The 55,821-nt window shown below is 68.4% G+C and carries 56 protein-coding genes (2 of these 56 running past the window's edge); 34 read left to right on the top strand and 22 right to left on the bottom strand.

What is annotated here, in order from left to right:
- The 10 genes from araG to WS61_RS05310 all read left to right on the top strand — a co-directional run.
- Positions 1–791 carry the 3' portion of an L-arabinose ABC transporter ATP-binding protein AraG gene (araG, locus tag WS61_RS05355; RefSeq protein WP_059499572.1) on the top strand. It extends 757 nt beyond the left edge of the window, so 791 of the gene's 1,548 nt are visible here — the last part of the coding sequence; its start codon lies beyond the left edge, outside the window; it ends in the stop codon at positions 789–791.
- 30 nt (positions 792–821) lie between these two features.
- Entirely contained in the window at positions 822–1,850 is a 1,029-nt protein-coding gene (araH, locus tag WS61_RS05350; protein WP_059499571.1) for an L-arabinose ABC transporter permease AraH, read from the top strand.
- 51 nt (positions 1,851–1,901) lie between these two features.
- The gene (locus WS61_RS05345; protein WP_059499570.1) at positions 1,902–2,804 is read left to right on the top strand and encodes an SMP-30/gluconolactonase/LRE family protein; all 903 of its coding nucleotides are present in this window, start codon (positions 1,902–1,904) and stop codon (positions 2,802–2,804) included.
- 178 nt (positions 2,805–2,982) lie between these two features.
- The gene (locus tag WS61_RS05340) at positions 2,983–3,483 is read left to right on the top strand and encodes a MarR family winged helix-turn-helix transcriptional regulator (protein WP_059499569.1); all 501 of its coding nucleotides are present in this window, start codon (positions 2,983–2,985) and stop codon (positions 3,481–3,483) included.
- A 158-nt stretch (positions 3,484–3,641) separates the two neighbouring features.
- Positions 3,642–4,472: a p-hydroxycinnamoyl CoA hydratase/lyase gene (locus tag WS61_RS05335; RefSeq protein ID WP_059499568.1), complete on the top strand. Its 831-nt coding sequence runs from the start codon at positions 3,642–3,644 to the stop codon at positions 4,470–4,472.
- A gap of 71 nt (positions 4,473–4,543) precedes the next feature.
- The gene (locus tag WS61_RS05330) at positions 4,544–5,992 is read left to right on the top strand and encodes an aldehyde dehydrogenase (protein ID WP_059499567.1); all 1,449 of its coding nucleotides are present in this window, start codon (positions 4,544–4,546) and stop codon (positions 5,990–5,992) included.
- Complete coding sequence (locus tag WS61_RS05325; RefSeq protein WP_059499566.1) at positions 5,989–7,890, top strand: feruloyl-CoA synthase; 1,902 nt, start codon at positions 5,989–5,991, stop codon at positions 7,888–7,890. Before WS61_RS05330 ends, WS61_RS05325 begins: the two co-directional genes overlap by 4 nt.
- Positions 7,891–8,101: 211 nt before the next feature.
- Positions 8,102–9,307, top strand: coding sequence for a 3-(3-hydroxy-phenyl)propionate transporter MhpT (mhpT, locus tag WS61_RS05320; protein ID WP_059499565.1), 1,206 nt, complete (start codon positions 8,102–8,104; stop codon positions 9,305–9,307).
- Positions 9,308–9,373: 66 nt separating this feature from the next.
- A complete protein-coding gene (locus tag WS61_RS05315) occupies positions 9,374–10,522 on the top strand; it encodes a porin (RefSeq protein ID WP_059499564.1) in 1,149 nt (382 codons plus the stop codon).
- 33 nt (positions 10,523–10,555) lie between these two features.
- Positions 10,556–12,280, top strand: a complete 1,725-nt coding sequence (locus WS61_RS05310) for a tannase/feruloyl esterase family alpha/beta hydrolase (protein WP_059499563.1) — start codon at positions 10,556–10,558, stop codon at positions 12,278–12,280.
- A 63-nt stretch (positions 12,281–12,343) separates the two neighbouring features.
- On the opposite strand, the gene WS61_RS05305 is transcribed toward WS61_RS05310, so the two are convergent.
- Positions 12,344–12,820 (bottom strand): Lrp/AsnC family transcriptional regulator, encoded by a 477-nt coding sequence (locus tag WS61_RS05305; RefSeq protein WP_034203136.1) that lies wholly within the window; start codon positions 12,818–12,820, stop codon positions 12,344–12,346.
- Positions 12,821–12,998: 178 nt separating this feature from the next.
- On the opposite strand from WS61_RS05305, the gene WS61_RS05300 reads away from it, so the two are divergent.
- Together WS61_RS05300 and WS61_RS05295 are read left to right on the top strand one after the other, a co-directional pair.
- Positions 12,999–14,231 carry a diaminopropionate ammonia-lyase gene (locus WS61_RS05300; protein WP_059499562.1) on the top strand — a complete coding sequence of 411 codons (1,233 nt, stop codon included), beginning with the start codon at positions 12,999–13,001 and terminating at the stop codon, positions 14,229–14,231.
- Between the two features lie 29 nt (positions 14,232–14,260).
- Positions 14,261–15,445, top strand: coding sequence for a M20 aminoacylase family protein (locus WS61_RS05295; RefSeq protein ID WP_059499630.1), 1,185 nt, complete (start codon positions 14,261–14,263; stop codon positions 15,443–15,445).
- A 55-nt stretch (positions 15,446–15,500) separates the two neighbouring features.
- Here WS61_RS05295 and WS61_RS05290 read toward each other — a convergent pair whose 3' ends face one another.
- Complete coding sequence (locus tag WS61_RS05290; RefSeq protein ID WP_059499561.1) at positions 15,501–16,859, bottom strand: aspartate aminotransferase family protein; 1,359 nt, start codon at positions 16,857–16,859, stop codon at positions 15,501–15,503.
- Positions 16,860–17,221: 362 nt separating this feature from the next.
- On the opposite strand from WS61_RS05290, the gene WS61_RS05285 reads away from it, so the two are divergent.
- Complete coding sequence (locus WS61_RS05285) at positions 17,222–19,219, top strand: glycoside hydrolase family 28 protein (protein WP_059499560.1); 1,998 nt, start codon at positions 17,222–17,224, stop codon at positions 19,217–19,219.
- Positions 19,220–19,282: 63 nt separating this feature from the next.
- Here WS61_RS05285 and WS61_RS05280 read toward each other — a convergent pair whose 3' ends face one another.
- Positions 19,283–19,792 carry a GNAT family N-acetyltransferase gene (locus tag WS61_RS05280; protein WP_059499559.1) on the bottom strand — a complete coding sequence of 170 codons (510 nt, stop codon included), beginning with the start codon at positions 19,790–19,792 and terminating at the stop codon, positions 19,283–19,285.
- Between the two features lie 263 nt (positions 19,793–20,055).
- Positions 20,056–20,703, bottom strand: a complete 648-nt coding sequence (locus WS61_RS05275) for a glycine zipper 2TM domain-containing protein (RefSeq protein WP_059499558.1) — start codon at positions 20,701–20,703, stop codon at positions 20,056–20,058.
- A 447-nt stretch (positions 20,704–21,150) separates the two neighbouring features.
- Between WS61_RS05275 and WS61_RS05270 the strand changes: the two genes are divergently transcribed.
- The 3 genes from WS61_RS05270 (at position 21,151) to WS61_RS05260 (ending at position 24,174) form a co-directional block, all read left to right on the top strand.
- Complete coding sequence (locus tag WS61_RS05270) at positions 21,151–22,350, top strand: amidohydrolase family protein (RefSeq protein ID WP_059499557.1); 1,200 nt, start codon at positions 21,151–21,153, stop codon at positions 22,348–22,350.
- A 67-nt stretch (positions 22,351–22,417) separates the two neighbouring features.
- The gene (locus tag WS61_RS05265) at positions 22,418–23,602 is read left to right on the top strand and encodes an amidohydrolase family protein (protein ID WP_059499556.1); all 1,185 of its coding nucleotides are present in this window, start codon (positions 22,418–22,420) and stop codon (positions 23,600–23,602) included.
- Between the two features lie 107 nt (positions 23,603–23,709).
- A complete protein-coding gene (locus WS61_RS05260; protein ID WP_373557110.1) occupies positions 23,710–24,174 on the top strand; it encodes a nuclear transport factor 2 family protein in 465 nt (154 codons plus the stop codon).
- A 35-nt stretch (positions 24,175–24,209) separates the two neighbouring features.
- On the opposite strand, the gene WS61_RS05255 is transcribed toward WS61_RS05260, so the two are convergent.
- Positions 24,210–25,073, bottom strand: coding sequence for a LysR family transcriptional regulator (locus tag WS61_RS05255; protein WP_034205875.1), 864 nt, complete (start codon positions 25,071–25,073; stop codon positions 24,210–24,212).
- Between the two features lie 566 nt (positions 25,074–25,639).
- Here WS61_RS05255 and WS61_RS05250 point away from each other — a divergent pair.
- Complete coding sequence (locus WS61_RS05250) at positions 25,640–26,443, top strand: ABC transporter substrate-binding protein (RefSeq protein ID WP_059499554.1); 804 nt, start codon at positions 25,640–25,642, stop codon at positions 26,441–26,443.
- Between the two features lie 32 nt (positions 26,444–26,475).
- Positions 26,476–27,324 carry a phytanoyl-CoA dioxygenase family protein gene (locus tag WS61_RS05245; protein ID WP_059499553.1) on the top strand — a complete coding sequence of 283 codons (849 nt, stop codon included), beginning with the start codon at positions 26,476–26,478 and terminating at the stop codon, positions 27,322–27,324.
- Positions 27,325–27,402: 78 nt separating this feature from the next.
- Here the strand turns inward: WS61_RS05245 and hutC are convergent, their stop codons facing one another.
- Entirely contained in the window at positions 27,403–28,140 is a 738-nt protein-coding gene (gene hutC / locus WS61_RS05240) for a histidine utilization repressor (protein WP_059499552.1), read from the bottom strand.
- 31 nt (positions 28,141–28,171) lie between these two features.
- Entirely contained in the window at positions 28,172–28,714 is a 543-nt protein-coding gene (locus WS61_RS05235) for a helix-turn-helix domain-containing protein (protein WP_059499551.1), read from the bottom strand.
- Positions 28,715–28,846: 132 nt separating this feature from the next.
- Between WS61_RS05235 and WS61_RS05230 the strand changes: the two genes are divergently transcribed.
- From WS61_RS05230 to WS61_RS05220, 3 genes are read left to right on the top strand one after another with little or no spacing between them, the layout of a single operon-like run.
- On the top strand, positions 28,847–29,629 hold the full coding sequence (locus WS61_RS05230) for an aldolase (protein WP_059499550.1): 783 nt from the start codon (positions 28,847–28,849) through the stop codon (positions 29,627–29,629).
- A gap of 50 nt (positions 29,630–29,679) precedes the next feature.
- Positions 29,680–30,576: a dihydrodipicolinate synthase family protein gene (locus tag WS61_RS05225; protein ID WP_059499549.1), complete on the top strand. Its 897-nt coding sequence runs from the start codon at positions 29,680–29,682 to the stop codon at positions 30,574–30,576.
- Positions 30,573–31,277: an MOSC domain-containing protein gene (locus tag WS61_RS05220; protein ID WP_059499548.1), complete on the top strand. Its 705-nt coding sequence runs from the start codon at positions 30,573–30,575 to the stop codon at positions 31,275–31,277. Before WS61_RS05225 ends, WS61_RS05220 begins: the two co-directional genes overlap by 4 nt.
- Before the next feature lie 16 nt (positions 31,278–31,293).
- Here WS61_RS05220 and WS61_RS05215 read toward each other — a convergent pair whose 3' ends face one another.
- Positions 31,294–32,055, bottom strand: coding sequence for an SDR family oxidoreductase (locus tag WS61_RS05215; RefSeq protein ID WP_059499547.1), 762 nt, complete (start codon positions 32,053–32,055; stop codon positions 31,294–31,296).
- Positions 32,056–32,462: 407 nt separating this feature from the next.
- On the opposite strand from WS61_RS05215, the gene WS61_RS05210 reads away from it, so the two are divergent.
- The 3 genes from WS61_RS05210 to WS61_RS05200 all read left to right on the top strand — a co-directional run bounded on the left by WS61_RS05210 (position 32,463) and on the right by WS61_RS05200 (position 35,389).
- Entirely contained in the window at positions 32,463–33,170 is a 708-nt protein-coding gene (locus WS61_RS05210) for a YceH family protein (RefSeq protein ID WP_059499546.1), read from the top strand.
- A gap of 252 nt (positions 33,171–33,422) precedes the next feature.
- Complete coding sequence (locus tag WS61_RS05205) at positions 33,423–34,553, top strand: 3-deoxy-7-phosphoheptulonate synthase (RefSeq protein ID WP_059499545.1); 1,131 nt, start codon at positions 33,423–33,425, stop codon at positions 34,551–34,553.
- Between the two features lie 407 nt (positions 34,554–34,960).
- Positions 34,961–35,389, top strand: coding sequence for a PRC-barrel domain-containing protein (locus tag WS61_RS05200; RefSeq protein ID WP_059499544.1), 429 nt, complete (start codon positions 34,961–34,963; stop codon positions 35,387–35,389).
- A gap of 56 nt (positions 35,390–35,445) precedes the next feature.
- Here the strand turns inward: WS61_RS05200 and WS61_RS05195 are convergent, their stop codons facing one another.
- The 8 genes from WS61_RS05195 to dapF all read right to left on the bottom strand — a co-directional run bounded on the left by WS61_RS05195 (position 35,446) and on the right by dapF (position 41,682).
- Entirely contained in the window at positions 35,446–36,198 is a 753-nt protein-coding gene (locus WS61_RS05195; protein WP_059499543.1) for an SDR family NAD(P)-dependent oxidoreductase, read from the bottom strand.
- A 40-nt stretch (positions 36,199–36,238) separates the two neighbouring features.
- Entirely contained in the window at positions 36,239–36,754 is a 516-nt protein-coding gene (locus WS61_RS05190; RefSeq protein WP_059499542.1) for an Ohr family peroxiredoxin, read from the bottom strand.
- 25 nt (positions 36,755–36,779) lie between these two features.
- A complete protein-coding gene (locus tag WS61_RS05185; protein WP_059499541.1) occupies positions 36,780–37,535 on the bottom strand; it encodes an SDR family oxidoreductase in 756 nt (251 codons plus the stop codon).
- 205 nt (positions 37,536–37,740) lie between these two features.
- Positions 37,741–38,745 (bottom strand): LysR family transcriptional regulator, encoded by a 1,005-nt coding sequence (locus WS61_RS05180; protein ID WP_059499540.1) that lies wholly within the window; start codon positions 38,743–38,745, stop codon positions 37,741–37,743.
- A gap of 110 nt (positions 38,746–38,855) precedes the next feature.
- Positions 38,856–39,260: a cupin domain-containing protein gene (locus WS61_RS05175; RefSeq protein ID WP_059499539.1), complete on the bottom strand. Its 405-nt coding sequence runs from the start codon at positions 39,258–39,260 to the stop codon at positions 38,856–38,858.
- A 63-nt stretch (positions 39,261–39,323) separates the two neighbouring features.
- Entirely contained in the window at positions 39,324–39,803 is a 480-nt protein-coding gene (locus tag WS61_RS05170) for a carboxymuconolactone decarboxylase family protein (protein WP_059499538.1), read from the bottom strand.
- 185 nt (positions 39,804–39,988) lie between these two features.
- The gene (locus WS61_RS05165; protein WP_059499537.1) at positions 39,989–40,876 is read right to left on the bottom strand and encodes an RNA polymerase sigma-70 factor; all 888 of its coding nucleotides are present in this window, start codon (positions 40,874–40,876) and stop codon (positions 39,989–39,991) included.
- On the bottom strand, positions 40,873–41,682 hold the full coding sequence (gene dapF / locus WS61_RS05160; protein ID WP_059499536.1) for a diaminopimelate epimerase: 810 nt from the start codon (positions 41,680–41,682) through the stop codon (positions 40,873–40,875). The genes WS61_RS05165 and dapF overlap by 4 nt, the downstream gene beginning before the upstream one ends.
- Before the next feature lie 269 nt (positions 41,683–41,951).
- Between dapF and WS61_RS05155 the strand changes: the two genes are divergently transcribed.
- The 3 genes from WS61_RS05155 (at position 41,952) to WS61_RS05145 (ending at position 45,078) form a co-directional block, all read left to right on the top strand.
- Complete coding sequence (locus tag WS61_RS05155) at positions 41,952–44,030, top strand: carbon starvation CstA family protein (RefSeq protein WP_059499535.1); 2,079 nt, start codon at positions 41,952–41,954, stop codon at positions 44,028–44,030.
- Positions 44,031–44,042: 12 nt separating this feature from the next.
- The gene (locus WS61_RS05150; protein ID WP_011881067.1) at positions 44,043–44,249 is read left to right on the top strand and encodes a YbdD/YjiX family protein; all 207 of its coding nucleotides are present in this window, start codon (positions 44,043–44,045) and stop codon (positions 44,247–44,249) included.
- A 208-nt stretch (positions 44,250–44,457) separates the two neighbouring features.
- Positions 44,458–45,078, top strand: a complete 621-nt coding sequence (locus tag WS61_RS05145) for a hemolysin III family protein (RefSeq protein WP_059499534.1) — start codon at positions 44,458–44,460, stop codon at positions 45,076–45,078.
- 45 nt (positions 45,079–45,123) lie between these two features.
- Here the strand turns inward: WS61_RS05145 and WS61_RS05140 are convergent, their stop codons facing one another.
- Both WS61_RS05140 and WS61_RS05135 read right to left on the bottom strand, forming a co-directional pair.
- Positions 45,124–45,558, bottom strand: coding sequence for a nuclear transport factor 2 family protein (locus WS61_RS05140; protein WP_059499533.1), 435 nt, complete (start codon positions 45,556–45,558; stop codon positions 45,124–45,126).
- Between the two features lie 154 nt (positions 45,559–45,712).
- Positions 45,713–46,066 carry a DOPA 4,5-dioxygenase family protein gene (locus tag WS61_RS05135; protein ID WP_059499532.1) on the bottom strand — a complete coding sequence of 118 codons (354 nt, stop codon included), beginning with the start codon at positions 46,064–46,066 and terminating at the stop codon, positions 45,713–45,715.
- A gap of 264 nt (positions 46,067–46,330) precedes the next feature.
- Between WS61_RS05135 and WS61_RS34700 the strand changes: the two genes are divergently transcribed.
- The 4 genes from WS61_RS34700 to WS61_RS05120 all read left to right on the top strand — a co-directional run bounded on the left by WS61_RS34700 (position 46,331) and on the right by WS61_RS05120 (position 48,065).
- Positions 46,331–46,501, top strand: a complete 171-nt coding sequence (locus WS61_RS34700; RefSeq protein WP_157692677.1) for a hypothetical protein — start codon at positions 46,331–46,333, stop codon at positions 46,499–46,501.
- Between the two features lie 52 nt (positions 46,502–46,553).
- Positions 46,554–46,931, top strand: coding sequence for a hypothetical protein (locus WS61_RS05130; protein WP_059499531.1), 378 nt, complete (start codon positions 46,554–46,556; stop codon positions 46,929–46,931).
- Between the two features lie 223 nt (positions 46,932–47,154).
- The gene (locus WS61_RS05125) at positions 47,155–47,634 is read left to right on the top strand and encodes a hypothetical protein (RefSeq protein WP_059499530.1); all 480 of its coding nucleotides are present in this window, start codon (positions 47,155–47,157) and stop codon (positions 47,632–47,634) included.
- Between the two features lie 170 nt (positions 47,635–47,804).
- Positions 47,805–48,065 (top strand): hypothetical protein, encoded by a 261-nt coding sequence (locus tag WS61_RS05120; protein WP_006485063.1) that lies wholly within the window; start codon positions 47,805–47,807, stop codon positions 48,063–48,065.
- A 151-nt stretch (positions 48,066–48,216) separates the two neighbouring features.
- Here the strand turns inward: WS61_RS05120 and hpnH are convergent, their stop codons facing one another.
- Positions 48,217–49,377 carry an adenosyl-hopene transferase HpnH gene (gene hpnH, locus WS61_RS05115; RefSeq protein WP_006480287.1) on the bottom strand — a complete coding sequence of 387 codons (1,161 nt, stop codon included), beginning with the start codon at positions 49,375–49,377 and terminating at the stop codon, positions 48,217–48,219.
- A 12-nt stretch (positions 49,378–49,389) separates the two neighbouring features.
- Positions 49,390–50,331 carry a 4-hydroxy-3-methylbut-2-enyl diphosphate reductase gene (gene ispH, locus WS61_RS05110; protein WP_034205903.1) on the bottom strand — a complete coding sequence of 314 codons (942 nt, stop codon included), beginning with the start codon at positions 50,329–50,331 and terminating at the stop codon, positions 49,390–49,392.
- Between the two features lie 401 nt (positions 50,332–50,732).
- On the opposite strand from ispH, the gene WS61_RS05105 reads away from it, so the two are divergent.
- Positions 50,733–51,920: a glycosyltransferase gene (locus WS61_RS05105; protein ID WP_059499529.1), complete on the top strand. Its 1,188-nt coding sequence runs from the start codon at positions 50,733–50,735 to the stop codon at positions 51,918–51,920.
- A 119-nt stretch (positions 51,921–52,039) separates the two neighbouring features.
- Here the strand turns inward: WS61_RS05105 and WS61_RS05100 are convergent, their stop codons facing one another.
- Positions 52,040–53,449: a hypothetical protein gene (locus WS61_RS05100; RefSeq protein ID WP_059499528.1), complete on the bottom strand. Its 1,410-nt coding sequence runs from the start codon at positions 53,447–53,449 to the stop codon at positions 52,040–52,042.
- A 108-nt stretch (positions 53,450–53,557) separates the two neighbouring features.
- Positions 53,558–54,565, bottom strand: coding sequence for a hopanoid-associated sugar epimerase (gene hpnA / locus WS61_RS05095; protein WP_011353724.1), 1,008 nt, complete (start codon positions 54,563–54,565; stop codon positions 53,558–53,560).
- A gap of 152 nt (positions 54,566–54,717) precedes the next feature.
- Between hpnA and WS61_RS05090 the strand changes: the two genes are divergently transcribed.
- Both WS61_RS05090 and rarD read left to right on the top strand, forming a co-directional pair.
- On the top strand, positions 54,718–55,014 hold the full coding sequence (locus WS61_RS05090) for an acylphosphatase (protein ID WP_059499629.1): 297 nt from the start codon (positions 54,718–54,720) through the stop codon (positions 55,012–55,014).
- 16 nt (positions 55,015–55,030) lie between these two features.
- A protein-coding gene (rarD, locus tag WS61_RS05085) for an EamA family transporter RarD (RefSeq protein ID WP_059499527.1) crosses the window boundary here: on the top strand, positions 55,031–55,821 show its 5' portion. 109 nt of this gene lie beyond the right edge of the window; only the first 791 of its 900 coding nucleotides appear in the window; its start codon is at positions 55,031–55,033; its stop codon lies beyond the right edge, outside the window.

Raw genomic sequence — 55,821 nt, 5'->3', positions numbered from 1 at the left:
TGATCGGCTGCATGGTCGGCCGTTCGATCGAGGACGTGTACGGCTATCGGCCGCGCCCCGCCGGCGACGTGCTGATCGAAGCGAAGGGACTGACGGGGCCGGGGTTGGCCGAGCCCGTGTCGTTCACCGCGCGGCGCGGCGAGATCGTCGGCTTCTTCGGGCTCGTCGGCGCGGGCCGCTCGGAGCTGATGAAGCTGCTGTACGGCGCGGTGCGGCCGAGTGCCGGGTACGTCGAGCTGAACGGCAAGCGGGTGGCGTTCGGCAGCCCGCGCGACGCGGTGCGCGCCGGCATCGCGCTGTGCCCGGAAGACCGCAAGCAGGAAGGCATCGTCGCGATCGCGTCGGTGGCCGACAACCTGAACATCAGCGCGCGCCGTCATTTCAGTCCGGCGCGCGTGCTGCTCGACGGGCGGCGCGAACGCGAGCTCGCGCAGCAATACATCGAGCGGCTCGCGATCAAGACCCGCGACGGCGAAACGCCGATCGGCGCGCTGTCGGGCGGCAACCAGCAGAAGGTCGTGCTCGCGCGCTGGCTGGCCGAGCGCATCGACGTGTTCCTGATGGACGAGCCGACGCGCGGCATCGACGTCGGCGCGCGCGCGGAAATCTACAACCTGTTCTACGAACTCGCGGAAGCGGGCCGCACGGTGATCCTCGTGTCGAGCGATCTGGCCGAGGTGATCGGCGTGTCGGACCGCATCGTCGTGATGAAGGAAGGGCGGATCGCGGGCGAGGTCGCGAAGGCGCACGCGACGCCCGACGCGCTGATCAAGCTCGCGCTGCCGCGCTAGCGGCGAGCAGTCAACCGGAAAGCAACTGATATGAGCCAGGCAATGCAACCTCAACGTACCTCCCCATCCCCGGATGCGGCCGCCGCCGCGGCCACGCCCGCACGCCCGCGCGGCGGCGTATGGCAGCTGATCAACCGCTCCGGCATCGTGATGGTGTTTCTCGTGCTGTTCGCGACGCTGTCGCTGACGGTGCCGGACTTCCTTACGCCGCGCAACATCCAGGGCCTGCTGCTGTCGGTCACGCTGATCGGCTCGATCGCGGTGACGATGATGTTCGTGCTCGCGCTCGGCGAGGTCGACCTGTCGGTCGCGTCGATCGTCGCGTTCGCGGGCGTCGTCGCGTCGACGCTGATCACCGCGACGCACAGCGTCGTGCTCGGCATCGCGGCCGGCGTGCTCGCGGGCGGTGCGGTCGGGCTCGTGAACGGCGTGCTGATCGCGCGCTACCGGATCAACTCGCTGATCGTCACGCTCGCGATGATGGAAGTCGTGCGCGGGCTCGCGTTCATCACGTCGAACGGCGACGCGGTGATGATCTCCGAGGAGCGCTTCTTCGATCTCGGCGGCGGGTCGTTCCTCGGCATCTCGTATCCGATCTGGAGCAACATCGTCGGCTTCGTCGTGTTCGGCTTCCTGCTGCGCAAGACGGTGTTCGGCAAGAACGTGCTGGCCGTCGGCGGCAACGGCGAGGCCGCGCTGCTCGCCGGGCTGCCGGTGATGCGCATCAAGATCGCCGTGTTCGTGCTGCAGGGGCTCGTGACGGGCTTTGCCGGCGTGATGCTCGCGTCGCGGATGAGCCTCGGCGATCCGAAGACGTCGGTCGGCCTCGAGCTCGGCGTGATTTCCGCGTGCGTGCTCGGCGGCGTGTCGCTGACGGGCGGCGTCGCGACCATCTCCGGCGTGCTGGTCGGCGTGCTGATCATGGGCTCCGTGCAGGACGCGATGAGCCTGCTGAACGTGCCGACCTTTTACCAATATCTGATACGCGGCGGAATTCTGTTGCTCGCGGTGCTGTTCGACCAGTATCGTCGCAACCAGCGGCGCGCGATGAAGATCTGACTTCGACTCACGCGCGGCCGCCTGCACTTACGACGAATATCGGGAGACGGCATGCAACAGACTCAACCGGGCACGGCGGCGGCGCTGCTGGTCGACAGCCGCAACACGCTCGGCGAAGGCGCGACGTGGTGCGACAGGACGCACGCGCTGTACTGGGTGGACATCGAGGGCGCGCAGCTGTGGCGCTGCCGCGCGGACGGTTCAGACCTCGCGCAATGGGCGATGCCCGAACGGCTCGCGTGCTTCGCGCTGACCGACGACCCGGACGTGCTGCTCGTCGGGCTCGCGACGCATCTCGCGTTCTTCGACCTGCGCCGCGGCGCGTTCACGCGGATCGTCGACGTCGAACCCGATCTTCCCACGCGGCTGAACGACGGGCGCTGCGACCCGTTCGGCGCATTCGTGTTCGGGATGAAGGACGAGGGCGCCGAGCCGCCGCGCGCGGTCGGCGGGTTCTACCGGCTCAATCCCGATCTCACGCTCGAACGGCTTGCATTGCCGGCGGCAGCGATCGCGAACAGCATCGCGTTCTCGCCGGACGGCACGAAGCTGTATTTCTGCGATTCGCTGGTGCGCGAGATTTTCGTGTGCGATTACCGGGCAGGCGGCGACGTCGCGAACGTGCGGCCGTTCGCGCGGCTGACGGATGCGCACGGCGACCCGGACGGCTCGATCGTCGATCGCGACGGCGGGCTGTGGAACGCGCAGTGGGGCGGCCGGCGGGTGGTGCGTTACGGGCCGGACGGGATCGAGACGGACCGCGTCGAGGTGCCGACCGCGCAGCCCAGTTGCGTCGCGATCGACGGTGACGGCCGGTTGTACGTGACGAGTGCGCGTGTCGGGCTGAGCGACGACGCGCTGGCCGGCGACGCGCACGCGGGCGGCGTGTTCGTCGCGCAGGCGCGGCATGCGGGGCTGCCGACCGCGCGGTTCGCGGGCACGCCGCGCGGTTGATCGCGTCGTCGCATACGGGTTCCCGTCCATGGGATCGGGCCGACGCGACGGTCTTCGCGGTCTGGCCCGCGATCCGCTGCACATGCGCGCGCGCACGGCGGCCGACCGCCATCCCCGAACATCCGTTCATCTCCCCACCTGCTGGTAAGATGGCCTGCAATTCCATCCTGCCCGCACCATGAGTTCCGCACCGACCAAGCCCGCGAATCCGAAGAACGCCGCGAAGAACGCCCGCGCGACGGACGACAAGCCGAAAGCGCGCGTGCAACAACGCCTGACCTACGTGATCGGCGGCCTCGACCGGCTGCTGCGGCGTCACATGACCGACGCGCTCGCGCCGCTCGGCATCACGCTCGCGCAATACACGGCGCTGTCGGTGCTCGAGGCGCGCGGCGCATCGTCGAACGCGCAGTTGGCCGAGCGCTCGTGGATCACGCCGCAATCGGCGAACGAGGTGATGAGCGTGATGGCCGCGCGCGGTTTCGTCACGCGCGAAGCCGACCCGTCGCATGGCCGCATCATCCTGCTGACGCTGACCGACGCAGGCGCGGCGATGCTGCGCGAATGCGAAGCCGTGCTGCGCCCGCTCGAGGCACGCATGCTCGGCGACATCTCGGCCGACGACGCCGCGCACGTGCAGCGCGCGCTCGAACTGTTCTCGCGCAACCTGCGCGGCTGACCGCTCCCCGATTTCCCGACGCTTTCTCAGCCTTCCGCTCCGGGTTTACACCGGCGCTCGTGCCGCTTGCAATATCAGGTAGCCTGATATTAAATGAAGTCGTCCGCAGCAGGAATGCTGCGCACCGAATCGCACAGGAACGAACGACAGGAACAGACATGAGCAAGTACGACAATCGCTGGCAGACCGTTGAAGTGAAAGTGGAGGCCGGCATCGCGTGGGTGACGCTGAATCGCCCCGAGAAGCGCAACGCAATGAGCCCGACGCTGAACCGGGAGATGCTGGAAGTCCTCGACGCGATCGAGTTCGACGACGAGGCGAAGGTGCTGGTGCTGACCGGCGCGGGCGCCGCGTGGACGGCCGGCATGGATCTGAAGGAATATTTCCGCGAGATCGACGGCGGCCCCGACGCGCTGCAGGAAAAGGTGCGCCGCGACGCATCGGAATGGCAGTGGCGCCGCCTGCGGATGTACAACAAGCCGACCATCGCGATGGTGAACGGCTGGTGCTTCGGCGGCGGGTTCTCGCCGCTCGTCGCGTGCGACCTCGCGATCGCGGCGGACGACGCGGTGTTCGGGCTGTCGGAAATCAACTGGGGCATCCCGCCGGGCAACCTCGTCAGCAAGGCGATGGCGGACACGGTCGGGCATCGCCGCGCGCTGCACTTCATCATGACCGGCGATACGTTCACCGGCGCGGAAGCGGCGGAAATGGGCCTCGTGAACAGCAGCGTGCCGCTCGCCGGGCTGCGCGATGCGACGATCGCGCTCGCCGCGCGGCTGATGGACAAGAACCCGGTCGTGCTGCGCGCGGCGAAGCACGGCTTCAAGCGTTCGCGCGAGCTCACGTGGGAACAGTGCGAGGATTACCTGTACGCGAAGCTCGACCAGGCGCAGCTGCGCGACCCGGAGCGCGGCCGCGAGCAGGGGCTGAAGCAGTTCCTCGACGACAAGACGATCAAGCCGGGCCTGCAGGCATACAAGCGCTGATACAAGCGCCGACGCAGCCGCCGGCGTCACCGCCGGCGTAATCGCAAGAGACAGGCAAGGCAGGAGACGACATGACCGACAGACGGATGCTGATCGGCGGCGAGTGGTGCGCCGCCCGCGACGGGCGGACCTTCGACCGCCTCAACCCCGCGACGGGCGCGCTCGCGTCGCGCGCGCCGGCGGCCGGCAACGCCGACGCCGACGCGGCGATCGACGCCGCGCACCGCGCGTTCCCCGCGTGGGCGGCGCTCGCGCCGACCGAGCGGCGGCGCCGGCTGCTGAAGGCGGCCGACCTGATGGATGCGCGCATCGACGCGTTCATCGAAACCGGCGTCGCCGAAACCGGCGCGACGCCCGGTTGGCTCGGCTTCAACGTGACGCTCGCGGCGAACATGCTGCGCGAGGCCGCGTCGATGACGACGCAGATCGCCGGCGACGTGATCCCGTCCGACGTGCCGGGCAATCTCGCGCTCGCGGTGCGCGTGCCGTGCGGCGTGGTGCTCGGCATCGCGCCGTGGAACGCGCCGGTGATTCTCGGCACGCGTGCGCTGGCGATGCCGCTCGCGTGCGGCAACACGGTCGTGCTGAAGGCGTCCGAGGCGTGCCCGGGCGTGCATGCGCTGATCGGCGCGGTGCTGGACGAAGCGGGGCTCGGTGCGGGCGTGGTGAACGTGATCACGCACGCGGCGGCCGACGCACCCGAACTCGTCGAGCGGATGATCGCGCATCCGCACGTGAAGCGGATCAACTTCACCGGGTCGACGCACGTTGGCCGCATCGTCGCGCGCCACGCGGCCGCGCACCTGAAGCCCGTGCTGCTCGAACTCGGCGGCAAGGCGCCGGTGCTGGTGCTCGACGACGCCGATCTCGACGCGGCCGTCGATGCGATCGCGTTCGGCGCATTCTTCAACCAGGGGCAGATCTGCATGTCGACCGAGCGCGTGATCGCCGCGCGGCCGATCGCCGATGCGCTCGTCGAGCGGCTCGCCGCGAAGGCGCGCACGCTGGTCGCGGGCGATCCGCTGGCCGGCCATCCGCTCGGCACGATGGTCGATGCGCGGGCCGCCGCGCGCGCGGCGGCGCTGGTCGAGGATGCGCGTGCGCACGGCGCGCAACTGCCGCTCGGTTGCCGTGTGGATGGCGCGACGATGCAGCCCGCGATCGTCGACGGCGTCACCCGCGACATGCGGCTCTATCGCGAGGAGTCGTTCGCGCCGGTCGTCGCCGTCCTGCGTGCGGATAGCGACGACGAAGCGGTTGCGCTCGCGAACGACAGCGAGTTCGGGCTGTCGGCGAGCGTGTTCAGCCGCGACGTCGCACGTGCGATGGCGGTCGCCCGGCAGATCGAATCGGGGATTTGCCACATCAACGGGCCGACCGTGCACGACGAAGCGCAGATGCCGTTCGGCGGCGCGAAGGCGAGCGGCTACGGCCGCTTCGGGAGCCGCGCGTCGATCGCCGAATTCACCGAACTGCGCTGGATCACCGTGCAGACCGCGCCGCGGCACTACCCGATATGAGCGAGGTCACGATGAACGTCTCGCACCCCGCCGGCGGGCCGGCGGCCGACACGGGCGGCGTGCGCTATCGCGCGGCGGCCGTCGCGGTCGGCGCGGCCGAGATTCGCCGCGACGACGACGGCACCTGGTACCTGCGCTCGCGCGAGCCGCTCGGCGCTTATCCGACGCGCATCACCGACTGCCTCGTGCGCGGCGCGCAAGCGCACCCCGATCGCGTGCTGGCCGCGCGGCGCGGTGCAGACGGGCGCTGGATCGAGATCACCTACGCGCGGATGCTCGAACGCGCGCGCGCGCTCGGCCAGGGGCTCGTCGATCTCGGGCTGTCGGCCGACCGTCCGCTCGCGGTGCTGTCCGGCAACGATCTCGAACATCTGCAGCTGATGTTCGCGGCGATGCTGGCCGGCGTGCCGTACTCGCCGATCTCGCCCGCGTATTCGCTGGTGTCGACCGACTACGGCAAGCTGCGTCACACGCTCGGCGTGCTGCGGCCGGGTGCGGTGTTCGTCGCGGAGCGCGCACCGTTCGCGCGCGCGCTCGACGCGACGCTGCCGGCCGATGCGGCGCTGATCGTCGCGCGCGATGCCGACGTCGATGCCGACGGCCGCGCGGTGCCGCTGTCGCGCCTCGTCGCCACCGTCCCGCGCACGATCGACGCGATCCACGATGCGGTCGGCCCCGACCATCTCGCGAAGATCCTGTTCACGTCCGGTTCGACGAAGCTGCCGAAGGCCGTGCCGACCACGCACCGGATGCTGTGCAGCAACCAGCAGATGCTGCGCCAGACCATGCCCGAACTCACGCGCGAGCCGCCGGTGCTGGTGGACTGGCTGCCGTGGAATCACACGTTCGGCGGCAGTCACAACCTCGGCATCGCGCTGTACAACGGCGGCACGCTGTATATCGACGACGGCCGCCCGATGCCCGGCCGTTTCGACGAAACCGTGCGCAACCTGCGCGAGATCGCGCCGACGATCTACTTCAACGTGCCGAAGGGCTGGGAGGAGCTGACCGCCGCGCTCGAACGCGATGCCGAGCTGCGCGACACGTTCTTCTCGCGCGTGAAGCTGTATTTCTTCGGCGGCGCGGGGCTGTCGCAAGCCGCGTGGGACCGGCTCGACCGCGTGACCGAAGCGCATTGCGGCGAGCGCATCCGGATCATGGCCGGCCTCGGGATGACGGAGGCGTCGCCGTCGTGCCTGTTCACCACGGGGCCGCTGATGCGCGCCGGCTATATCGGGCTGCCCGCGCCCGGCTGCGACGCGAAGCTCGTGCCGTGCGGCGGCAAGCACGAACTGCGCTTCAAGGGGCCGAACGTGATGCGCGGCTACTGGCATGCCGACGTCGATCCGCGCGACGTGTTCGACGAAGAAGGCTATTACCGCAGCGGCGACGCGGGCGTGTTTGCCGATCCGGCGCGGCCGGAACTCGGGCTGCTGTTCGACGGGCGGCTCACCGAGGACTTCAAGCTGAGCAGCGGCACGTTCGTCAGCGTCGGGCCGTTGCGCGCGAATGCCGTGTCGACGGGTGCCCCGTACGTGCAGGACGTGGTCGTGACCGGGATCGATCGCGACGACATCGGCTTGCTGGTGTTCCCGCGCGTCGATGCATGCCGTGCGCTCGCGGGGCTTGCCGCCGATGCGTCCGTGGCCGACGTGCTGCGCGCGCCGGCCGTGCGGGCGGCGTTCGCGGCGTGGCTCGCCGAGCTGAACCGGAACGCGAGCGGCGGCTCGACGTTCGTCGCGCGGATCCGGCTGATCGACACGCCGCCGTCGCTCGATCTCGGCGAAGTGACCGACAAGGGTTCGCTGAACCAGGCGGCCGTGCAGAAGCATCGCGCGGCGACGATCGACGCGCTGTACGACCCGGCGCGGCGCGATCCCGACGTGATTTACGCGTAAGCAGTACGCAGAAGCAGTCAGCAGCAACGAGCACACACAACGACCGGCCGGCCACGACACCGGCGGGCATGCTTGCGGCCAGTGAATCAGGTTGCCTGATAAAGGCGGCCGTTCATGCGGCACCTCGCGCGCCGAACCGCCACTGGCCGGCGGCGGCGCGCGGCGGTCGTTGCACGGCCGACCGACTACAAGACATGGGACTGGAGACACAATGAATACCTACGTTGCCGAAAAACCCACGGTCGCGACCACGCTCGCGCTGTGTTTCGCGATCGCACTCCTCGAAGGGCTCGACCTGCAGTCGGTCGGCGTCGCCGCGCCGCGCATGGCGCGCGAATTCGGGCTGTCCGTGTCGCAGATGGGCATCGCGTTCAGCGCGGGCACCTTCGGGCTGCTGCCGGGCGCGATGCTCGGCGGGCGGCTCGCCGACCGGATCGGCCGCAAGCGCGTGCTGATCGCGTCGACCGTGCTGTTCGGGCTGCTGTCGATCGCGACCGCGCAGGTCTCGAGCTTCGCGATGCTCGTCGTCGTGCGCGTGCTGACCGGCATCGGCCTCGGCGGCGCGATGCCGAACCTGATCGCGCTGTCGTCCGAAGCGGTCGAGCCGCGTTCGCGCAGTAGCGCGGTCGCGACGATGTACTGCGGGATCCCGTTCGGCGGCGTGATCGCGTCGCTGATCGGCGTGCTGCTCGCCGGCGACACCGAATGGCGGCACATCTTCTACGTCGGCGGCGTGGGGCCGCTGCTGCTCGTGCCGCTGCTCGTGTGGTTCCTGCCGGAATCGCGCGCGTATCTCGACGTCGCGGGCACGCCGGCCGCGCGCGCCAGCGTCGCACGCACGCTGTTCGGCGACGGCCGCACGACGTCGACGGTCGCGCTGTGGGTCAGCTACTTCTGCACGCTGATCGTCCTCTACTTCCTGCTGAACTGGCTGCCGTCGCTGATGGCCGCGCGCGGGCTCGATCGCGCGCACGTCGGCCTCGTGCAGATCGCATTCAACGTCGGCGCGGGACTCGGCGCGCTCGGCATCGGTGCGGCGCTCGACCGGATGCGCGCGTCGCGCGTGGTCGGCGGCATGTATGTCGGGATCGTGCTGTCGCTCGCCGCGCTCGCGGCCGCGCCCGGTTTCGCGTCGCTCGCGGCGGCCGCGTTCGCGGCGGGGATGTTCGTGGTCGGCGGGCAGTCGGTGCTGTATGCGCTCGCGGCAATCTACTACCCGACCGCGATGCGCGGTACCGGCGTCGGCGCGGCGGTGGCGGTCGGCCGGCTCGGCTCCGTCGTCGGGCCGCTCGCGGCCGCGACGCTGCTGGCCGCCGGCCGCAGCGCGCCCGTCGTGATCGGCGCGAGCATCCCCGTCACGCTCGTCGCGGCCTTCGCCGCATTCGTGCTGATTCGCCGCCCGCAAGCCGGCGACTGACGGTTCGCTTTTTTCGATGCGCGCCGTCAGAGCGCGCGATTCAACACGGTCTGGAGACGCAACGAAATGAAAACGAAGACAAGGAACGGCCTGCTGGCCGCGGGCGCGTGCTGCGCGCTCGCCGCGCCGGGCGCACACGCACAGTCGAGCGTGACGCTGTACGGGATCATCGATACGGGCGTCGAATTCGTGTCGCACGCGAACGCGGCCGGCGACCATGTGGTGCGGATGCCGGCCGTGACGGGCGAGTTGCCGTCGCGCTGGGGGCTGCGCGGCACCGAGGATCTCGGCGGCGGCTACCAGGCGGTGTTCACGCTCGAAAGCGGCTTCAACGTGCGCGGCGGCGATCTCGGGCAAGGCGGACGGCTGTTCGGGCGGCAGGCGTTCGTCGGTCTGAAGAGCGGCTTCGGCACGCTCGCGTTCGGCCGTCAGTACACGATGACCTATCTCGCGCTGCAGGGCGCGGACATCATCGGCCCCGACATCTACGGGCTCGGCTCGTTCGACGCGTACGTGCCGAACGGCCGCGCCGACAACGCGGTGACTTACCTCGGCACGTACCGCGGCGTGACGCTCGGCGCCGCGTATTCGTTCGGCCGCGACGGCGCGGGCACCGGCAACTCGCCGGGGCAAGGCACGTGCGCGGGGCAGGTGCCGGGCGACGCGGTGCAGTGCCGCAACTGGTCGGTGATGCTCAAGTACGACAGCGCGTATTTCGGCGCGGCGGCGTCGTACGAGGAGCAGCGCGGCGGCACCGGCGCGGCCGCGAATTTCTTCGACGGCGTCGCGCCCGTCCCCTTCACGAGCAGCGGCGGCAAGGACACGCGCACGCACGTGAGCGCGTATGTGCAGGCGGGCGGCGCGAAGATCGGCGCGGGCTGGATCGGCCGGCGCGTGTCGACCGGTTCGCCGGCCGCGGCCGGCGCGCATTCGGACCTGTTCTTCGTCGGTGCGTCGTATGCGGTGAAGCCCGCTTTCATCGTCGACGGCGAAGGCTACCGGATCGTCAACAGCGCACACGACACGCGCGCGACGATGGCGACGCTGCGTGCGACCTATCTGCTGAGCAAGCGCACGGCCGTCTACGCACAGTCGTCGTATCTGTGGAACAGCGCGCATGCCCGCTACTCGGTCAGCGGCGGTGGGCCGGGCACGACGCCCGGCGCCGGGATGGGGCAGCTCGGCGCGATGGTCGGCGTGCGGCACATGTTCTGATTCACCGGCGTGACGAACCGAACGGGAGTTATCTTGAACAGAAAATCTGCAATCCTCTGTATTGCGCCGCTGTCCGCCGCCGCCATGCTCGCCGGTTGCGGCGGCGACGATTCGATCGGTGCCGCGCCCACGCACCTGAGCGCCGCGACGCCGGCCGCGATGGCGCAGACCTGCGACGCGCTCGCCGCGAAGCTCGCGTATGCGAACACGTCGTTCACGTCGGTGACGACCGCGGCGGCCGGCGCGCTGACGGTGGCCGGCAAGCCGGTCGCCGAGCACTGCGTGATCGCAGGGAAGATGAACGAGCGCGTGAGCGCGGTGGACGGCAAGACCTATGCGATCGGCTTCGAGATGCGCTTGCCGAAAGCGTGGAACGGCCGCTTCTTCTACCAGGCGAACGGCGGGCTCGACGGTAACGTCGTGACCGCGACCGGCGAGATCGGCGGCGGCGGGCCGCTGACCAACGCGCTGAACCAGGGTTTCGCGGTGATCAGCTCGGATTCCGGGCACAGCGCCGCGCAGAATCCGCTGTTCGGCCTCGATCCGCAGGCGCGGATCGACTACGGCTACGGCGCCGTCGATGCGCTGACGCCGATGGCGAAGCAGGTGATCCGGCTCGCGTACGGCAAGGCGCCCGATCGCAGCTATTTCGGCGGCTGCTCGAACGGCGGCCGTCACGCGATGGTCACGGCGGTGCGCAACCCGGCCGACTACGACGGCATCATCGCGGGCGATCCGGGCTTCCATCTGCCGAAGGCGGCGATCGGCGAGATGTACGGCGCGCAGCAGTTCGCGAGGATCGCGTCGGCCACCGGATCGAACGGGTTGCCGGATATCCGCAGCGGTTTCAACGATGCGGAACGCCAGTTCGTCGGCGCGAGGATCCTCGACAAATGCGATGCGCTCGACGGCGCGGCCGACGGGATGGTGCAGGACGTCGCCGCGTGCCAGGCGCACTTCAGCATCGATACCGATATCCCGACCTGCGCGAACGGCACGCGCACCGGCGCCTGCCTGACGCCTGCGCAGAAAACCGCGCTGGAGAACGTGTTCGCCGGTGCGCGCAACGGCGCGGGCACGGCGCTGTACGCGAGCTTTCCGTACGATCCGGGCGTGGCTGCCGGCGGCTGGGCGTCGTGGAAGCAATCGGCGTCGATCACGCTCGATCCGGCCGCGATGGCGTTCACGTTCATGACGCCGCCGAAAACCGCCGCGGCGCTCGCGAACCTGCCCGGTTTCGCGCTCGGCTTCGACATGGACAACGACGCGCCGGCGATCTTCGCGACGAGCGGCGTGTACACGCAATCGGCGTGGTCGTTCATGACGCCGCCCGACGAGACGAACCTGTCCGCGCTGAAGACACGCGGCGCGAAGCTGCTCGTCTATCACGGCACGGGCGACCCGGTGTTTTCGTTCAACGACACGCGCGACTGGTACGCGCAGGTCGCGCAGGCGAACGGCGGCGACGCGTCGAGCTTTGCACGCTTCTATCCGGTGCCGGGGATGAACCACTGCTCGGGCGGGCCGGCCGCCGACCAGTTCGACATGCTGACGCCGCTCGTCGAGTGGGTCGAACAGGGGCAGGCGCCGACGGCGATCGTTGCTGCCGCGCGCGACACGACGAACGCGGTGCCGAACGCGGACGTGCCCGCATCGTGGGGCGCGGGGCGCACGCGGCCGCTGTGCCCGTATCCGCAGATCGCGCGCTACAACGGCTCGGGCGACCTGAATTCGGCGGCGAGCTTCAGTTGTCGCTGACGTAGCCGTCGATGGGAAGCGGCCGGCGCAGGCAGTCGTGCGCCGGCCGTTTCACCGCAGCGTTCACTCGCCGGCATCGACCGGCACGTCGAGGCCGACCTTCACGCGGCTCATGCTCACCAGCGTCTTGAACCGCTTCACGTTGTTGTTCGCGAAGAACAGCTCGCGCGTGAGCGCGTTGTACTGATCCATGTTGCGCACCGCGAGGATCAGCACGAAATCCCATTCCCCCGTCACGTAATAGCACTGCTGAATCTGCGGGCAGCGCTCGAACGCGCGCTTCATCGCGTCGAGCTGGTCGATCTGCTCGCTTTCGACCTCGACGTTCACGACGATCGTCAGCGGATGATCGACCTTGTCCGGCGCGACGACGGCCGTATAGCGCTCGATTACGCCGTCTTCCGCGAGGCGGCGCAGCCGCCGGTTCACGGCGGCGGTCGACAGATTGACGCGCGCGCCGAGCTCGGCCTGCGGCGTCTGCGCGTCGCGCTGGACTTCCATCAACAGCTTGCGATCGAACGCATCGAGAGGGGGCGTCATGATGGTGTGTCGAGCCTCGAAAGAATGAGAAATTTTTGCGTGTGAGACGTCGATTTGGCGATTTCATTCGCCAGTGTACGCAATATTATTTTTCCAACCGATGGCGAGCGCAGCCTGCGTCTGCCTGATCCGACTCACCCGACGGACCGTCAGCGGTCCCGCTCCGGAGCCCTTTGCCATGCTGATCGCCAACCCGCGCGCATCGCGCACACCCTATCCCAACGCGCTGCGCCGCGTGATGAACATCGCGTCGGCCGACGAAAGCGGCGCGTGGCTGTCGCACTGGCCGCTCGTCGGCCACACGCGCACGCCGCTGCGCGCGCTGCCCGATCTCGCCGCGCGGCTCGGCGTCGCGAGCGTCAGCGTGAAGGACGAGTCGTGCCGCTCGTCGCTCGGCAGCTTCAAGGCGCTTGGCGCGCCGATCGCGCTGGTGCGGCTCGTGAAGCGGCTGCGGCGCACGCAAGAATTCGATCCGCGGGGGCTCGTCACCGGCCGCTATGCGTCGACTCTGGCCGATCTGACGGTGATCAGCGCGACCGACGGCAATCACGGCCGTGCGCTGGCCGCCGCCGCGCGCGCGATCGGCTGCGGGTGCGTGATCGTGCTGCACGCGAACGTCGACGCCGAGCGCGAACGCGCGATCGCGGCGTACGGCGCGCGGATCGTGCGCATCGCGGGGAACTACGACGAATCGGTCGTCTGCGCGGCGCAGCTCGCGCAGGCGAACGGCTGGTACGTCGTGTCGGATACGTCGTACGACGGCTACGAAGCGATTCCGCGCGACGTGATGCAGGGCTACGGCGTGATCGCCGCCGAAGCGGCCGCGCAGGCGGCCGCGGACGACGGGCGACCGTTCACGCACGTGTTCCTGCAGGGCGGCGTGGGCGGCCTCGCCGCGGGCGTCGCGAGCTACCTGTGGGAGCGCGACGGCGTGCAGCGGCCGCGCTTCGTCGTCGTCGAGCCGCGCCAGGCCGATTGTCTGTACCAGAGCGCGCTGGCCGGGCGCGCGACGAAGGCCACCGGCAGCGTCGATTCGGTGATGGCGGGGCTTGCGTGCGGCGAGGCGTCGCCGCTCGCGTGGGATTTCCTCGAGATGTGCATCGATCATTTCATGCTGATCGACGACGAAGACGCGGTGCAGGCGATGCGCAGCCTCGCGGCCGGCAGCGAACGCGACGTGCCGCTCGTCGCCGGCGAATCGGGCGCGGCCGGCGTGGCCGGGCTGGACGTGCTGATGCGCGACCCGGCGCTCGCGCGGCAGGTCGGGCTCGATGCGCATGCGCGGGTGCTGGCGATCAACACGGAAGGGGCGACCGCGCCGTCCGTGTACCGGAAGTGCGTCGGCGAGACGGCCGACGCGGTGCTCGCGCGTCAGCGCGAGTGGCTCGGCCGCGTGGCGGTGGCAGCCTGAACGACATGACGACCGACGAGGCGAACGCGATGGACGAAACCGACGCAATCGAAGCAAGCACGCTGCAAGCGCAACTGAAGACCTGGCGCCGCCATCTGCACCGGTATCCGGAGACGGGTTTCGAAGAGGTGAACACATCGGACTACGTCGCGCGCATCCTGACCACGCTCGGGCTCGACGTGCATCGCGGCATCGGCGGCACCGGGCTCGTCGCGAACCTGACGGCCGGCACGGGCACGCGCGCGATCGGCATTCGCGCGGACATGGATGCGCTGAACATCGCCGAGCACGCGCCGGGCCGCGAACACGTGTCGCGCACGCCGGGCAAGATGCATGCGTGCGGGCACGACGGCCACATGTCGATGGTGCTCGGCGCCGCGCAGCTGCTGGCCGAACGCAAGGATTTCGACGGCACGGTGCGCTTCATTTTCCAGCCGGCGGAAGAGCACGGCCGCGGCGCGAAGGCGATGATGGCCGACGGGCTGTTCGAGCGCTTTCCGGTCGACGCGATCTTCGGCGCGCACAACATGCCGGGCATGCGCGCGGGCACGTTCTCGACGCGTGCGGGCGGCATCATGGCGAGCGAAGACAATTTCGTGATCCGGATCGACGGGCGCGGTACGCACGCGGCGCGGCCGCACATGGGCATCGATCCGATCGTGATCGGCGCGCAGATCGTGCTCGCGCTGCAGACGATCGTGTCGCGCAATCTCGACCCGGGCCGGCAGGCGGTGGTTTCGTGCACGGAATTCATCACCGACGGGCTGCGCAACGTGTTGCCGTCGACCGTGACGATCAAGGGCGACACGCGCAGCTATTCGCGCGACGTGCAGACGTTGCTGGCCACGCGGATGCGCGAGATCAGCGAAGGGATCTGCCGCACGCACGGCGCGACCTGCACGTTCGAGTACACGCACGAGTTCGCGCCGACGGTGAATTCACCGGAATGGGTCGAGACGGCCGTGCAGGCCGCCGCGCAGGTCGCGGGCGCCGACGCGGTGAACGCCGACGTGCAGCCGATGATGATCTCGGAGGATTTCGGCGCGTTCCTGCAGGCGGTGCCGGGCAATTTCATGTTCATCGGCAACGGCGAAGCGGCCGGGCTGGGCGGCGTGCCGCTGCACAACGCGACGTACGATTTCAACGACGAGATTCTGCCGGTCGGCGCGCGGTATTTCGCGGAAGTGGCGCGGCGCGCGTTGCGGGCCGCGTAGCGGGCGGGAGGGCCCGGTACGCGCTCGCGCGAGTACCGGGCCTTGCGTCAGCGCGTTACACCAGTTCGCCCAGACACGCATCGAACTGCGCGACGAGCCGGTCGACATCGTCGGCGGTCGTTTGCGGGCACACGAGCATCATGTTGTGGAACGGCGTGATCAGCACGCCGCGATTCAGCAGGTACAGGTGCACGATGTGCTCGAGTTCGCTGTCGAGCTGCGCGCCGGCCAGCGTGCCGTTGCGCGGCGGTACGGGCGCGAACTGAAACTCGGTGCGCGCGCCGATGCGCGTCACGCACCACGGCAGCCCGTGTTTCGCGATCGCATGTTCGAGGCCCGTCGCGAGCCGCGCGGCGAGCGCGAACATGTGCGCATAGGCGGCGTCGGTTGCGACTTCGGCGAGCGTCGCGCGCATCGCATGCATCGCGAGCATGTTCGCGGTGAGCGTCGTGCCGATTCCCGAATGGCCGGGCGGCGCGTTCAGCTTCGCCTGCTTCGCGCGTTCCGCGAATTCGGCGCTGAACCCGTACACCGCGCACGGCACGCCGCCCGCGATCGGCTTGCCGACCACCAGCATGTCCGGTTCGAGACCGTGCGCGACCGCGTAGCCGCCGGGGCCGCTGCTGATCGTGTGCGTCTCGTCGATCACCAGCAGCGTGCCGTGGCGGCGCGTCAGTGCGCGTGCGGCCTCCCAGAAGCCCGGGTCGGGCAGCACCATGCCGATGTTCGTCATCGCGGGCTCGGCGAGCACGCATGCGACATCGCCGTCCTGCAGCGCCGCTTCGAGCGCGTCGAGATCGTTGAATTCGACGACACGCGTGTTCGCGAGCAGGTCGTACGACTGTCCGAGCAGGCTGTCGCGCTGTACCGGGCGGCCGTCGACGAGATCGACGAACACGTCGTCGACCGTGCCGTGATAGCAGCCGTTGAACACGACGATCGTGTTGCGGCCGGTGGCCGCGCGCGCCCAGCGCAGCACGAAGCGGTTCGCGTCGCTCGCGCTCAAAGCGAATTGCCAGACCGGCAGATGGAAGCGGCGCGCGAGTTCGCGCGACACCCAGGCGGCGTCCTCGCTCGGCAGCATCGTCGTGTAGCCGCGCGTGGCCTGCTCGGCGAGCGCGCGGGCGACGGGTTCGGGCGCATGGCCGAACATCGCGCCCGTATCGCCGAGGCAGAAATCGACGTAGCGATGACCGTCGACGTCGGTGAAGGTCGCGCCGCGGGCCTCCTTCACGTAGAGCGAGAACGGGGTCGACCAGTCCTGCATCCAGTGCAACGGCACGCCGAACAGCAAGTGCTCGGACGCTTCCGCGGACAGCGCGCGGGAAACCGGCATGGCTTCGGCGAACGCGTGGCGCTCGCGATCGAACAGCGCGCGGGCGCGGATGAGGTCGACTCCGTGGCGGGTAGGCAAAGGCGGCTCCTCGACTGTGGGAATGGACAAACGATAGCGCGGGTGGCGCGGGGCTGACCAGAGGCGGAATTACCGAGGCGGGGTGGCGGCGGGCGGGCAGGAACCGTACCGTTGGAGAGTGGTGGCCGGAGAGGATTGAGTGGAAGTTTTTGCGCATAAACATACGACAACATATCTCTGGAGCCTCATCTGTCGATGTGAGTGTGCGCACACATTCGATATATAACCCCATAAATAACAGGGTAAACGACAAATACATACGTCGTCCCAATCGCGTCTAGACTCCATCACGTAGTACGACGACGTATAAATCGCGATCCGCCGACCGGCGCATCGATGCTCTCTACCCCGAAGGAGTGCCCATGGCCGCCCATCGCCGCCGTCCGTCTTCGTCCGCCCGATCGCCCGCATCGAAACGGGTATCGCGCCGCGCTTTCATCGGCTGGACCGGCGCGCTCGCCGGCGGCGCGATGCTCGGCGGTCCGTTCGCGGCCGGCCGGGTGCTGGCGAAGGGCGCGACGCCCGATGCGTCGGCGGTCGATCTCGTGTGGGGCGAGCACGGCGCGGCGGAGCGCATCGCCGCATCGCTCGCGCACGTGTCGCGGCTCGCGCGGCGCGGGCGCGACTTCGACGTGACGCAGTACGGCGCGCGACGGTGCGCGACGGTCGCGCAGACGTCGCCGTACCCGGCAGCGAAATCGCCGGTCAGCCCCGGCTCCGAGCTGACGGTCGCGCCCGGCGCATTCGATGCGCGCCCGGCGTTTCTCGCGGCGATCGACGCATGCCGGCGGGAAGGTGGCGGCCGGGTCGTCGTGCCGTCCGGCACCTGGTACTGCGCGGGGCCGATCGTGCTGCAGAGCAACGTCACGTTCCATCTGAGCGCGAACTGCACGATCTACTTCAGCCCGAACCCGGCCGATTACGCGAAGGACGGCCCGGTCGATTGCGGCGCGAACGGCCGGCTGTACTACAGCCGCTGGCAGGCGAACGATTGCCTGAACTTCGGTGCGCCCGTCTACGCGCGCCACGCGACGAACATCGCGCTGACCGGCGAAGGCCCGACGTCGGTGCTCAACGGGCAGGCGATGACGCCGTTCTCCGGCAGCGGCGCGAACAGCGTGTGCTGGTGGACCTACAAGGGCTCGTCGGGCGCGTACGGCGCAGGCGCGACGGTGCCGGCCCAGAACTACGCGAACCCGAACAACGTCGACCTGCGGATCGTCGCGCCCGCGATTCCCGACGCGCTCTATGCGCTGCTGACGTCGCCCGTCACGCCGTGGCAGCAGGACCAGAACTACCTGCCCGCGCTGTCCGAGGCCGGCGTGCCGGTGGAGAAACGCATCTTCGGCCTCGGTCATTACCTGCGGCCATGCATGGTCGAATTCATCGGCTGCACGAACGTGCTGATGGCGAACTACCAGACCCAGAACACGCCGTTCTGGCAGCACCATCCGACCGCGAGCCGCAACGTCGTGATTCGCGGCGTGACGACCAACAGCATCGGCCCGAACAACGACGGCTTCGATCCGGACGCGTGCACCGACGTGCTGTGCGAGGACTGCACGTTCAACACCGGCGACGACTGCATCGCGATCAAGTCGGGCAAGGACCGCGACACCGAATACGGGCCCGCGAAGCGGCACCTGATCCGCAACTGCACGATGAACAGCGGGCACGGCGGGATCACGCTCGGCAGCGAGATGGGCGGCGGCGTCGAGCAGATCTATGCGACGAACCTGTCGATGCTGAACGCGAACTGGCAGACCAACCCGCTGAACATCGCGATTCGCGTGAAGACCAACATGAATCGCGGCGGTTACGTGAAGGATTTCCACGTGAAGGGCGTCACGCTGCCGAACGGCGTGACGCTGAAGGGCGGCGGCTACGGCAGTGCGCTGCTCGCGGGCAGCCCGGTCAACGCGAGCGTCCCGCTCGGCGTCGTCACGCCGTCGGCCGGCAATCCGTCCGCGGCGCAGGGCGGCATCGTCACGTTCGACTGCGACTATCAGCCGGCGAACGACGCGGTGCGCACGCGCGCGCCGGTCGTGCAGAACGTGACGATCGCCGACGTGAAGGCGAACAACGTGACGCTGAACGGCGTGAGCGCGTCGTGCTTCCAGGCGATCGTCGCGCAGGGGCCGGTCGCGTTCGACTACAACGGCACGCCGCCCACGCCTGCGGTGCAGCCGATCTCCGGCGTGACGATCGCCAATTGCGACTTCGGCACGCCGGTGGCGTCGGGCACGCCGACGGTCACGTCGCCGGGGCCGATCTATGCGTTCAACGTGAGCGCGATGACGCTGACGAACGTGACGATCGCCGGGCAGATCGTCAACGCGACGATCACCGACACGCGGTGAGATGACGTCACGTCGCCGCGTTCGCGTGCAACCGGTCGGCGCCTGCACGCGAACGCCGATGTGTCATGCCAGCGTCTTGATCATGTAGTGCTCGTCGTAGAAGCGGCCGTCGACGCACATCGAGCGCGGCTCCGTGCCGAACCGCACGAACCCCTGCGATGCATACAGCCGCTCCGCGGTGTGGTTGACCTCGTTTACGCACAGCATCAGTTGGCTGCAACCCCACGCGTTCGCCGCATGCGCGGTCGCGCTGTCGAGCAGCGCCTGCGCGATGCGTTGCCCGCGATATGCGGCGTCGACGTAGACACCCCAGATCGTCGCCTTGTGCGCGATCTTCGTGCGCGCATCGCGGCGCACGCCGGTGATGCCGACGAGCGTCTCGCCGTCGAACGCACCGAACACGGCCTGTACCTGCGTCGGCGTGAGGCGCTTCGCGAATTCGTCGACCGGCACCTGCGATTCTTCGTCGAGCGTCGGCAGGAAGGATGTGGGCGCGGTGTCGACCGCACGCAGGCGGACGGCACGGAAACAGGCGGCGTCGGCCGCGTCGAGCAGGCGGATCGTGATCGTCATCGGGGGCGTTCCGGTTGAGGGGCGTGCTTGCCCGCGCGCCGCTGCGGCGGTCGCGGGATGCATCGTCCTTATCCTAACGGGAATCCGGATGTCGCGACGCGATGCCCGCTGCGGGCACGAACGTGAACCGGGAAGACGGTGATGACGGCGGGTCGTGCCGCCGTCGACGAGGGACGCCGGGCGCGTGTGCCGTTGCGCCGAACCTGCACCCGACGTCGAATGCTCGGCATGCGCGAGATCGGCTCACGCGCACGCCGCTGGCATCAATAGCGCGACAGCTGATTGCCGTTGATCTGCACGCGGTCGCCCGGACGCAGGTTGCCCGGCGACTGCACGTCGAACGAGCGCATCGAGCCGTCGCTGACCTGCACGTCGATCCGGTAGCTGCTCGGGCCTTGCGCGGCGCCCATCTGCTGGCCGATCTGGTTGCCCGCCACCGCACCGCCGAGCGCGCCGATCACCGTTGCCGCATCGCGGCCATGACCGCGGCCGAACTGGTTGCCCACCAGGCCGCCGACCAGCGCACCGACGACGGTGCTGGCGACACCCGACGGGCCGACCGAGCCGTTGACCGGCTGGATGTTCGCGACGGTGCCGTATTGCGTGCCGTACGGGTTCGCGTATTGCTGTTGCCGATTGCCATACGAGTCATACGGCTGCGAGCCGTACTGCGACGGGTTGCCGTATTGATCGTACGGTTGCGGCGCCTGGTTCGGATACGCCGGCTGCTGCTGCACGTAGCCCGGTTGCGAATACGCGGGCTGCGCATAGCCGGGCGTCGCGTATTGCTGCTGCGGATAGCCCGGCTGCGCGCCGTAGTAGCCCGGCGCTACGCACGCGGTGAGCGGAAGCGCCGCCACGGCGACGAGCGAGGCGAACAGAACGGTCTTCGTGGAAGGCATGCGCATCATGTGTTTCCTGCATCGGCAACGTGTCCGCCGATGGATTCCCGACACGGGTGGCGAACTCGGCGTGAGTATAAGGAATGGGCGAATGCGCGTCCGGTGCGGCCGGGTAACAACGTGTAAAGTCTGTTGCCGCGTAAATCGCCGATCGGGCGGGGCGTCGAAGCCCCGCCCGGCAACGCGGCGACGCGGCTTCCTCCCGGCGCTCGCGTGCGGATGATTCGGGTGATTCGGGCGATGCGGGCGATGCGGGCGATGCGCGGCCGCCGACCGGGTCGGCCCTTTCCACGTCGATCGTGCCCGCCGTCGCGTCCGGTCCGGCGCGCCTGTGCGCCGCACATCGCGAAATCGAATGCGCGGCATCGCGACATTTAATTGGCCTTGGGCAGCGGCGTCCGATATCGTGGCCGGATTCCTGCCAAAGGTCGCGCCGCGCCCCCCATATTCCAGGCCATGACCGAACGATTCTTCATCAACGCCGTCGACGCCGGCGGCCAACCCGTCAACCTCGTCGTCCGCGACGGCCGCTTCGCCGCGATCGGCGCCGATTGCGCAGCCGCGCCCGGCGCGCAGACGATCGACCTCGACGGCCGCGTCGTGCTGCCCGGTTTCGTCGACGGCCATATCCATCTCGACAAGAGCTTCGTCGGCGATCGCTGGGTGCCGCACGAACCGGCCGGCTCGCTGCGCGAGCGGCTTGCGGCCGAGAAGCGCCAGCTCGCGGCCGCGCCGCCGATCGTCGAGCGTGCGAACGCGCTGATTGCGCAGGCCGCCGCGTTCGGCACGATCGCGATGCGCAGCCACGTCGACGTCGATGCGACGACGGGCCTGTCGAACCTGCACGCGGTGATGGCCGCGCGCGAACGATGGCGCGGGATCGTCGACATCGAACTGGTCGCGTTTCCGCAGGCCGGCGTGATCGCGTGCCCGGGCACCGCCGAGCTACTCGATGCCGCCGTGCGCGACGGCGCGGACGTGGTCGGCGGGATCGACCCGACGACGCTCGACGGCGATGCGGATGGCCAGCTCGACATCGTGTTCGGCATCGCCGAGAAGCGCGGCGCGAAAATCGACATCCACCTGCACGAGCCGGGGGAAACCGGGATTGCGCAACTGCTGCGGATCGCGGCGCGCACGCGCGCGGCCGGGCTCGGCGGGCGCGTGAACGTGAGCCATGCGTATGCGCTCGGCCAGGTGAGCGATGACGACGTGCGGCGTACGGCTGCGGTGTTGGCCGAAGCCGGCGTATCGATCCTGACGAATGCGCCGGGCGACTGCGCGTTCCCGCCGGTGCAACGGCTGCGCGACGCGGGCGTGCACGTGTTCGCGGGCAACGACAACATCCGCGACGCGTGGTGGCCGTACGGCAACGGCGACATGTTGCAGCGCGCGATGATGGTCGGCTACCGGTCGGGCTTCTACACCGACGAAGCGCTCGGCATCGCACTCGACATGGCGACGCACGCCGGCGCGCGCGCCATCGGCAAGGAGAACTACGGAATCGCGGTCGGCTGCGACGCGAGCTTCGTCGCGGTGCGCGCGCCGAATGCGGCGGCGGCCGTCGCGGGCGTGCCGGCCGAACGCTGGGTATTCCGCCGCGGCGAAAGCGATACGGGCGCCCCGTTCGCCCCGTCGTTGCGCTTTACGCGCTGACCCACCCGAGCGGCGGCACGGCGCGCGCCGTGCCCGGCTTGCACCGATCGACCCGACCGGACCCGACATGACGAACCTGCTGATCCGCAATGTCCGCACGAACGCCGACGCCGCGCTCGATATCCTGATCGAAGGCGATCGCATCGCGCGCGTCGGCCCGTCGCTCGATGCGTCCGCCGGCTGCGCGATCGAGGACGGCGCGGGCGCGTTGGCGCTGCCCGGCCTCGTCGAAGGCCATACGCACCTCGACAAGACCCACTGGGGGATGCCGTGGTATCGCAACCAGGTCGGGCCGCGCCTCGTCGACCGCATCGAGAACGAGCGCCACTATCGCGCGACGAGCGGCCATGACGCGGGCGCCGCATCGCTCGCGCTGGCGCGCGCATTCCTCGCGGCCGGCACGACGCGCATCCGTACCCACGTCGACGTCGATACCCAGGCCGGGCTGCGCCACCTGAACGGCGTGCTGGCCACGCGCGAGACGCTGCGCGGGCAGGTCGAGATCCAGATCGTCGCGTTTCCGCAATCGGGTGTCCTCAAGCGGCCGGGCACCGATGCGCTGTTGTCCGACGCGCTCGACGCCGGCGCCGACCTGCTCGGCGGGCTCGATCCGTGTGCGATCGAAGGCGATCCGGTCGAGGCGGTGGACATGCTGTTCGCGATCGCCGCGCGCCACGGCCGCGGGCTCGACATCCATCTGCACGAGCGCGGGTCGATGGGCGCGTACTCGCTCGACCTGATCCTGCAGCGCACGGCGGCTCACGGCATGCAGGGAAAGGTCACGATCAGCCATGGTTTCTGCCTGGGCGATATCGCCGAACGCGAGCGCGATGCGCTGCTCGCGCGGATGGCCGAGCTCGGCGTCGCGATCGTCACGACCGCGCCGGCCTCGGTGCCGGTGCCGCCGGTGGCCGCGTGCCGTGCGGCGGGCGTGACCGTGATCGGCGGCAACGACGGCGTGCGCGATACGTGGACGCCGTACGGCTCGCCCGACATGCTCGAGCGCGCGATGCTGATCGGCATGCGCAACGATTTCCGCCGCGACGATGCGCTCGAAGTCGCGCTCGACTGCGTGACGCACGGCGCGGCGCGCGGCTGCGGCTTCGCGGATTACGGGCTGCAGCCGGGCTGCCGCGCGGACGTCGTGCTCGTCGATGCGCTGACCTTCGCCGAGGCCGTCGTCGCGCGGCCGGTGCGGCGTCTCGTCGTGTCGTCCGGGAAGATCGTCGCGCGCAACGGCGCGCTGGTCTGAGAGCAGGTGGCGCGCTCGGGTGCGTCAACGCGTCCGGGCGTGCGTGGTCGGTGTCCTCGGTATGATCGGGCCTTCAACGATTCGACCGGGAGATCGAGATGCGACGCATGGCAGCAGTACGGGAGACACGATGGATCGCGGCGGCGATGTTCGCGGTGACGGCCGCGCATGCCGTGGCAGCCGGCGCGAGCGACGCGCAGCAGGAGGCCAATCGCCGCACGGTGCTGGCGTTCTACGAGAAAGGCTTGAACGAGAAGGATGCGGACGCCGCGCTCGCGTATGTCGGCGATCGCTACGTGCAGCACAACCCGAACGCGGCCGACGGGCGCGACGGTTTTCGCCAGTTCGTCGCGTTTCTGCGCGACAAATATCCGCAGTCGCACAGCGAGATCAAACGCGCGTTCGTCGACGGCGACTACGTGATCCTGCACGTGCACGCGGTGCGCGAACCCGGCACGCGCGGCAGCGCGATCATGGACATCTTCCGGCTCGAGCACGGCAAGATCGTCGAACACTGGGACGTCAACCAGCCGGTGCCCGAGCAGGCGGCGAACGGCAACACGATGTTCTGACGCGGGGCCGTGCGCCCGGATCGGGCGCATTTCGCTTACCGCCCTTCGAGTTCCAGCATCGCCGCGAGCGTCTTCGTCAGCGCGCCGACCATCGGGTCGGCCGTCGGCCGGTGCAGGATCGCGATGTCCATGTGCTCGATCGGCGCGAAGCCCTGCTTCGCGGTCAGCACCACATGCTCGTCCGTCACCACGCGCGCGGGCAGCACGCTGATGCCGAGGCCGTCCGCGACGGCCGCCTGGATCCCGCTCAGGCTCGACGTCGTGAAGCTGATCCGCCAGCGGCGGCCGCGCTCCTCGATCGCCTTGATCATGTCGTCGCGGTACAGCCCGCGCGGCGGGAACACGACGATCGGCACCGGGTCGAGATCGATCGACGGATGCTTCGCGCTGTCGATCCAGCGCAACTTCTCGGGCCAGCGCACGACCGCCTCGCGGCTGTCGCGCCGCTGCTTGATCAATACGAGATCGAGTTCGCCGCGATCGTACGCGGCGCTGATGTCGCGGCTCAGCCCGCACGTCACTTCGAGCTTCACCTGCGGATGCTCGCGCTTGAACGCCGCGAGCGCATGGGTCGTGCGGCCCGCCGCGAAATCGTCGGGTACGCCGAGCCGGATCGTCAGCGCGACCGTCGCGCCCGACAGCGCCTCCAGCATCTCGTCGTTCAGCGCGAGCATGCGCCGCGCATAGCTGAGCACCGTCACGCCCGCGTCGGTCGGCCGCACGTCGCGCGTGCCGCGGTCGAGCAGGCGGTGGCCGGCGATTTCCTCGAGCCGGCGCACCTTCTGGCTGACCGTCGACTGCGTCGAATGCAGGCGCGCGGAAGCCGTCGTGAAACTGCCGCAGTCGGCGACCATCACCAGCGCGCGCAGCAGGTCGATGTCGAACAGGGGTCTATTCATTTTTGTACTTCTGTGGATTCGAGCATTTCGTTTTCAAATGCGTGCGACGACTTTTAACATGGCCGCACATCGCAGGCAATCGCGGTTTCGCCGGACCCGGCGCGGGATTTCGCGACGCCACGGGCGGCGCAGATCGGGTGGGGGCGGGAGGGGCGAGTTGGTTACGACTGCCTCTGAGGTCGTTTTCGATGCGGTATAGGCTGCCTCGTCGATTCCGCTGAGGTCTCCTCGTTGAGGCTCCGCTCTGATCGCATGTCCAGACATCGGGTGCGCGGTGGATATTCGGACAAGCGCCCGCTATGGGGGACGTGCGACACACAGGGTAAACACCCGCCAATCCCGTAAATCAGCCATAAATAAAGCGTCGCCCGGTCTTTCCGCGTCCGCTTGACCTCGGTCCATCCCGTCTCCGCTTCCTTCCGCTTGCGCTCGAAAATCTAGCGGTCTAGACTGCATCGCAGTTTCATCGAAGTCCCCATCTTTCGCGCCTCGTACCGGCATGCCGTCGCGGCGCCTTCACCGGACGCCGGCTCCGCCCGCCGCGTCGAGACTTTCAAGGACACGCCATGAACCGTACCGCCAAGTTCCTCGTTACCGCGCTGGCGTTCGCGCCGCTCGCATCGTTCGCGCAGGACACGTCGACGATCCGCTGGGGTATCGATCCCACGTATCCGCCGTTCGAGGCGAAGCAGCCCGACGGCTCGCTCGCCGGCTTCGACATCGACTTGCGCAATGCGATCTGCGAGCAACTGCATGCGAAGTGCGTGTGGGTCGAGCAGGGCTTCGACGGGATGATCCCGGCGCTGCGCGCGCGCAAGTTCGACGTGATCATGTCCGCGATGACGGCCACCGACGAGCGGCTCAAGCAGATCGACTTCTCGAACAAGCTGTATGCGTCGCCGGGCGCGCTCGTCGCGCCGGCCGGCTCGAAGCTGCTGCCGACCGCCGCGTCGCTCGCCGGCAAGCGCGTCGGGATCGACCAGGGCACGACGCAGGAGGCGTACGCGAAGGCCGAATGGGCGACCAAGGGCGTGACGATCGTCTCGTACCAGAATCAGGACCAGGTGTATCAGGATCTCGTCAACGGCCGCCTCGACGCGACCTTCCAGGACAAGACACAGGCCGGCTATTCGTTCCTGAAGACGCCGCGCGGCAAGGGCTACGCGTTCGCGGGCCCGGACGTGACCGACGTGCGGATCACCGGCTACGGCGTCGCGATGGGCATACGCAAGGGCGACGCCGACATGAAGAAGCGGCTGAACGACGCGATCGCCGCGATTCGTGCGAACGGCACGTACCAGAAGATCGCCGCGAAATACTTCGACTTCGACATCTACGGCGCGAAGCAGCAACTGACTTCGGCGCCGTGACCCCCGTGACCCATTCGATCGACAGGTACACCATGACGAATATCCAGGAGCGCGTCGCGCAAGCCGTGACGCCCGAACTGATCGCCGCGTTCCGCGACGAAGGCGCGGTTTGCATCAAGGGCATCTTTTCGCCCGACGAAGTGGCCGCGTTGCGGGCCGGCATCGACGCGAACCTCGCGCAGCCGAGCGAACGCGCGAAAGTCGCGAGCCGGCCCGACGATCCGGGCTGGTTCTTCGAGGATTTCTGCAACTGGCAGCACAACGACGCGTATCGCGACTTCATCGTGCGCTCGCCGGCGCCGTCGGTCGCCGCCGCGCTGATGGGCACGGACAACGTGCGGCTGCATCACGACCATCTGCTCGTGAAGGAGCCCGGCACGCGGCAGCGCACGCCGTGGCACCAGGACCAGCCGTACTACAACATCGAAGGCGACGACAACGTCAGCATGTGGATTCCGGTCGACCCGGTGCCGCTCGAATCGACGCTGGAATTCGTCGCCGGCTCGCATCGCGGGCCGTGGCTGATGCCGCGCACGTTCATGGACAAGGAGGCGAAGTGGTTCCCGGAAGGCAGCCTCGCCGATCTGCCCGACATCGAAGCCGACCGTGCGGCCTTCCCGATCCGCCGCTGGGCGCTCGAACCCGGCGACATGGTGTGCTTCCGGATGCTGACGCTGCATGCGTCGGGCGGCACGCGGAACCGCCGGCGCGCGTTCTCGATCCGCTTCGTCGGCGACGATGTCCGTCACGCGCCGCGCCGCTGGAAAACGTCGCCCGATTTTCCCGGGCTCGCGGAACAGCTGGCCGACGGCGCGCCGCTCGATCACCCGCTGTTTCCGGTCGTGTGGTCGCGCGCGGCGGGGCAGGTTGGCGCGATCTGACCCGACGTCACGAATGAACACGGCGGCCGTTTCATCATGAAACGGCCGCCGTGCGTGTCGGGGGCGTGCGACGAAGGATCAGGTCGGGTGGCGCCCCGCGCCCGGCTTGAAGCGCGAGCCGAGCCGGTAGCGGTTGCCCGGATGCAGGAAGTGCACGAACGTGACGGGCAGCCCGTCCGTCCACGTGCGGCGCGTGAGCGTGAGGCACGGCTCGTCGGCGCGCATGTCGAGCAGCCGCGCCTGTTCGCCGGTGGGCAGCGACGCGTCGACGACGTGCTCGATTTCCAGTTCGTAGTGCGACACGTTGTTGTACAGGTACTCGGATGGCGGCTCGATCCGGAAATCCTGATCGATGAAGCCGGGCGCGGCAGCCGGGTTGACGTAGCGATCCTCGAGCTGGATCGGGCGGCCGTTTTCCTCGTGCACGCACACCACGTGAAAGACCGGCGTATTGACCGGCAGGCCGAACGCGGTCGCGACGTCGAACGACGCGGGCTCGCGCGCCTGGCTGAGCACGCGGCAACGGTATTCGTGCCCGCGCGCACGGATCTCGTCGCGGATATGCGCGATCATCAGCAGGTTCGACTGCGGCTTCGCCTCGGCGACGAACGTGCCGACCCCTGCGATGCGCTTCAGCACGCCTTCCTCGGTCAGCTCGCGTAGTGCGCGGTTGACCGTCATGCGCGCGACGCCGAACTGCGCGGCGAGATCGAGTTCGGACGGAATGCGGTCGCCGGGGCGCCAGTCGCCGGACTCGACGTTCTGGCGAACGAGCGTCTTGATCTGCTGGAACGGTGCGGTGGTCCTGGTGACCATCGGAAGATCCTTGCGCGAAGAAGTGACGAGGCTAGTCGTCGTGGCTGACGATGACCAGAATCTCCGCCTGCGCGGTGCCGAGGCTGCGCGTGCGGTGGGGAATGAGTGCGTTGAAATAGACTGAATCGCCGGTCCTGAGTTGCACCGTCTCGTTCGGGAATTCGATTTCGACCCGGCCCTTGTGCACGAACAGGAATTCCTCGCCTTCGTGCTCGCGGAACGTCGACGCGACGAATTCGTGCGGCGGATGCACGACGAACGGCAGCATCTTCTTCGGCGCGACGCCGGCCGCGATGCTCTCGAAACGGTGCGCGTGGCTGTCGGTCGCCCCGCCCATCGCGGTGCGCTCGCCGGCGCGCGTGACCGTGATCAGCTCGCGGTTGCCGCTTTCCGAGAACAGTTGCTCGACGTCGACGTTCAGCGCCTTCGACAGCTTCAGCGCGACCGCGATCGACGGCACGCTCAGGCCGCGCTCGACCTTCGACAGGTAGCTCTTGGTGAGGCCAGTCTCGTCGGCCAGCACGTCGAGCGTCCAGCCTTTCTGTTTTCTGAGCAGCTTCAGGCGAATCGTCATGGGGCGGCAGGTGTCCTTCGAAAAACCGATTGTAACGCATGACACAAAGTGTCATTCGGTGTATTGTGTGTCATATGCTCGGGAAAACGGCCGCGAACGGCGCGGCAGACCCGGTGCATTCAGGAGGCGAATATGGCGGAAACGCTGAATTTGACGAAGGAAGCGCTGGTCGCGCTGGCGGAGCGGCGCCTTGAAAACGAAGCGGGCGACAGCGGCTGGTCCGCGCGGCAAAAGCTCGCGCTGACGTGCCGGATCCTGTTCGACGCCGGCCACGACTCGGGCTTGGCCGGGCAGATCACCTGCCGCGCGGATGCGGCCGGCACCTACTACACGCAGCGGCTCGGGCTCGGCTTCGACGAGATCTCGGCCGCGAACCTGTTGCGCGTCAACGAGGATCTCGACGTCGTCGATGGCGAAGGCATTCCGAACCCGGCCAACCGGTTCCATACGTGGATCTATCGCGAGCGCCCGGACGTGAACTGCATCATCCACACGCATCCGGCGCATGTCGCGGCGCTGTCGATGCTCGAGCAGCCGCTCGTGGTGTCGCACATGGACACCTGCCCGCTGTACGACGATTGCGCGTTCCTGAAGGACTGGCCGGGCGTGCCGGTCGGCAACGAGGAAGGCGAGATCATTTCGAAGGCGCTCGGCAGCAAGCGCGCGATCCTGCTGTCGCATCACGGCCAGCTCGTGGTCGGCAAGACGATCGAAGAGGCGTGCATTCTCGCGCTGCTGATCGAGCGCGCCGCGAAGCTGCAACTGCTCGCGATGTCGGCCGGCGAGATCAAGCCGGTGCCGCCGGCGCTCGCGCGCGAAGCGCACGACTGGATCTCGAAGCCGAAACGCGATGCGGTGACGTTCGACTACTACGCGCGCCGCGCGTTGCGTACGCATCGGGACTGCGTCGCGTAAGCGGGCGTACCGTTCCGGTCCTGTCAGACAATCATTGAGGAATACGAATCGTGTCAATTCTGATGAAGGGCATCATTGCCTACCCGGTTACGCCGTTCTCCGCCGATGGCGGCGTCGACCTGAGCGCGCTCGATGCATTGATCGAGCGCCTGATCGCCGACGGTGTTCACGCGATCGCCCCGCTGGGTAGTACCGGCGAAAGCGCCTACCTGTCCGACGCCGAATGGGAGGCCGTCGCCGCCGCGTCGATCCGCGCGGTGCGCCGGCGCGTGCCGACTGTCGTCGGAATTTCCGATCTCACCACGGCTGGCGCGGTGCGCCGCGCCCGCTTCGCCGAGCAGGCCGGCGCCGATGCGGTGATGGTGCTGCCGGTGTCGTACTGGAAGCTCGGCAACGACGAGATCGTCGCGCACTACCGCGCGATCGGCGAAGCGATCGGCATCCCGATCATGCTGTACAACAACCCGGCGACGAGTGGCGTCGACATGTCGCCGGACCTGATCACGACGATCTGCCGCACCGTCGACAACGTGACGATGGTCAAGGAGAGCACCGGCGACATCGGCCGGATGCACCGGCTCGCGCAATTGAGCGACGGGACGATCCCGTTCTACAACGGCAGCAATCCGATGGCGCTCGCCGCGCTGGCCGCGGGCGCGGCCGGATGGTGCACGGCCGCGCCGAACCTGAATGCCGCGTTGCCGCTCGCGTTGTTCGACGCGATGCGCGCCGGCGATCTCGAGCGCGCCCGATCGGTTTTTCACGCGCAGTTGCCGTTGCTGCAGTTCATCGTCAACGGCGGATTGCCGGTGACCGTGAAGGCCGGGTTGAGGCTGCGCGGCTTCGACGCCGGCGAACCGAGACGGCCGCTGCTGCCGCTCGGCGAAGCACGCACGCGCGAACTCGAACGACTGCTCGCGGCGCTGCCGGACGGTGTGGCCGCATGAGCGACGACGCCCGGCCGGCGATCGCGGCCGCCATCGGCGCGGTGCGGATCGGCGCGAGCCGTCCGCTCGCCGGCACGCCGCACGCAAGCGCGATCGACAAGCAGCCGGTGGATGCGCGCCTGTGGCTGGGCGCGCTCGGCTTCGCCGGCGACGCGCAGGCCGATGCGCGGCATCACGGCGGCCCCGACAAGGCCGTTCATCACTATGCGCACGATCACTACGCGTGGTGGGCCGGGCAGATCGGCGCGCGCGACGTGCTCGCCCGTCCGGGCGCGTTCGGCGAGAACCTGTCGACGCGCGGCATCACCGAGCACGACGTGTGTCTCGGCGACGTGTTCACGCTCGGCGGCGCGGTACTCCAGGTCTCGCAGTCGCGGCAGCCGTGCTGGAAGCTCAACGTGCGTTTCGACCATCCGCGGATGGCGGCGCTCGTGCAGCAAAGCGGCCGGACGGGCTGGTACTACCGCGTGTTGCAGGAGGGCTGGGTGGCGGCGGGCGATGTGCTCGCGCTGCACGAGCGCCGCTACCCGCAATGGCCGCTGTCGACGGTGCTCGACGTGCTGTATCGACGCACGCTCGACATGGCCGCGCTCGATGCGCTGTGCGACGTGCCGTTGCTGCCGCCCGGCTGGCGCAGCATGCTGGAAAAGCGCCGGACGGCGCGGCAGGTCGAAGACTGGACGAAGCGGCTCGAAGGATGACGCGCCGCGTCCGATGCTACTTCGTCGGCAGGTTGCGCACGTCGGCCGTCGGCTCGTTGCCGAATGCGTCGCTCAGCGTATAGCCGATCAGTTGTCGGGCGGTTGCCTCGGGCGTGGCGAGCGCGCCGCTCGACTTCAGCTCGTCGAATTTGTCGCGCATCGGGAAATTGTCTTTGCCGGTCGCGCGGATCGTGGCCTGCATGCCCGTGTCGACGACGCCCGGCGCGACGCTGCAGATGCGCAGCGCGCCGTTCGCGTCGAGCGCGACGGCGCGCGCATGGTGATCGAGCGCGGCCTTGGTCGCGCAGTAGACGCTCCAGCCCGCATACGCGTTGCGGGCAGCACCGCTCGACAGGTGCACGATCCGGCATTCGGTCGCGGCAGACGCGGCCTGTGCGAGCGCGGCCGACAGCATCAGCGGCGCGGCGACGTTCAGGCCGACCGCGCGGGCGACGATCGCCGGGTCCTGCGCGGCGAGCGGGCCGATCGGATCGACGATGCCGGCGTTGTTGAACAGCAGCACGAGCGACGCGCCGTCGACGAAGCGGCGCAGGGTGTCGCCGGCCAGCCAGGTCGCGATGGTCTTCGAGTCCGACAGGTCGAGTTCGACCTCGGCGAAGCGCTCGCCGGCCTGCGACGCGAGCGACGGATGACGGCTGCGCGACACGCCGAGCACGGCGATGCCTTCCTGCAGCAGTTGTTCGGCGAGCGCCGCGCCGACGCCGCGCGTATGTCCGGTGACGATGGCGCGCACGGGTGCGGAAGAAGATGCAGTCATGGTGGTGAACCGGTGAGGGAGTGAACGGGTTTGGCGAGCGGCGCGCGGCACGGCGGCAGCGCATTCAACGCGGGTAATGCGTGGTATCGACGCGTGAAGGCGATCGCGCGCGGCGCCGCTGATATCGGGATGAACATCTATCGTAGCGCCGGCATGCGCGTCGCGCAAACGCCCGGGCGTGCGCGAAGGATGAATCTGCGGTGCCGTGCACATGCATCGCCGCGTTGCGTCGCCCGCTATCGGGCGCGCCGCTACGTCCGACGAAAGCCCGCTGCGGCACGTGCGCGCGCCGGTGCGGCGAGTGGCGCCGGGCCGTGCGTCGCGAGCTATCATATGGCTCGCCCGTGCGCGATGCCGGACGGGCAGCGACTGTTTCCCTTCACCTGCTGCACGCTGCGACGCCACTCATGAACACCACGCCGGATATGCCCACGCCCCGCGCTCTTCGCGAACTCACGCCTCTCGAGGCCCGCATTCTCGGCGTGCTCGTCGAGAAACAGCACACCGTGCCGGATACCTACCCGCTGTCGCTGAACGCGCTGACCGCGGGCTGCAACCAGAAAACCGCACGCTCGCCGGTGATGAACGTCAGCGAGGACGAAGTCACGACCGCGCTCGACGGGCTGAAGCACTTGAGCCTCGTGATGGAGGGCAGCAGCAGCCGCGTGCCGCGTTTCGAGCACAACATGAACCGCGTGCTCGGCATCCCGAGCCAGGCGATCGCGCTGTTGACGATCCTGTTGCTGCGCGGCCCGCAGACGGCCGCCGAGTTGCGCCTGAACAGCGCGCGCCTGCACGGCTTCGCGGATATCTCGTCGGTCGAGGCGTTCCTCGACGAGCTCGCGGCGCGCGCGCAACCCCTCGTCGTCCGGCTGCCGCGTGCACCGGGCGCACGCGAGAACCGCTGGATGCATCTGATGTGCGGCGCGGTGAACGTGGCCGATTTCGCGAGCGCGGATGCCGGCGGCGCGGATGCGGTGCCGCCTTCCGAATTCGAAGCGCTGAAGGCCGAGCAGAAACGCCTCGCGGACGAAGTGGCGCGGCTGAATGCGCTGGTGCAGCGGATGGCTGGCGAACTGGGCATCGACGTCGGCGCGCAGGGCGACGCGGGCTGATCGCGTTCCGATGCAGTGATGGCGGGGCTCGCGCACCGCCGCGTTACTTCAGCTTGATGCCGTCGGCGGCCATCTCGGGCGCGGAGCCGAGGTCCGCGTTGACGCGCCGCCCCTGTTCCGTGCGAACTGCTCCGACAGGTCGTGGACGATGCCATGCGGCCCGTCTTCGGCCGGCGTGTCGGCTGCCGCCTCTCCCGGGTGCCATAATCGAGCCTGCCCATCATTCCAGATAGACGTCCCCGGAGAATCGCCATGCAGAACCTCGACAATCCTTCCCACGATCGCGAGGTAGGCAGCGCCGACGCGACGCAGGACACCACGCGCATCGACGACGTCCGCATCGGTGCCGTGCGTCCGCTGATTTCCCCGGCGCTGTTGCTCGACGAACTGCCGGTGCCGGCCGCCACGCAGACGCTCGTCGAGGATACGCGCTGCGCGATCGGCGATATCCTGCACGGTCGCGACGACCGGCTGCTGCTCGTCGTCGGCCCGTGCTCGATCCACGATCACGACCAGGCGCTCGATTACGCGCGCCGCCTGAAGGCCGCCGCCGACGCGCTGAAGGACGACCTGCTGATCACGATGCGCGTCTACTTCGAGAAGCCGCGCACGACGGTCGGCTGGAAGGGATACATCAACGATCCGCGTCTCGACGGCAGCTTCCGCATCAACGAAGGGCTGCGCGCCGCGCGGCAACTGCTGCTCGACATCAACGCGCTCGGCCTGCCGGCGTCGACCGAATTTCTCGATCTGCTGAGCCCGCAGTACATCGCCGACCTGATCGCGTGGGGCGCTATCGGCGCGCGCACGACCGAGAGCCAGAGCCATCGTCAGCTCGCGTCGGGGCTGAGCTGCCCGATCGGCTTCAAGAACGGCACCGACGGCGGCGTGCAGGTCGCGTCGGACGCGATCGTCGCCGCAGCAGCGAGCCATGCGTTCATGGGGATGACGAAGATGGGGATGGCCGCGATCTTCGAGACGCGCGGCAACGACGATGCGCACGTGATCCTGCGCGGCGGCAAGAACGGGCCGAACTACGATGCGGCGCACGTCGAAGCGAGCTGCGCGGTGCTGCGCAAGGCCGGCTTGCGCGAACAGGTGATGGTCGACTGCTCGCATGCGAACTCGAACAAGTCGCACGAGCGGCAGATCGAGGTGGCGCAGGATCTCGCGCGGCAACTGTCGCAGGGCGAGCACCGGATCGTCGGCGTGATGGTGGAGAGCCATCTCGAGGCCGGCCGCCAGGATCTGAAGCCGGGCGTGCCGTTTCAGTACGGCGTGTCGATCACCGATGCGTGCCTGAGCTGGACGCAGACGGAACCGGTGCTCGACGTGCTGGCGGAGGCGGTGCGGCATCGCAGGGTGTATTCGCGCAATGCGTGACGCAGCGGGGCGGCGCGGCGGCGTGCCGGCCAACGCGTCGTTCGGCGCGCCGCGAAGATCGGGTGGCCATCTGCGAGGTTGTCCTGATCGACGGGCCGCGGCGTCATTTTTTCGCGCTGCGCGCCCGGCTGTTCTGCGTGGTCATTGATCCCGATCCGGTTCGCCCCACCCGCCGCATCGCACCCCGAACGCACGATCCGTCGATTGCCGCTACCATGAACGACGTGTTGCACGCTGCGGCCCGGCCATGCCGGTCCGCCACGCACACACGCCGTGGCGGCGAGGCCGGCCGCCACGCGACCGACGAAGCGCGGGGCGGCCATCCGCGGGGTGCTCACCGGTCAGCCGTTGCACCCGTGTCGCTTCGTTCCCGGAATCCACAACAACCGAACCGGAGTGCAACGCATATGAAGTTCTACAAGACCCTCCTCGCAGCAACCGTCCTCGCCTCGAGCGTCGGCGCGCACGCGCAGATCGCGGGTGCGCAGCCGATCAGCGTGACCGTCGAGCAATCGCAGGCGCTGCTCGAAGGCTGGAGCGTGAAAAAGAGCGTGCTCGGCAAGACCGTGTACAACGACGAGAACCAGAAAGTCGGCAAGGTCCGCGACCTGATCGTCGCGCCGGACGGCTCGGTGTCGGCCGCGATCGTGTCGGCCGGCGGCTTCCTCGGCGTGGCCGCGCACGACGTCGCGGTGCCGATCGCGTCGCTCGACGTGCGCAACGGCAACATCTATCTGCCCGGTGCGACCAAGGATGCGCTGAAGGCCACGCCGGCGTTCCAGTACGCGAAGGTGCCGTCGCCGCCGAAGCCGAAGAAGCTCGACGAAAAGCACTGATTGGCCATCTCGCGCGGCACGCGTCGTACGTCGCGTGCCGCGCGTCCTCGCGACGGTCAGGTTGCGTCGAGTCCGCCGTCGACCGTGATCACCTGCCCCGTCATCCATGCCGCCTGTGGCGACGCGAGCGACACGATCCAGTTTGCGACGTCCGCGGGCTCGCCGCGCCGGCCAAGCGGAATGCGCGTGCGCTCCTGCGCCTTGATCGCTTCGATCTCGGGTGCCGACAGCTTCATCCGTTCCGACAGGAAGTCCGTTTCCGTCGGGCCTGCCGCGACGGCGTTCACGCGTACGCCCGCCGATGCGAGCTCGAGCGCCCAGCAGCGCGTCAGATGCTCGAGCGCGGCCTTGCTCGCTGCATAGTGCGACAACAGCGCCGCGGCCTTGTGTCCGAACGTGCTCGACACGTTGACGATGCTGCCGCGGGCTGCTTTCAGGTGCGGCAACGCGGCGGTCGCGAGCATCGACGGTCCGAGCGTATTGACCGAAAAAATCGCGCTGATCGTTTCGAAGGTAGCCTGCTTGAGCGGCAGGATTGCACCCGCGCCCGCATTGTTGACCAGCACATCGAGCCGCCCCGCCAGTGCGACCGCTTCGTCGATCGTGCGCGCGGCATCGGCCGGATCGCCGGCATCCGCGACCACGTAGTCGATACCTGGCGCGCTGCGCGCGGCTGCGGACAGCGCATCTTCGCGGCGGCCCGTGATGACGACGCGCGCGCCTTCGCGTGCGAACGCGACGGCCGCTGCCAGCCCGATGCCGGCACCGCCGCCGGTAATGAGGACCACCTTGTTGTCGAATGACTGCATGACTTTCCCGTGAGGACGATGGGTTGAATGTGCGTGCCGTTTAGCGTTCGGACGCATCGTCCGCCGGCGCGAGCGCCACGACGTGGCTGATTCCCTCGTGCGCCATCTTCGTGTACGGACAGAAACGCTCCGTATTGCGGACGAGTTCTTCCGCCACCGCGCGTTCGACGCCCGGCAACTGCACGCGAATGGTCGCGTTCAGCATGAACAGCCCGTCCATCGGATCGCGACAGAAGTCGATCGATGCTGATACCGATGCGCCGGCGATCGACACGCCCGCCCGTGCAGCCAGCAGGCTCAGCGCGCCGTGAAAGCACGCCGCATAGCTGGCGGCGAACAACTGCTCCGGGTTCGGGCCGTCGCCGGGCCCGCCCAGCGCGGACGGCAGGCGCAGCTCGATGTCCAGGCGTCCGTCGTCGGAACGGGCGACGCCCGATGCGCGGCCGTGCTCGGCTGCCCCGCCCGTGACGGTCACCGTCGTCGAGTACAGCGTCTGCGGTTCCCGTCCGCGATACCGGTCGAGCAGCGACAGCGGCGGCGGGCGCAGCGGCGTCATGGCGTGCGTGATCCGGCTGCGGCGTTCAGCGCACGAGCTCGTTCTGCCGGAACCACGCGTCGAAGGTCGTCGCGCCGAGGCGTGCACCGGGCGCCGGCACGAGGGTGTCGTCCTGCAGCAGCGCGCCGAAGTAGTCGGCCTCCGCATCGCGCGTCACCGTCCGCGCGTCGTGCGTGGCCGCCAGGAAACGCTCGACCAGATCCGCGATCCGCACGCGCTCGGGGCCGCCGATCTCGGCGATGCCGTTGCGCGGCGCGTCGAGCGCGAAGTCGGTCACGGCGGCCGCGACGTCGTCCGATGCGATCGGCTGGAAGTGCGCGGTGGTCAACCGGACCGTGTCGCCTTGCGTGCCAGCCTGCGCGATCGCCCCGACGAATTCGAAGAACTGCGTCGAGCGCACGATCGTGTACGGCACGCCTGCGTCGCGGATCAGGTTTTCCTGAATGATCTTGCCGCGGAAATACGCGCTCTGCTGCAGCCGGTCGGTGCCGACCACCGACAGCGCGACGTGATGGCGTACGCCGGCCGCGCGCTCCGCGGCGAACAGGTTGCGCCCCGACGCCTCGAAGAAGGCCTTCACGGCCGCTTCCTCGAACGACGGCGAATTCGCGAGATCGACGACGACTTCCGCGCCGGCGAGCGCGTCGTCCAGCCCCGTACCCGTGATCGTATCGACGCCGGTCGACGGCGCGGCCGCCACCGCGTCGTGGCCGCGTGCGATGAGGTTCCTGACGACCTTGCTGCCGATGAGGCCGGTACCGCCAATCACGACGATTTTCACGATTGCTCTCCTTGAACGGGCGCGCGACATGCGCGCCGCTTGAACCTGCCGAAACCGGCGTCCGTCGCGCTCGCGCGATCGGGCCGGTGTCTTGCCGAACGGCGCAGCGCCGTACTCGCGTGCGTGTCGAACAGCCCGCATCGTAGGCATGCGCCGCGTGATCCGGTAGAGGCCTGCAAGCCCTCACCGTGTTGCTGCGAATGCATCAATCGACCGTCTCCAGCGGCGCCATCGTCGTCATCGTGGCCGGGCACTGCAGGTCGCGCGCACGCGTCTGTTCGATCATGTAGTCGATGAACACGCGGATACGCGTGGGCAGGTGCTTGCGGCTCAGGTAGCAGAGGTAGTGGCCGCCGTCGTCCGGCGCATGCTGGCCGAGACAGCTCACCAGCCGGCCGTCGGCGAGCAGGTCGCACACCTGGTACGCCGGCAGTTGCGCGATGCCGAGCCCGTCGAGCGCCGCGCGCACGACGAGATCGATGTCGTTGAACGTGTGATGCGCGGCGAGCTGGCGCTGTTGCGTCAGTCCGTCGATCCTGAATTCCCATTCCGTCACGCGGCCCGACGCAGTGCACAGGTTGATGCAGCGATGCCGAGCGAGGTCGTCGACGTGGCGCGGCAAGCCGTACCGGTGCGCATACGACGGCGACGCACAGACGATCATCTGCATCGGAATCAGCCGGCGCGCGACGATCGCGCTGTCCTCCATGCGGCCGTCGCGAAACGCGACGTCGATGCGGTCGGCCGAGAAATCGGCCGGCCGGTCGTTCAACAGCAGGTCGAGCGTGATGTCCGGATACCGCGCATGGAAATCGCGCAGCAGCGGCGCGACGACCTTGCGGCCGAAACCCGGCGTCGAGCCGATGCGCAGGTGCCCGCTCGGCGGCCCGCTGCGCAGCTCGCGCATGTCCTCGAGCGCCTGCGCCAGATGCTCGATGCCGGGCCGGCAGTTTTCGTAGAAGAGCTCGCCTTCGCGCGTCAGCGACACGCTGCGGGTCGTGCGCTGGAACAGGCGTGCGTCGAGCCGGTCCTCGAGCCGTTGCACGTGGCGGCTGACGGACGAGCGGCCGACGCCGAGGCGATCGGCGGCGCGCGCGAAGCTGCCTTCGGTGACGACGGCCAGAAAGGTGACCACGCCGGCATAGCAGGTCGAGAAACTGCGCGCGAACGGATCGTCGGCATCGGGGCGGCGAATGGAGGTGTCGGGCATGGAGGCGCTGGAATCGTGGTGTCCGTATGCGACTAGACGTTTCAGCGTTGCCGCCTGTGACACCGCCCGCCGCATTTTTTCGAAAAAGGTGCGGGCGACGTGCGAGCCGGCTATTTTTCCGGCACGAGCACGGGTGCGCCCTTGTCCTTCAACAGCAGCACGATGAACTTCGCGGGCCGGGTCCGGCTCGCGTTGCGTCCGACCGTGTGCAAGTCGTTCCGGCCCTCGTAGAAGGTCTCGCCCGGCTTCAGCGTGACGGGCTCGCCGCCCTTCACCTGCATCACGATCGAACCTTCGACCACATAGACGAACGCGTCGGCGTGGTGGCGGTGGACGGGATCGACCGCGCCGGGCGGATACTCGACCGAAATCATCAGCGCTTCCTTGCCCGGGTACGCGTCGAGCGGCTTCGTCATCAGCGGCGTGACGATGGCCGAGGGCGCCGCGCGAACGGCGCCGGTCGCGGCGCCCGCGACGACGAGCGCGGACGCGATCACGTGTTTCATGCGAATCATGGTGGTGGCTTCCGGTGGGCCGCCGGCCGACGGCCGGCAGCGAAGGAGGGCGGCGGGAGGCCGTTAAGCGAGATTCGCCTTGTCGAGGCCGAACGCCTTGTCGGACGACCCCGGCACGGTCCGGAACGCGACGTTCGCGCGGTTCCAGCCGTTGATCGCCATCACTTCGAACGTCAGGTCCGACAATTCCTTTTCGGAGAGCTGGCCGCGCACACGATCGTAGAGATCGTCCGGCACGCCGTGCTCGGGCAGTTTCGTCAGGACTTCGGTCCATGCGAGCGCGGCCCGCTCGCGCGGCGAGAAGAGCGTCGATTCGCGCCACGTCGCCAGATGGTGCAGGCGCAGCTCGCGCTCGCCGTGGATGCGCGCTTCCTTCACGTGCATGTCGACGCAGAACGCGCAGCCGTTGATCTGGGATGCGCGGAGCGACACGAGATCCCGGATCGATTCCTCGATCGCGCTGTTGCGCAGCTGGTTGCTGAGTTCGAGGAATGTCCTGAACAGCTCGGGCGACTGTTGAATGTAGTTGATACGCTGCGTCATGATTTCTCCTGGCGACGAAGAGGCTGGCCCGCGGTGCGCGGGTGTCGTGGGCGGCAGGGCGCCGCGCGAAATCATCTTAGGAGTGTGCGCCGGTGCGCGGTAGCCACGCACGGGGACGCATCGTGTTGCGCGCGCTGCACCAATCCGCGCTCGACCGTGGCCGCGGCCGGCGCGCGATGCACGCGTCAGCCGGCGGCGGAGGCAGCGGCGATGCGGGCGAGCTTGTCGGGGTTGCGTTGCACGAGAATCCGGCCGATGCGCGTACCGTCGGTCTCGAACGACATCGCCGCTTCGAGTCGTCCGTCGATGAAGCGCAGCAGCGCCCACTGGCCGTTGAGCACGACCGGCCGCATCTCGACACCGCTGCCGCAGCGCAACCACGTCGCATAGAACAGTTGAGCGATTCGCCGGCCGCCGACCATCGGTTTCGGGAAGCTCTGGACGTGACCGCCGCCGTCGCCGATCAGCATCGCATCTTCGGCGAGCAGCGCCTGGATCGACGGGAAGTCGCCTTGCGCGAGCGCCTGCGTGAACGTCTGCAGCAGCCGGCGATGCGTTTCGTGCGGCACCGCATGCCGCGGCAGGGTATCGTCGCGCAGCCGCGCCCGGGCCCGGCTGACGAGCTGCCGGCACGCGGCTTCGGTCTTGCCGATCGCCTCGGCGATCCGGTCGTAGTCGAACTCGAAGATTTCATGCAGCAGGAACGCCGCGCGCGCTTCCGGCGTCAGCCGTTCGAGCAACAGCAGGTACGCCACCGACACGTCGTTCGCGCGCTCCGCCATTTCCTCGGGCGTCGCGGGCGATTCGCCGAGTTCCGGTTCGGGCAGCCAGATACCCGTGTAGTGCTCGCGCCGGAGCTTCGCCGCGCGCAGGCGATCGATCGACGTCCGCGTCGTGACCGCGACGAGCCATGCCTCGGTGTTCTCGATGCTGTCGCGCGCCGCGTCGTGCCAGCGCAGCCACACGTCCTGCACGATGTCCTCGGCATCCGCGACGGAACCGAGCATCCGGTACGCGATCTTCTGCAGGCGCGGGCGCAGCGCGTGGAAAGTTCGTGCGTCGTCGGGCGTCACAGCCACACTCCGTCGAACCCGAACGTCACGGGCCCGCTCAGGAACGCGCTGCCCGCGCCGCCCCATCGAACCGTGACGTCGCCGCCGTCGCACGTCACCCGCACGGTGTCGTCGAGCAGCCCGCGCCGGATCCCGTTGACCACCGCGCCGCACGAACACGAGCCGGAGCCGAGCGGCACGCCGCCGCCGCGTTCCCAGATGCGTAGACGGATATGCGTGCGGCTGACGATCTGCACGAAATGGACGTTGGTCTTCAGCGGAAACAGCGGATGGGCTTCGATCGGCGGGCCGAGCGCTTCGATGTCGAGCGCGGCGACGTCGTCGACGAAGAACGTGCAGTGCGGATTGCCCATGCTGCATGTGGCCGGCGCACCGGGCAGCGGCAGCGCGAGCGTGTCGACGGCTTCCGAGAGCGGCACGTCCTGCCAGCCGAGCCGGGGCGCGCCCATTTCGACCGCGATCGGCCCGTCCGCCTCCTGCGCACAGTGCAGGCGCCCGCGATTCGTGCGCAGCACGACCGAGGCCGCGCCGGTTTCCCGCATCAGCTTCCATGCGACGCCGCGCGTCGCGCTGCCGCAGGTATCGAGCGCCGAGCCGTCGGGATTCCAGAACGCGACGCGCGCGGCTGCGTCGTCGCCGTCCGAGATTACCGCGAGCTGGTTGAAACCGATGCCGCGACGCCGATCGCCCATGCGCCGCACGAGGTCGCGATCGATGCGCTGCGCGGGATCGTGTTCCCGGCCGCGCAGGTCGACGATGACGAAGTCATCGCCATTCGCGTTCATCTTCTGAAATCCGATCGGCATGGCGGTTCCGGAATGGAGGCAGGCAAATACTGTACGTGGCTCGCCGGTCGCGGGCAATCGCGGCCCGATGGCATGCAGGCGCCACGCATCTACGTAATTCTACGTAGATTCTCATACGTAGTTATCCGCTTGTAAGGGGCCCCCGTCGCGCGGAATACTACGGCCCATCGCCGCGGTCTCTGCGAGGCCGCGGCACGACGCATCGACGTCACGCGGGTTCGGCCCCTCGCCGTATCCACTCAAAAACACATTGGAGACCAGGAGACGCCATGAATCGGGCTTCCAGTACCCTGCTCTGGATCGCGGTCGCGCTGCTCGGCGCGTTCGCATTCGGCACGATCGCGCTTGCACACGGCGAGCGCGTCAGTGCCCTCTGGATCGTGATCGCCGCAGTCTGCGTGTATCTGATCGCGTATCGCTTCTACAGCCGTTTCATCGCCAGCAAGGTCATGCAGCTCGACGGGCTGCGGATGACGCCGGCGGTCAAGTACAACGACGGCCTCGACTACGTGCCGACCAACAAGTACGTGCTGTTCGGCCATCACTTCGCCGCGATCGCCGGCGCCGGGCCGCTGGTCGGCCCCGTGCTCGCCGCGCAGATGGGCTACACGCCCGGCATGCTGTGGATCCTGGCCGGCGTCGTGTTCGCCGGCGCGGTGCAGGACTTCATCGTGCTGTTCATCTCGACGCGCCGCGACGGCCGTTCGCTCGGCGACCTCGTCAAGATGGAGCTCGGCACGGTGCCCGGCGTGATCGCGCTGTTCGGCGCGTTCCTGATCATGGTGATTATCCTCGCGGTGCTCGCGCTGATCGTCGTGAAGGCGCTGACCAATTCGCCGTGGGGCACGTTCACCGTCGCCGCGACGATTCCGATCGCGCTGTTCATGGGCGTCTATACGCGCTACATCCGCCCGGGCCGCATCGGCGAAGTATCGATCATCGGCTTCGTGCTGCTGATGGCGTCGATCGCGTTCGGCCAGACCGTGCACGACTCGCCGGCGCTCGCCGCGTGGTTCACGTTCAGCGGCACGCAGCTCACGTGGATCCTGATCGGCTACGGCTTCGTCGCGTCGGTGCTGCCGGTGTGGCTGCTGCTCGCGCCGCGCGACTATCTGTCGACGTTCCTGAAGATCGGCACGATCCTCGGCCTCGCGATCGGCATCCTCGTCGTCGCACCGGAACTGAAGATGCCCGCGCTGACGAAGTTCGTCGACGGCACGGGCCCGGTGTGGTCGGGCAATCTGTTCCCGTTCCTGTTCATCACGATCGCGTGCGGCGCGGTATCGGGCTTCCACGCGCTGATCTCGTCGGGCACGACGCCGAAGCTGATCGATAACGAAACCAACGCGCGCTTCATCGGCTACGGCGCGATGCTGACGGAATCGTTCGTCGCGATCATGGCGCTGGTGGCCGCGTGCGTGATCGAGCCGGGCATCTACTTCGCGATGAACGCACCGGCCGCCGTGCTCGGCTCGACGCCGGAAGCCGTCGCGAACACCGTCACGCAATGGGGCTTCGTGCTGACGCCCGACATGCTCACGCAGACCGCGAAGGCCGTCGGCGAAACTACGATCATCGCGCGCGCGGGCGGCGCGCCGACGCTGGCCGTCGGCATGGCGCACATCCTGCACCAGGTGATCGGCGGCGAGGCGATGATGGCGTTCTGGTATCACTTCGCGATCCTGTTCGAGGCGCTGTTCATCCTGACGGCCGTCGATGCGGGCACGCGCGCGGGCCGCTTCATGCTGCAGGATCTGCTCGGCACGTTCCACCCGGCGCTCAAGCGCACCGAGTCGTTGCCCGCGAACCTCGTCGCCACCGCGCTGTGCGTGGCCGCGTGGGGCTACTTCCTGTACCAGGGCGTGGTCGATCCGCTCGGCGGCATCAACACGCTGTGGCCGCTGTTCGGCATCTCGAACCAGATGCTCGCCGCGATCGCGCTGGTGCTCGGCACCGTCGTGCTGTTCAAGATGAAGCGCGAGCGCTATGCGTGGGTGACGATCGTGCCGACCGTGTGGCTGCTGATCTGCACGCTGACGGCCGGCTGGCAGAAGATTTTCGACGCGAACCCGAAGGTCAGCTTCCTCGCGCACGCCGCGAAGCTGCAGGCCGCGGTGGACGAAGGCAAGGTGCTCGCGCCGGCGAAGTCGATCGCGCAGATGAAGCGCATCATCTTCAACGACTACATCGATGCGGCGCTGGCCGGGCTGTTCATCTTCGTCGTGCTCAGCATCGCGGTGTACGGGCTGATCGCCGTGCTGCGCGCGCGCCGCGAGTCGAAGCCGACCGTGCGCGAGACGCCGTACGAAGCGATGCCGGCCGCGCAGGCGCTCGGCAGCGGACGTTGACGGGAGGCCGCGATGTTCACCGATCTCGGCAGCGACCTGCGCAGTGCGGGGCGTTACCTCGGGCAGGCGTTGCGGCTGATGGTCGGCCTGCCCGACTACGATACCTACGTCGCGCACATGCGCGACACCCACCCGGACCGCGAGCCGATGACGTACGAGGAATTCTTCCGCGAGCGTCAGAATGCGCGGTACGGGTCGGGAGCAGGGAAGTGTTGCTGAACCGGGCCGTTGCAATGCACTGACGAATCGGTTCGGTATCGAAACGGAAAGCGCCGCGATGGCTATCGCGGCGCTTTTTCTTTGGCGAGCCGGCGGCGCGCATCGCACGGCGCCCGCGCGCCGTTTGCCCGGCCGCAGCGCGGCGGCATCCAGCCGCCAGTATCATGAGGGCTCTTTCTTTTCCCGATGGACCGCAGGAGAACACGTCGTGCATGTCGGTGAGCGTTTCAACAGCATTTCCCATCTCGTCGGCGCGGTGCTGTCGGTGGCAGGTCTCGTCGCGCTCGTGACGATGGGCGCGCTCGAAGGCGATCCGTACAAGGTGGTGAGCTTCAGCGTGTACGGCGCGATGCTGATCCTGCTCTACGCGATCTCGACGGCGTATCACAGCGTGCGCAACCCGCGCCTGAAGGCGATCCTGCAGAAATGCGATCATTCGGCGATCTACCTGCTGATCGCCGGCAGCTACACGCCGTTTACGCTGGTCACGCTGCGCGGCCCGTGGGGCTGGTCGCTGTTCGGCGTGAGCTGGGGGCTCGCCGTGTTCGGCATCGTGCAGGAACTCACGCTCGGGCGCCGCACGCGCCTGCTGTCGATGATCCTGTACGTGCTGATGGGCTGGCTCGCGCTCGTCGCCGTGCGGCCGCTGATCCATGCGCTGCCCCCGATCGGCACCGCATGGCTCGTGGCTGGCGGCGTGATCTACAGCGCGGGGATCTACTTCTTCATCAACGACGAACGCATTCGCCACGGGCACGGCATCTGGCATCTGTTCGTGCTGGCCGGCAGCCTGTGCCAGTTCGTCAGTGTCGCAATGTATGTCGCGTGAACGGCGCGCCGTGCCGCATGGACGAGCGCTTCGGCGCGATGGCGGTCATGCGCGCTCGGCCGTCGATGCTGCGCCGCGCAGCACGTTGAACCCGACCCATCCCCAGTAGACGCGATGATGAGCGATCAGCCCGTCGCGCAGATCCATCACCTCGACGAGATCGACCTGATCGCCTTCCGGCGTTTCGCGCGGATATTCCCACGTCAGTTGCCGTCCGTTCGAAAAGAACACGCCGGTGCGGTACCAGCGTCCGAGCCGGTTTCCCGGATTACGCAGGCCGGCCGCGAAGAATTGGCCGATCGCCGGCTTGCCGCGCAGCATGCCGGAGCCGTGGCCGGGCAGCGCGACGACGATCAGCGGTGTTTCGAGTATCGCATCGTCCGCGTAGAGCGACATCAGCGCGTCGAGATCGCGTGCGACGACGGCGGCGTGCCAGTTCTGATGAATGCGGTGCGCATCGGTATGGTCTGCGAGGGTCATGGCGATGGCGGCAAGCGTGGATAACGGAACCACTGTATCGACGCCCTGCCGCCGGACGTTTCAGCGTGGGCCGAAACGTGGATGCTGCATGTGCCGGACACGATCGTGCGGCCTGCGAGCCCCTCCCTCCGCGGACCTCTCGGTCCGGAGGCCCTCAGCCGCCCAGCGCGCCGAGGTTCAGCTCATGCGACTTGCCGATCCACACCGCGCAATCGCGATGGTCGCGCAGGTCATCGCCGGTATTCGGATGCAGGAAGATGTCGAGCGCGCCGTGATTCAGCACGAGCCACGGCACGATGTCGTCGAATCGCGCGGCGCCGAACGCGATCTGGTACGACCAGGCCGGATGCGGGCCGACGAGGCGTTCGTGAAAGCGCCCGAGTTCGATGGCCGCGCCGAACCGCGCGTCGACGACCTGGCGAAACGCCCAGGCCGCGTCGCGGCTCGCCGCATCGAAATAGACGTGCGCGTGCCAGCTGTCGATGGCGGTAGTGTCGAAGTCGGCCATGGAGAGACTCGATTAAAAAAGGGGAATGCCAGAGATGCCGTGCGAAACGGCCGATGCGTGATTATCGCGCGTCCTCGCCGATTGCGTCGTGTCTCAATCCGGCAAGCCGATGCAGATGATTTGTCCTATATCGAAGAATCGGCTGATCCGATGAGGCCGTCTCGGCAGTATCCGCATGCGCGATATCACGCCGACGCCTTGTGGGCGGGCACAGCGACCGGAATCGCACAGGCAACACGTCATTTCCGAAATCGAAGGAGCGGAATGAGCACCCGTCGAATCGCCGATAAAAATCCGATCAGATCGTTGAATGAAATAAAGAAATTCCATTTCGACGGGATTCGCGAGCGGCGCCGTCCGCACGTCGAATGCGCGGCTGAAAATAACAATTGCGGATTCGGCTATTCAAGCGACATGCGCCCCGACATACGATGATTTCAACGCATCGATGATGGATCGATGCGGGGACAACCATCTGGAGGCCACTATGCGATCCCTCGTTCCCGTTGCCGTTCTTTCCTGCGCACTCGCTGCGCTGCCGGCCGTCGGCTTCGCGCAGTCGATCGGTGCCGGCGACACGCCGCATGCCGCGCCGTTGACCTGGTCGGCGGCGCGTGCCGAAACCGATGTGCAACTGATGCAGATGACGCGTGCCGGCTATCGCGCGACGGCGGCCGGCAACCAGAACTACCCGCTCGCGATGCAGCGGGCGCTCGAGCGCGTGAACAACCCGATGCCCGACCGGTGGCGCGACGAAAAGGCCGCGATGGAAGCGCGGGCGGCCCGCGACGCGCAGAGCGGCCATCCGGTGAAGGCGTTCTTCGTGAAAACCGCGTACTACCTGAAGGGCGAGAACACGTTTTGACGCAGGAAACGAACATGGCATGCCCCGACCGATGGTGCGGCGTGTTGCGTGTGTCGGCGATACGCAGGCTGCCGCAAGCGTGCGCGACGCGACGGCGCGCCGATGTGCACGGCATGCGACATCGGGCGAACACCCTGCGCGACGCGGGCCGCAGCGCTGTCGTGTGCCGCAGTGTGTGGCCCGGGTCGGCGGAGGACGGCGCGTCCGCGAGCGAGGGCGAATCATGAAGGTTGCCCGGAAAGGCCGCCGCCATCCGCCGTTGACGCGCGAATGGCTGCTGCCGCTGCCGCCCGCGCATGCACGCGACATCTCGCTGAAATGCCATATGGCGCTGGTCGCGCTGCGCGGCGAGCACGGTAGCGAAGCGTTGCTGATGCGGTTGCGCACGAGCGTGTATCTGGTGTTCCTCGCGCTCGACGATGCGGTCTCGCCCGACGCGACCATCGACCTGTGCGTCGACGCGGAGCGCGTGCTGGACGCGAGCGTGGCGCGCGCTGCGCAAAGCGGTGCCTGGACGTTGCACGACGACGAATGCGCGGTGCTCGAACGTGTGCTCGCGGCGAACGACGCATGCGTCGCGACGCTCACGCGCCATCGGCTGGCGGAGCTGTGGCGTCATGTCTGCACTTTCGCTTCAGCCGAACAGCCGGGGCTGGTCGCGCAGGCCGCGGCGAAGATGCGGGCGCCGGCCGTTCTGCATTGAGTGGCGGCCCGCGGGCCGTGTTTCATACGCGTCTCATTTCATCGCGCGGCCGCGTGCCGTCTAATGACATGACTGGAACCCCGGCGAGCCGGGCGACGACGATTCATCCTCGCGTTGACGACGAACGTGCGTGTCGACGCGAACGTATTCGTTTCAGTCAGGGAGGAGCGATGGCGCTATACAGGAGCGGCGGCTACTTCACGTGCGGAAGTGGCCGCGCATTCAGCGAGAACCTGCCGCCGGGCAGCAAGGTGACGGTGGCGGGCATCTATCGATGCACCGTGTGCGGCGACGAAATCGGTATTGCGAAAGCGCAGACGTTGCCGTCCGAGGAAGCGCATCCGCACGATCTCGATCCGCCGTCCGACCCGCTGCTCGATCCGGGGCCGACCGCGTGGCAACTGATCGCCGCGGCGGAGTCGCGAAGCTAGGCAATCGACGGCGCGCCTCTGCGCGCAGGCGCGCAAGCGCAATGCGTGACTCGGCGTCCGCCAAAACAAAAAGCGCCACGGAGCGAACTCCGTGGCGCTTTTCGATGCGTGACCGCTGCGAAGGCGCGAACCTTCGCACGGCGCAACTTGCTTAAGCGGCCGTCGCCGACTTCGCCGGCTTCTGCAGCTTGCCCTTGCCGGCGCGCTGGATTTCCTCGAGCTTGATCTCGACGTGGCGCGAGAACACGTACTCGGCCGGACGCTGCTTCGCGATCGAGATGTCCGGTGCGAACGGGCCGTCGGTCTTGATGCCCTTGCGGCTCACGCGCAGCGCCTTCAGCGGGTTGGAGATCGTGTCCATCACGGCCGTGGCCTCGAAGCCGCAGTGGACCATGCAGTCCGCGCACTTCTCGTAGTTGCCGACGCCGTAGTTGTCCCACTCGGTCGTTTCCATCAGTTCCTTGAAGGTCTTCACGTAACCTTCGCCGACCAGATAGCACGGCTTCTGCCAGCCGAACACCGTACGCGCCGGGTTGCCCCACGGCGTGCACTTGTACGTCTGGTTGCCGGCCAGGAAGTCGAGGAACAGCGACGACTGGCTGAACGACCAGCGCTTGCCGCCTTCGCCGCGCTTCAGGATTTCGCGGAACAGGTTCTTCGTCTTGTCGCGGTTCAGGAAGTGCTGCTGATCCGGCGCGCGCTCGTATGCATAGCCCGGCGACACGGTGATGCCGTCGACGCCGATCGGGCCCAGCGTGTCGAAGAACTTCGCGACGCGCTCGGGGATCGCATCGTTGAACAGCGTGCAGTTGATGTTCACGCGGAAGCCGCGGCGCTTCGCTTCCTTGATCGCCGCGACCGCCTTGTCGTACACGCCTTCCTGCGACACGGAATGGTCGTGCATGTCCTTGTCGCCGTCGAGGTGGACCGACCAGACGAAATACGGGCTCGGCTGGTAGTCGTCCATCTTCTTTTCCATCAGGAGCGCGTTCGTGCACAGGTACACGAACTTCTTGCGCTTCATGATGCCCTTGACGATTTCCGGCATCTCCTTGTGGAGCAGCGGCTCGCCGCCGGCGATCGACACGACGGGCGCGCCGCACTCGTCGACGGCCTGCAGGCATTCCTCGACCGAAAGACGCTGGTTCAGGATCGGATCCGGATAGTCGATCTTGCCGCAACCGTTGCACGCGAGGTTGCAGCGGAACAGCGGCTCGAGCATCAGCGCGAGCGGATAGCGTTTGTTGCCGGACAGGTGCTGGCGCACGATGTAGGCGCCGACACGGACTTGCTGGAGCAGCGGAATAGACAAGGGATGTCCTCCTTAAACTTCGCGGGCGACAGCTTGCGTGAGCTTCGCCGGCAACTTGAATTCGACTTTTTCTTCACGGCCCGCCATCGTCGCGACATCGACGGGCCCCAGCGCGCGCAGCGCGCCGATTACATCCTCGACCATTTCCTCGGGCGCCGACGCCCCGGCGGTCAGGCCGACCGTCTGCACGCCCGCGAACCATTCGGGTTTCACTTCCGAGCCGTCGGCGACGAGATAGCTCGGCACGCCGCTTTCGGTGCCGATCTCGCGCAGGCGGTTCGAGTTCGAGCTGTTCGTCGCACCGACGACGAGCAGCACGTCGACCTGTTCGCTCAGCTCGCGCACGGCGGCCTGGCGATTCTGCGTGGCATAGCAGATGTCGCGCGTGTCCGGGCCGACGAGGTCGGTGAACCGGCGCTGCAGCGCTTCGATGATGCCGCGCGTGTCGTCGACCGAGAGCGTGGTCTGCGTGATGTACGCGACCGGCGTATCGACGGGCAGCGTCAGCGTATCGACTTCGGCTTCGCTCTGCACGAGGATCACCTCGGCCGGAATCTGGCCGATCGTACCCTCGACTTCCGGGTGGCCCGCGTGGCCGATCAGGATCAGCCGGCGGCCCGCCGCGACGTACTGGCGGCCCTGCACGTGCACTTTCGTGACGAGCGGGCAGGTTGCGTCGAGCACGTCGAGCCCGCGCGCTTGCGCGTCGTGCTCGACCGTCTGGGCGACACCGTGCGCGCTGAAGATCGCGACGGCGCCGTGTGGCACCTCGTCGAGTTCCTCAACGAATCGTGCCCCTTTATTACGCAGATTTTCGACGACATGCCGGTTATGCACGATCTCGTGACGCACATAGACCGGCGCACCGTGCTGTTGCAGCGCGCGATCGACGATCTCGATCGCACGGACAACCCCCGCACAGAAGCCGCGGGGCTGGGCAAGGATGACTCGCATAAGTGAGCGAACTCCGACGACAGACACCGGGGTTCGAGGCGCTGGCACACGCTTGCTCGCCCCGGCTTGATGTTATGAAGGCAGGAACGAACCGGCCGGCCAGGCCCCGGAACCCCGAATTAATCGCGCATTTTAACCCTATCGCGCCGTCCTTGCTTCGGTGCCGTGTCGAACCGTTGCAATTGCGGGAGAGCTGCGTCGGCGCTGGCGCGCGCGGAACCCGGTAAACTGCGCGGTTTCGCGGTCGGCCGCTCCGGCTGCCCGCCATCGCGCTCATTTCAAGGCCATTCGATGACCGTCGATTCTTACGCGTATTGCCCGCTCGCCCGTGCGGGTTTGGGTGTTTCGTTTCCGACCCTTATTCGTGCCGTCGAAGCCGGCGCCCGGCGGGAGGCAGGCCGATGATGCTGGCGATCGCTTTCCTGGTGTCCGGCCTGTCGCTGGTGATCTGGATCGTGCTGCTCGTCGCGCGCGGCGGCTTCTGGCGCGCGCAGCCCGCGCGGCCGCTGCCGCCCGACGCCCGCGGCGCCGCGGCCGAAGCCGGCTGGCCGGCCGTCGTGGCGGTCGTGCCGGCGCGCAACGAAGCCGACGTGATCGCCCGTGCGGCGACTTCGCTGCTCGAGCAGGATTATCCGGGCGAGTTCCATCTGATCATCGTCGACGACCACAGCGACGACGGCACCGCCGATGCGGCCCGCGCGGCCGCGCTCGCGATCAACCGCGCCGACCGGCTGACGGCGCTGAGCGCGAAGCCGCTGCCGGCCGGCTGGTCGGGCAAGGTGTGGGCGCAGTCGCAGGGGATCGCGGCGGTGCAGACGCTCGGCCTGCCGGCCGACTACCTGCTGCTGACGGATGCCGACATCGGCCATCCGCCCGACGCCGTCGCGCAGCTCGTCACGCGCGCACAGGCCGAGAATCGCGATCTCGTGTCGCTGATGGTGCGGCTGCGCTGCGACTCGTTCTGGGAAAAGGCGCTGATCCCGGCGTTCGTGTTCTTCTTCGCGAAGCTGTACCCGTTCTCGTGGATCAACGACCCGCGCAACCGGACGGCCGGCGCGGCCGGCGGCTGCATGCTCGTGAAGCGCACGGCGCTCGAGGAAGCGGGCGGCATCGAATCGATTCGCGGCGCGCTGATCGACGACTGCAGCCTCGCCGCGCAGATCAAGCATCGCGGCAGCGGCCGCCATCCGATCCGGCTCGATCTCGCCGATCGCAGCGTGTCGCTGCGCCCGTACGACAGCTGGCGCGACATCTGGAACATGATCGCGCGCACCGCGTTCACGCAACTTCACTATTCGCCGCTGCTGCTGGCAGGCACGCTGCTCGGGATGACGATCATCTACCTGGTGCCGCCCGTCGCCGCGCTCGCCTACGGCGCGCGCGCGTGGCCGGCGTGGCTCGCGTGGGCGTCGATGTGCGCCGCGTATGCGCCGATGCTGCGCTACTACCGTCGCTCGCCGCTGTGGGCGCCCGCGCTGCCGCTCGTCGCGCTGTTCTACGTCGGCGCGACGTTCGCGTCCGCGTGGCGTTACTGGCGCGGCAAGGGCGGCCAGTGGAAGGCGCGCGTGCAGGCGCCGGTGGAGCGCTGACCATCAACGGCGGATACCGGCCGTCCCGATAAACCGGAACGCTGAAAACACACAGCCCGGATCGACGCAAGCCGATTCGGGCTGTTTGCTTTCCGGCCGGTTTCAGCCGACGCGCGCGCTTACCGCTGCGTCAGCATCATGTACATCTGGATCACGACGTCCGGCGAGAACGTGAACGGCACCCAGCCGTAGCCCGTATGGCGGGCGACCAGCAGGCGGTCGCCGTTCGACTGCTTCTGCACGGCCATCATCGGGTTCTTCGTCGTCACGAAACGCCAGCCGGCCGGAATGCCGGGCGGCGGCTCCGGCTGCATCGACGCGCGCGCGTGCGCGAGTTCCTCGATCAACTGGCCCAGTTGCTCCGGATGCAGCGTGATCGATTCGCCGTTGATGGTCAGCGTGAGTTCATTCTGGGACGGGCGCGCGACGTGCAGCGTCGCCTTGTCGGCCGGCGCGGCAGCGGTGCCGGCTTCAACCGCGATTTCGGCTTGTGCTGCCGGGACCGGTGCGGTCTCGGTATCGGCCGGGGCGGCGGCTGCTTCGACCGCTTCGACCGTTTCGGCCGCTTCGGTCACCGCTGGCGCGGCCTCGTTTACGGGCGCTTGCGCCGCCGCTGCCGGCTCGACGACGTCGGCTGTCGCGGCCGAGGCGGTAACCGCACTCGTCGCGGCTTCCTTGACGACGGCCTCGACCAGCGCTTCGGCGTCGGCGACAGCCTTCGCGTGGTGCTGCGCGGCCGCTTCGGCCTGGGCGATCGCTTCGGTATGACGCCGCGTAATGGCTTCGGCTTCGGCGGTGGCTTCGGCGTGGCGTTGCGCGGCGGCTTCGGCCTGGGCGATCGCTTCGGCGTGACGCCGCGTGATGGCTTCGGCCTCGGCGGTGGCTTCGGCGTGACGCTGGGCGGCCGCCTGCGTGTCGGCGAGCGCCTGCGTGTGACGCTGAGCGAGCGCCTCGGCCTCGGCGATCGCGGCCGCGTGGCGTTGTGCGGCGGCTTCGGCTTCGGCGGTCGCTTCCGCATGGCGCTTCGCGGCGGCTTCGGCTTCGGCGGTCGCCGCGGCATGGCGTTGCGCGGCCGCTTCGGCTTCGGTCGCGGCGGCGTGATGACGCTGCGCGGCGGCCTCGGCTTCGGCGATCGCCGCCGCGTGGCGCTGCGACGCGGCTTCGGCATCCGCGTGACGTTGCGCGAGCGCCTCGGTCAGCGCGGTGGCTTCCGCATGGCGCTGGGAAGCGGCTTCGGCTTGCGCGGCTGCATCCGTATGACGTTGGGCGGCCGCTTCGGCGGCGGCGGTGGCGTCGGCGTGGCGCCGCTGCGCGGCTTCGGCATCGGCGGCAGCGGCCGTGTGGCGCTGCGCGGCGGCCTGCGCTTCGGCTTCCGCCGCCGCGTGACGCTCGGCCGCGGCCCGGGCTTCCGCCGCCGCGGCGCGCGCGAAGGCTTCCGCGCTGCGGGCCGCCTGCTGGGCGGCGTGGTGATCGTGGAGGAGCTGATCGACGCCCGTGGCGAGCGAAGCGATCTGATCGTTCAGGTTCATGCGTGTCTTCTCTGCGTAAGACCCGCGATTTTAACCGCTGCGCCGATACCGGTCCGCGCGCGACGTGTAACAAAGTGCGCGAAGCGGCGCGAGATGCGCCGCTTTGTGTTACTTCAGGTAGCCCGCCGAGCCGAACCAGTCCAGCGCATCGCGCAGCCCCTCGCGGTACGGGCGCGCACGGTAGCCGAGCTCGCGCTCGGCCTTCGCGGACGTGAAATACATCTTGTTCTTCGACATCCGCAGCCCGTCCACGGTGACGAACGGCTCCTTCTTCGTGAACTTCGCGACCGCTTCGGCGCCGACCGCGAGCGGGTACAGCGGCCAGCGCGGCAGCGCGATCGTCGGCGCCTTGCGGCCCGTCATCTGCGCGATGTCCGCGAGCATCTGCTGCAGCGGCAGGTTCTCGCCGCCGAGGATGTAGCGCTCGCCGATCCGGCCGCGCTCGAGCGCGAGGAAATGGCCGTGCGCGACGTCGTCGACGTGCACGAGGTTCAGCCCCGTGTCGACGAACGCGGGAATCTTGCCGAGCGCGGCCTCGACGATGATGCGGCCGGTCGGCGTCGGCTTGACGTCGCGCGGGCCGATCGGCGTCGACGGATTGACGATCACGGCGGGCAGCCCTTCGTCGGCGATCATCCGCTCGACCGCGCGCTCCGCGAGCACCTTGCTGCGCTTGTAGACGCCGATCGCTTGCTCGGCCGTGAGCGGCCGGTTCTCGTCGGACGGGTCGCCGGCGCTCGTCACCTTCAGCGTCGCGACGCTGCTCGTGTAGACGATCCGCTCGACGCCTTCCGCGCGGGCGGCGCGCATCGTCGCGACCGCGCCTTCGAGGTTCGCGCGCTCGATCTCGTCGGGGTCGGGCGCCCACAGCCGGTAGTCGGCCGCCACGTGCAGCAGGTAGCGCACGCCGCGCAGCGCGGCGCGCATCGACGCCTCGTCGCGCATGTCGCCGGTGACGATCTCGGCATCGAGATCCGCGACGTTCGTGCGCGGGCTGGTCGGGCGCACGAGCACGCGCACCGCATAGCCTTTCTGCTGCGCGATGCGCGCGACGGCCGAGCCGACGAAACCGGACGCGCCGGTGACGAGAACGAGATCGCGGGAAGTATCAGTCATGCGTTTCCTTCAGGGCCGCGCGCGCGGCGCGGCGGTTGGGCATCGGCGAGATTGTACGTGGTCGGCGTGCGCGGCGACGCCCGGCCGGCGCGTGTGCGAAGCGGCCGACGCGACTACAATGCCGGGCTTGAATGCAACGGGAGGGCGACGCGATGAGCCGCAATGAACTGGACGAACGGATCGAGACCTACTACGTGCGGGTGCGCGGCGTCGTGCAGGGCGTCGGCTTTCGTCATGCGACGGTGCGCGAGGCGCATGCGCTGAAGCTGCGCGGCTGGGTCGCGAATCTCGAGGACGGCACCGTCGAGGCGATGATCCAGGGGCCCGGCGCGCAGATCGACCGGATGCTCGCATGGCTGCGTCACGGGCCGCCCGCCGCGCGCGTGACCGAGGTGACGTTCGAGGAACGCCCGACCGAGCGGCGCTTCGAGCGCTTTCAGCAGCAGTAAGCGGCACGGCACGATCGTGACGGGGTATCCGGAAGTCGGGCGCGGCCTCACGCTGTCGGTGATGGCGTCGACGCTGTTCGCGTTGATGTCGGTTTACGCGAAACTGCTCGCGCCGCTCACGGGGCTCGACATCTTCGCGTGGCGCGTGGTGTGGACCGCACCGGGCGCGCTCGCGCTGATCGCGCTGCGCGGCCGCTGGCCGGCGCTCGTCGAGCTTGCGCGGCGCGGTGCGCGCGACTGGCGCTTGCTGATCGCGCTGCCGGCGAGCGCGGCGCTGCTCGGCGTGCAGCTGTGGCTGTTCCTGTGGGCGCCGCTGCACGGCCGCATGCTCGAAGTGTCGCTCGGCTATTTCCTGCTGCCGCTGACGATGGTGCTCGTCGGCCGCTTCTACTATCACGAACGGCTCGACCCGCTGCAATGGGCGGCGGTCGCGTGCGCGGCGCTCGGCGTCGCGCACGAGGTGTGGACGACGCGCGCGTTCGCGTGGCCGACGCTGGTCGTCGCGCTCGGCTATCCGCCGTATTTCGTGCTGCGCCGGCGCATCAACGCCGATTCGCTGGCCGCCTTCGCGATCGAGATCGTGCTGCTGTGCCCGATCGCGCTGGCGATGGTCGCGACGAGCGCGACGCGCGTCGACGGCCATCCGCTGCTGTGGGCCGCGTTGCTGCCGGGGCTCGGCATCCTCAGCACGCTCGCGCTCGCGAGCTATCTGAAGGCGAGCCGGATGCTGCCGATGGCGCTGTTCGGCATTCTCGGCTACGTCGAGCCCGTGCTGCTCGTCGTGGTGTCGCTGCTGCTGCTCGGCGA

This window comes from Burkholderia sp. ABCPW 11 (genome assembly GCF_001523445.1).
Lineage (GTDB): Bacteria > Pseudomonadota > Gammaproteobacteria > Burkholderiales > Burkholderiaceae > Burkholderia.
The sequence above is the reverse complement of the archived record's forward strand: the minus strand, read 5'-3'. Positions and strand labels throughout refer to the sequence as shown.

Excerpts from the sequence above, each read along its gene's own strand:
- araH (WP_059499571.1), top strand. The coding sequence starts at position 822 with ATGAGCCAGGCAATGCAACCTCAACGTACCTCCCCATCCCCGGATGCG.
- WS61_RS05345 (WP_059499570.1), top strand. The coding sequence starts at position 1,902 with ATGCAACAGACTCAACCGGGCACGGCGGCGGCGCTGCTGGTCGACAGC.
- WS61_RS05340 (WP_059499569.1), top strand. The coding sequence starts at position 2,983 with ATGAGTTCCGCACCGACCAAGCCCGCGAATCCGAAGAACGCCGCGAAG.
- WS61_RS05335 (WP_059499568.1), top strand. The coding sequence starts at position 3,642 with ATGAGCAAGTACGACAATCGCTGGCAGACCGTTGAAGTGAAAGTGGAG.
- WS61_RS05330 (WP_059499567.1), top strand. The coding sequence starts at position 4,544 with ATGACCGACAGACGGATGCTGATCGGCGGCGAGTGGTGCGCCGCCCGC.
- WS61_RS05325 (WP_059499566.1), top strand. The coding sequence starts at position 5,989 with ATGAGCGAGGTCACGATGAACGTCTCGCACCCCGCCGGCGGGCCGGCG.
- mhpT (WP_059499565.1), top strand. The coding sequence starts at position 8,102 with ATGAATACCTACGTTGCCGAAAAACCCACGGTCGCGACCACGCTCGCG.
- WS61_RS05315 (WP_059499564.1), top strand. The coding sequence starts at position 9,374 with ATGAAAACGAAGACAAGGAACGGCCTGCTGGCCGCGGGCGCGTGCTGC.
- WS61_RS05305 (WP_034203136.1), bottom strand. The coding sequence starts at position 12,820 with ATGACGCCCCCTCTCGATGCGTTCGATCGCAAGCTGTTGATGGAAGTC.
- WS61_RS05300 (WP_059499562.1), top strand. The coding sequence starts at position 12,999 with ATGCTGATCGCCAACCCGCGCGCATCGCGCACACCCTATCCCAACGCG.
- WS61_RS05295 (WP_059499630.1), top strand. The coding sequence starts at position 14,261 with ATGGACGAAACCGACGCAATCGAAGCAAGCACGCTGCAAGCGCAACTG.
- WS61_RS05285 (WP_059499560.1), top strand. The coding sequence starts at position 17,222 with ATGGCCGCCCATCGCCGCCGTCCGTCTTCGTCCGCCCGATCGCCCGCA.
- WS61_RS05280 (WP_059499559.1), bottom strand. The coding sequence starts at position 19,792 with ATGACGATCACGATCCGCCTGCTCGACGCGGCCGACGCCGCCTGTTTC.
- WS61_RS05275 (WP_059499558.1), bottom strand. The coding sequence starts at position 20,703 with ATGATGCGCATGCCTTCCACGAAGACCGTTCTGTTCGCCTCGCTCGTC.
- WS61_RS05270 (WP_059499557.1), top strand. The coding sequence starts at position 21,151 with ATGACCGAACGATTCTTCATCAACGCCGTCGACGCCGGCGGCCAACCC.
- WS61_RS05265 (WP_059499556.1), top strand. The coding sequence starts at position 22,418 with ATGACGAACCTGCTGATCCGCAATGTCCGCACGAACGCCGACGCCGCG.
- WS61_RS05260 (WP_373557110.1), top strand. The coding sequence starts at position 23,710 with ATGGCAGCAGTACGGGAGACACGATGGATCGCGGCGGCGATGTTCGCG.
- WS61_RS05255 (WP_034205875.1), bottom strand. The coding sequence starts at position 25,073 with ATGAATAGACCCCTGTTCGACATCGACCTGCTGCGCGCGCTGGTGATG.
- WS61_RS05250 (WP_059499554.1), top strand. The coding sequence starts at position 25,640 with ATGAACCGTACCGCCAAGTTCCTCGTTACCGCGCTGGCGTTCGCGCCG.
- WS61_RS05245 (WP_059499553.1), top strand. The coding sequence starts at position 26,476 with ATGACGAATATCCAGGAGCGCGTCGCGCAAGCCGTGACGCCCGAACTG.
- hutC (WP_059499552.1), bottom strand. The coding sequence starts at position 28,140 with ATGGTCACCAGGACCACCGCACCGTTCCAGCAGATCAAGACGCTCGTT.
- WS61_RS05235 (WP_059499551.1), bottom strand. The coding sequence starts at position 28,714 with ATGACGATTCGCCTGAAGCTGCTCAGAAAACAGAAAGGCTGGACGCTC.
- WS61_RS05230 (WP_059499550.1), top strand. The coding sequence starts at position 28,847 with ATGGCGGAAACGCTGAATTTGACGAAGGAAGCGCTGGTCGCGCTGGCG.
- WS61_RS05220 (WP_059499548.1), top strand. The coding sequence starts at position 30,573 with ATGAGCGACGACGCCCGGCCGGCGATCGCGGCCGCCATCGGCGCGGTG.
- WS61_RS05215 (WP_059499547.1), bottom strand. The coding sequence starts at position 32,055 with ATGACTGCATCTTCTTCCGCACCCGTGCGCGCCATCGTCACCGGACAT.
- WS61_RS05210 (WP_059499546.1), top strand. The coding sequence starts at position 32,463 with ATGAACACCACGCCGGATATGCCCACGCCCCGCGCTCTTCGCGAACTC.
- WS61_RS05205 (WP_059499545.1), top strand. The coding sequence starts at position 33,423 with ATGCAGAACCTCGACAATCCTTCCCACGATCGCGAGGTAGGCAGCGCC.
- WS61_RS05200 (WP_059499544.1), top strand. The coding sequence starts at position 34,961 with ATGAAGTTCTACAAGACCCTCCTCGCAGCAACCGTCCTCGCCTCGAGC.
- WS61_RS05195 (WP_059499543.1), bottom strand. The coding sequence starts at position 36,198 with ATGCAGTCATTCGACAACAAGGTGGTCCTCATTACCGGCGGCGGTGCC.
- WS61_RS05190 (WP_059499542.1), bottom strand. The coding sequence starts at position 36,754 with ATGACGCCGCTGCGCCCGCCGCCGCTGTCGCTGCTCGACCGGTATCGC.
- WS61_RS05180 (WP_059499540.1), bottom strand. The coding sequence starts at position 38,745 with ATGCCCGACACCTCCATTCGCCGCCCCGATGCCGACGATCCGTTCGCG.
- WS61_RS05175 (WP_059499539.1), bottom strand. The coding sequence starts at position 39,260 with ATGATTCGCATGAAACACGTGATCGCGTCCGCGCTCGTCGTCGCGGGC.
- WS61_RS05170 (WP_059499538.1), bottom strand. The coding sequence starts at position 39,803 with ATGACGCAGCGTATCAACTACATTCAACAGTCGCCCGAGCTGTTCAGG.
- dapF (WP_059499536.1), bottom strand. The coding sequence starts at position 41,682 with ATGCCGATCGGATTTCAGAAGATGAACGCGAATGGCGATGACTTCGTC.
- WS61_RS05155 (WP_059499535.1), top strand. The coding sequence starts at position 41,952 with ATGAATCGGGCTTCCAGTACCCTGCTCTGGATCGCGGTCGCGCTGCTC.
- WS61_RS05150 (WP_011881067.1), top strand. The coding sequence starts at position 44,043 with ATGTTCACCGATCTCGGCAGCGACCTGCGCAGTGCGGGGCGTTACCTC.
- WS61_RS05140 (WP_059499533.1), bottom strand. The coding sequence starts at position 45,558 with ATGACCCTCGCAGACCATACCGATGCGCACCGCATTCATCAGAACTGG.
- WS61_RS05135 (WP_059499532.1), bottom strand. The coding sequence starts at position 46,066 with ATGGCCGACTTCGACACTACCGCCATCGACAGCTGGCACGCGCACGTC.
- WS61_RS34700 (WP_157692677.1), top strand. The coding sequence starts at position 46,331 with ATGAGCACCCGTCGAATCGCCGATAAAAATCCGATCAGATCGTTGAAT.
- WS61_RS05130 (WP_059499531.1), top strand. The coding sequence starts at position 46,554 with ATGCGATCCCTCGTTCCCGTTGCCGTTCTTTCCTGCGCACTCGCTGCG.
- WS61_RS05125 (WP_059499530.1), top strand. The coding sequence starts at position 47,155 with ATGAAGGTTGCCCGGAAAGGCCGCCGCCATCCGCCGTTGACGCGCGAA.
- WS61_RS05120 (WP_006485063.1), top strand. The coding sequence starts at position 47,805 with ATGGCGCTATACAGGAGCGGCGGCTACTTCACGTGCGGAAGTGGCCGC.
- ispH (WP_034205903.1), bottom strand. The coding sequence starts at position 50,331 with ATGCGAGTCATCCTTGCCCAGCCCCGCGGCTTCTGTGCGGGGGTTGTC.
- WS61_RS05105 (WP_059499529.1), top strand. The coding sequence starts at position 50,733 with ATGATGCTGGCGATCGCTTTCCTGGTGTCCGGCCTGTCGCTGGTGATC.
- WS61_RS05100 (WP_059499528.1), bottom strand. The coding sequence starts at position 53,449 with ATGAACCTGAACGATCAGATCGCTTCGCTCGCCACGGGCGTCGATCAG.
- hpnA (WP_011353724.1), bottom strand. The coding sequence starts at position 54,565 with ATGACTGATACTTCCCGCGATCTCGTTCTCGTCACCGGCGCGTCCGGT.
- WS61_RS05090 (WP_059499629.1), top strand. The coding sequence starts at position 54,718 with ATGAGCCGCAATGAACTGGACGAACGGATCGAGACCTACTACGTGCGG.